Here is a 55,822-nt window from a genome sequence, read left to right on the forward strand (position 1 = left end):
GTTTTCCGGTTTTCCGGTTTTCCGGTTTTCCGGTTTTCCGGTTTTCCGGTTTTCCGGTTTTCCGGTTTTCCGGTTTTCCGGTTTTCCGGTTTTCCGGTTTTCCGGTTTTCCGGTTTTCCGGTGAAAACTGGCCCTACATCATTGTTTGTCAATATATTTTCGCAAGACACGCAGATCGCAATCTGGCGGCCGAGGTCTGCCCGGCGCTGCCTCAATCGCGGTAGCCGCGCCCCAGCCGGGCCGGGTCGGCACCGGCCAGAAAGCGGGCCTGGCGCCAGAGATTTGCGCCTCCCTGACGCAGCCATCCCCGGGCGAGGTAGCGCGCCGCGCCGGTCTCGGCCACCGCATCGAGCGGGCGCGCACGCGGCAGGCGGCGCATGAGCGCCATGTCTTCCATCAGCGGAATGTCGGGGTAACCGCCGCCGGCCTCGTAATCCGCGCGCGAGACGAGCAGCCCCTGATCGCCGAAGGGCATCGAGACGGCCCGCGCGCGCAGATTGGCCCAGCCCGCCACGAGGCGCGGCGCGAGGCCGGGGGCGGCGAAGCGCAGGCAAAAATAGCCCGGCGCCCCGCGCGCCATGCCCGCCTCCACCGCGCTGGTCCAGCCGGGGGCGAGCCGCGTATCGGCATGGAGCACAAGAAGCCAGCCGCCGCTGGTGGCCGCCACCCCCCGGCGCAATTGCCCACCGCGCCCGGCGGGGCCTTCGACCCAGATCGCACCCGCCGCCTGCGCGATGTCGCGGGTCGCGTCGACCGAGCCGCCATCGCTCACCACCAGTTCACGTACCAGCCCGGCCTCGACCCCGTCCATCAGCGCCGCGAGGCAGCCGGGCAGCACCGCCTCGGCGTTCAGCGTGGGGATCACGATCGACAACGGTGCGCGCATCCTGGCTTCTCTCCCGGCGATACAGGCCTATATAAGCGAGACAGGACCGAGGGGAAAACAAATGGGCGAAACGCATCCGAACCGCACGATCATCCGCGTCACCGGCGAGGAGCGCGAGAGCTTTCTGCAAGGTCTCGTCTCGAACAACGTGACCGGGATCGGCGCATTGTCCTACGCCGCGCTGCTGACGCCGCAGGGCAAGTATATCGCCGATTTCTTCCTGCTGCCGGAAGGCGACGGCATTTTGATCGACGTCCAGTCTGCGCTTGCCGGCGGGCTCGTCCAGAAGTTGAAAATGTATAAGTTGCGGGCGAAAGTTGAGCTTGAAATCACCAATAAATACGCGATTCGTGGTACTGGCGACAGACCCGAAGGCGCCCATGACGACCCCCGCCACCCTGCCCTTGGCTGGCGTCTTTACAGCGATACGCCCGGCGGTGACCCGGTGATCGACTGGGACGCGATCCGCGTTGCCCATTGCATACCCGAAACCGGGGTGGAGCTCGATGGCGATGCCTATATCCTCGAAGCCGGGTTCGATCGGCTGCATGGCGTCGATTTCCGCAAGGGCTGCTATGTCGGCCAGGAGGTCACCGCCCGGATGAAGCACAAGACAGCGCTGCGCAAGGGCTTCGTCACCGTCTCGGTCGAGGGCGATGCGGCGCCGGGCACGCCGGTGCTGACGGAGGACGGCAAAGAGGCCGGGCGGCTCACCACCGTGTCGGGCGGCAAGGCCATCGCCTATCTGCGCTTCGACCGGGCCACCGGCCCGATGCGGGCCGGTGGCGCCACGGTGACATGGACGCCCTGAGCGCTGCCTGCACCGCGCTGCTCGGCAGCGCCCCCCGCAGCATTGAGGCATTGCATGGCGGCGATCTCTCCGAGGTATCCCGCGTCGTCCTGCAGGATGGCCGCACGCTCGTCGCCAAGGCCGGGCCGCTGGTGGCGCGCGAGGGCCGGATGCTCGCGGCGATCCGCGCGGCAGGTGCGCCCGTGCCGGAACTCTTTGGAGAACAGGCGGGCATCCTTCTGATGGAAGCGCTCGACGCGGCGCCGGAAACACCGCGAAGCTGGCCACAATTCGGCGAGGATCTCGCCCGGCTGCACACCCATCGCGGCACGCAGAGCGGCTGGGCGGAAGACTACGCCTTCGGCACGGTGCCGATCGCCAATGCGCCGCTGGACGATTGGCCGCGGTTCTGGGCCGAGCGGCGGCTGCTGCCCTTCCTGCCGCATCTGCCGACCGCCCTCGCCCCCCGGCTGGAGCGTCTTTCCACCCGCCTCGCAGAGCGCCTGCCCGACACGGCCACCAGCCTGTTGCACGGCGATCTGTGGCGGGGCAACACGCTGGCGGGCCGCGGCGGGCGCATCCATCTGATCGACCCGGCGAGCTATTATGGCGATGGCGAGGTCGATCTGGCCATGCTGCACCTGTTCGGCGGCCCCGGCCCCGGCTTTACAGAAGGCTACGGCCCGCTCGCCCCCGGCTGGCAGGCGCGGCGGGCGGTCTATTCCCTGTTTCCCGCGCTCGTCCACCTGCGCCTGTTCGGCGAGGGCTACCGGGGCATGGTGGAGCGGTTTCTCACCAACGCCGGGGCTTGACCCGGGTTCGGTGCAAGAAACCAGCGCAACGAAAAAGGGCCCGGACCCCGGACCCTTTTCCAGATCTCAACATGACGTTGCGTCAGGCGCGCTCGCTGTATTCCATCGTTTCGGTATTGACCACGATCGCCTCGCCGGGGCCGACGAAGGGCGGCACCGTGACGCGCACGCCGTTATCGAGCACGGCCGGTTTGAAGCTGTTGGCGGCGGTCTGCCCCTTCACCACCGGCTCGGTCTCGGCGATGGTGCAGGTCACCTTCTGCGGCAGGGTCGCGCTCAGCGCCTCGTGCTCGTGGAACTCGACCACGATGGTCATGCCGTCCTGCAGGAAGGGGCGGCGGTCGCCGAGGATATCGGCGGGCAGCTCGACCTGATCGAAGGTCTCGGTGTCCATGAAGGTGAGCATGCCGTCGCTCTCGTAGAGAAACTGCATATCCTTCTGCTCAAGCCGCACACGCTCGACCTTGTCGGCGGAGCGGAAGCGTTCGTTGAGCTTGGAGCCGTTGCGCAGGTTTTTCATCTCGACCTGAGCGAAAGCACCGCCTTTGCCGGGCTTCACATGGTCGACTTTGACCGCGACCCAGAGGCCGTCATTATGCTCCAGCACGTTGCCGGGGCGGATTTCGTTACCGTTGATTTTGGGCATTGTGGCAAAACCGTGGCGAAAGGTTGATGTTGAATTGGCCGCACCTATATCTTGCCGGTTCGCCCCTGGCAAGCAGACCAGATATCGTGCCGCCACCGGCTCAGCCATGCACCTGGCGCATGGCAGTCATGCGTTCAGGGGGATACCGAATCGGCTGGGAAAGGCCATATTGGCCAGCACGCCCGAAAGCACAAGAGCAAGAAAAACGAAGGACGCAGAATGTTCGACACTGTAGACGGTACCGCGTTCAACCACGAACAGGGCAATCGCTCGCGCAAACTCTTCGCCGCCGTGGTTCTGGCCGCGCTGGACGATGCGATCGCGGATGACAAGAAATACGGCAACGGCCCCGACCAGATCGCCCGCTGGGCGCGCTCGCGCGATGGCCGTGAAGTTCTTTCCTGCGCCGGGATCGACCCGAACGAGCGCGTGGTGAAAGGGCTGATGGAATTCGTCTCGAAGGGGGTTCGCACCTCCGTCGCGCTGTCGCGCGAAGAGAGCGAGCGCCGTCATGCCGCCGAGGCTGCCGAAGCCGCCTGACCCTGTTCACAGGTTGTAAGAAAAGCGCGCCCCTCGCGGGCGCGTTTTTCTTTTGCGCCGCCGCCGGCGCGGCACGGTCACGCCCTGCCCTGACCGATGTCGTCCACCGCGCGCTTCAGCGCCAGGCGGTCGAGGCTCTCGACCGGCAGGCTGATGAAGGCGGTGATCCGGTTGCGCAGCATCCGGTATGCCTCGGAAAAGGCAAGCCGCCGCTCCGCCTCGTTGCCCGTTTCGATCACCGGATCGGGCAGGCCCCAATGCGCGGTGACCGGCTGACCGGGCCAGACCGGGCAAGGCTCCGCCGCCGCCTTGTCGCAGACGGTGAAAACGAAATCCATCTGCGGCGCTTCCGGCCCGGCGAACTCGTCCCAGCTTTTCGCCCGCAGGGCGCCAAGGTCATGGCCAAGCCCGCGCAGCAGATCGAGCGTATAGGGATGCGGCCCGCCGCGCGGGGTGGACCCCGCCGAATAGGCCCGGAACCGCCCTGCCCCCTCGGCGTTCAGGATCGCCTCGGCGATCAGCGAGCGCGCCGAATTGCCGGAGCACAGAAACAGCACGTTGCGGGCAGCGGGCATCAGGTAATCCTCCGTCGATGGCGCGCACAGCTCGGGCTGGCCGCCACAACAATCCTCGGTGAGATAGTCGATAAGCCCCCGCACCCCGCTCATATCGGCAACGTAGCGGTTGGCACGCCCCTCACGCTGCGCCACCACCAGCCCCGCCTGCGCCAGCACCGACAGCGCGACAGACATCGTGTTGTCGCGCACCCCGAGGCTCGCGGCGATCTCGCCCACATTCATCCCCTCCGGCCCCGCCTTCACCAGCAGGCGAAAGGCGTCGATCCGGGTTTGCTGACCGAGGGCGGCGAAGGCGGCGAGGGCATGATTCGTATCCATATCTCATCATTTATTGATATATTGATTTTCCGTCAATCGCCTTTCTCCCCCGCCGGCGCGGCGATAGGATCGCGCCGACGAGGGAGGCCCCATGGCACGATCCATCATGATCCAGGGCGCGGGCTCGAATGTGGGCAAATCGCTCATCGTCGCCGGGCTGGCGCGGGCCTATACGCTGCGGGGCCTCAGCGTGGCGCCGTTCAAGCCGCAGAACATGTCCAACAATGCCGCCGTCACCGCCGATGGCGGCGAAATCGGGCGGGCGCAGGCGCTGCAGGCGCGTGCCGCCCGGCGCGATCCGGTGGTGGACATGAACCCGGTACTGCTGAAACCCGAAACCGATACCGGCGCGCAGGTGATCGTGCAGGGCCAGCGCTTCGCCACGCTGAAGGCGCGCGACTACGGCAAGGCCAAGGCCGAACTACTGCCCCGGGTGATGGAGAGCTTCACCCGGCTGTCGCACAGCGCCGATCTGGTGCTGGTCGAGGGCGCGGGCAGCCCCGCCGAGATCAACCTGCGGGCGGGCGACATTGCCAATATGGGCTTTGCCGAGGCGGCGAATGTGCCCGTCGTGCTGGTGGGCGATATCGACCGGGGCGGCGTGATCGCCCAGCTCGTCGGCACCAATGCGATCCTGCCGGCGCAGGATCGTGACCGGATAAAAGCCTATATCGTCAACAAGTTCCGAGGCGATGTTACGCTCTTCAACGAGGGGCTGGGCGAGATTTCGCAGCGCACGGGCTGGCGGCCTCTGGGGGTTCTGCCATGGTTCTCCGAGGCGTGGAAGCTGCCCGCTGAAGATGTGATGGACCTTGCCCGCCCACGCCCCGGCGGGGCGTTCAGAGTGGCGGTGCCACGCCTCAGCCGGATCGCGAATTTTGACGATCTCGACCCGCTCGCCGCCGAACCGGGGGTGCAGGTGGAGATGATCGGGCCCGGACGCCCGCTGCCCGGCAACGCCGATCTGGTGCTGATCCCCGGCAGCAAGAACACCATGGCCGACCTTGCCGATTTCCGCCGTCAGGGCTGGGATATCGACCTCGCCGCCCATATGCGGCGCGGCGGGCATGTGCTGGGGATCTGCGGCGGCTACCAGATGCTCGGCGCCGAGATTGCCGACCCGGAAGGGATCGAGGGCGCGCCGGGCCATATGCCCGGGCTGGGGCTGCTCGACGTTGCCACGGTGCTGGAACCGGCCAAGACGCTGGCGCTCACCGCCGCCACCTACCTGCCGACCGGAGATGCGGTGGAAGGCTACGAAATCCACCTTGGCCGCACCGAGGGGCCGGACTGCGCCCGCGCCTGGCTGGGCCTGGGCGAGCGCCGAGACGGGGCCGCCAGCCCGGACGGGCGGATCATGGGCACCTATCTGCACGGACTGTTCGCCTCAGACGCCTTCCGCCGCGCCTTTCTTGCCCGGCTGGGCGCGCCGGTGTCGGATACCAGCTATGACGCGGGCGTGGAAGCCGCGCTGGATGCGCTCGCGGCGCATCTGGAGACACATCTGGACCTTGACGCGCTGCTGGCGCTGGCCTGACGGGATTACTCGAAATCCTGCAACGACAGCGCGCGGGCGATCTCGCGGCGGACCATACGGCGCACATTGAGCGTGATCCGCTCGCCGATGCTGCCCTGCAACTCCTCGCGCACCATCCGCGCCACCATCTCGCGCAAAGCCTCCTCGTCGATCACCGCTTCGACATCGGCATCGCTGAGCGCCGCCGGCGCGGGATCGTAGACATCTTCCCAGGCGTGATCCTCGCCCTCCGCGGCAATAGCCGCCGCGCCATCGTCGTCCTGCGCCGACCCGGGGGCGAGATCAAGGATTTCGGCGGTGGCCTCCGGTTCGGCTTCGGCCAGTTCCGGCTCCGGGGCCGCTTCGGCGGCAACCTCCTCCTCCGGGATGGCTTCAGCCGTAGCCTCCGGCTCCGGGATGGCTTCGGCAGCCGCCTCCGGCTCCGTCGGCACGGCGGCGGTGAAAGCGGCGATCTCGGCCCCCTCCTCCTCGTCCGCCGTCTGCGGGGCGATTTCCTCATCCGCTTCCAGCTCGATCATCGGCGCGTCGGGTACGGGGTCTTCGGCCTCGGTCGCCGGCTCTGGCGCCTCGGCCTCTGCGGCCTGCGCCACCGGCTCTGGCGCCTCGGCCTCTGCGGCCTGCACCACCGGCTCTGGCGCCTCGGCCTCTGCGGCCTGCGCCACCGGCTCCTCCTGCGCGGCCCCGGCTTCCGACTCAGCCTCGGCTTCCGCCGGTGCGCCGTGATGGTGGAAGACGAATTCGTCGGGGATCTCGTAGCCCAGCTCGCTGCCGTCCGGCTCGAACTCCGCCGCGCTCTGCGCCACGACCTCTTCAAGCTCCGCGATGCGCTGCTCCAGCGGGCTTTGGGCACGGCCCGCGCCGCCCTTGTCCGAGGCGCTGGCCTCGCCCTCGCTGGCGGCATCGACATTGGCCGCTTCGACCACATGCGCCACCGCTTCTTCCGGCGAAACCGCTGTATCCCCGGCATCCTCGGCCGGCGCTTCGGCCTCGTCCGTCTCGTCGACGCGGAAAGCCGGCGTCAGCACCAGCTTGCCCGTCTCCCCGGCGGGCGCCGCGTCGCGCCGCAACGCATTGGCGTTTTCCGAGACCAGCCGCCGGATCGACGAGAGCACATCTTCGATTTCCGCTTTCGATACCGGTTCGGACATATGCTCGACCTCTTTTCTTGGCTTGAAATGCAGAATAGCCAGCCCGCTGAGATCACACAACGGTCTGGCTAAGGAATCGTTACCGCAGCAGCGGGTTGGCGCGTTTATTTGCGGCCAAGAGCCTCCAGCATCGAATCGAGGCGTTCGCCCTGCGGGCTGATATCGAAAACCGGCGCACCCTTGACCGCGTTGTAATAGGCTTCCGGGTCATACGTGGCGATGCCGAGTTTGAGGTGCTCGACGGTCAGCAGGCCCATCGCCGACAGCAGGTTATATATCGCGAGATACTGGTTGGATTGCGCCGTGATCCGGTTGGCCTGCGCGTCGAGCAGATCCTGCTCGAAGGTCAGCACTTCCAGCGTGGTGCGCGCGCCCAGCGTCGCCTCTTCCCGCGCGCCGCGCAGGGCGACGGTGGAGGCGCGAATCTGCTGGTCGGTGGCCTGCAGGCTCGCGGTGGCCACCGCAAGCTGCGCCCAGGCATTGGCCACGCTCTGCTCGACCCCCTGCACCGAAACGTGCAGCGCCGCGCGCGAAGCCTCGACCTGCGCCCGCGCCTGGCGGTAGAGCGCCGACAGCCGGCCACCCTGATAGATCGGACCCGACACCGAGACGCCCACCGAGGCGGTGGTGTTATCGGGGCCGGAAACGAAGTTGCGCGCCACCGAGGTATTGGCCGTCACCGTGGGATACATGCCGCGCCGGGCGATCTCGGTGGAGATCTCCGCCACTTTCACAGAACGCTGCGCCGAGAGCACATCGGGGTGGCGGGTGCGGGCGAGCGATTTGGCCTCGTCGAGCGAACGGGCCGTCATCGGCGCCGCCGGCGGCACCTGCAGGCCGTTGGGGTAGTGCCCGACAGCGGCCTTGTATTCTTCACGCGCGATCATCAGCTGGCCCCGGGCCGCGGCCTCGGAGCTCCTGGCGGCGGCGAGCGCGGCCTCGGCGAGCGACACGTCGGTCTGGGTGATCTCGCCCACTTCGAAGCGATCGCGCGCGGCGCGCAGCTCTTCGGTGATCACGCGCACGTTGTTTGCCTGAAGCATCGCCGTTTCATGCGCCGAGCGCACGTCAAGGAAAGCGCTGACCGCGCGCAGCAATACCTGCTGTTCGACGCTGACAAGCGTGTCGCGCGCCATCATCACGTTTTCACGGGCGAGGTCGATATTGAGCTGCGAGCGGCCGAAATCGTAGATCGTCAGGCTGGACGAGAGCGTTGCCGCCGCGGTCGCGGCGGTGACGGTGGCGAGCGTGGTTTCGGTCATCCGCCAGTTGCCGCTGAGCGCGTAGTTGAAGGCCGGGCGAGTCGCCGCCACGGCGATGGCCACGCCTTCATCCTGGGCGCGCAGAAGCGCACGGCGCTGCTCAAGCAGGCCCGAGCTGCGATAGGCCGAAACGAGCGCGTCCGACAGCGTTTCCGCGGCGGCGGCGAGCGGCGCAAGGGCAAGGGCCGATGCAAGGGCCACCCCGACAATGGATCGTTTCAGTACACGCATTACGCTTCGTCCTTGTCCTGCCACGCGGCGTGGGCCGCTGTTATCGTTGTCGCCTAGAGCGCGAATTCCACGGTTTTCTCAAAGCCCGGCAGCACCGGCGCGGTGGCGTTGAAGCCGAACCGCCAGTCCAGGTGGCCATCGCGTTTGAAGCCTATACGCAGCGCGCCCGCCGATCCGTCGGTCAAAATCGCTGCAATCCGGCCGCCCTCCTTGAGCTGCGCCACCAGCGCGTCGGGCACAAGGTCGGCGGCGCCTTCGACCACGATCACGTCATAGGGCCCGTGCTTGTCGTCGCCCGCCGCGAGCGGCCCGGCGATCACCGCCACATTGTCGACCCCCGCCGCGCCCAGCCGGCGCTCGGCCTCGGCGACCAGCGCCTCGTCTTCCTCGCGGGCAACCACGAAATCGGCCATCCGCGCGATGATCGCGGCGGAATAGCCCAGGCCGCAGCCCAGATCGAGCACCAGCTCGTCGCTCTCGATCTCCAGCGCGTCCAGCATCTTGGCCAGCGTGCGCGGCTCAAGCATGACGCGCCCGCCATCCAGCGCCACCGGCGCATCGGCATAGGCGGCGGCGCGCAGCGCGTCGGGCACGAAATCCTCGCGCCGAACGGCGAGCATCGCCTCGATGATCGGATATTTCGTCACGTCCGACGGGCGCACCTGAGTGTCAACCATCATGGTCCGAAGGGCTTTGGAATCGCTCATTTTTGACCTTGCAATGTCGTATGTGCCTGCACGCAAAGCACACTTGCCACGTTTTCCACAGCCCCGCAACACCGCCCCGGCGGCATTTTCCAAGCTGCGACATCCCTGCGACAGCCCCTTGCACCGGCCCCGCCCATCCGCTACATCCCCCAAGGCTTCGGCGAGTTGGCGGAGTGGTTACGCAGCGGATTGCAAATCCGTGCACACCGGTTCGATTCCGGTACTCGCCTCCATCCTCCCCCCTCAACCATCCGCGTCCCCGCCGTTCACGGCGCCTCGGATGTTTCCGGGGGGCGGCGGAAGGCCAGGCGCATCTGCTTTTCGGTCTCGATCAGCGCGAAGAAGACGGCGCCCAGACCGATGATCATCAGCCCGTCGGTCAGCGGCACGTTTCGGGTGCCGAAAATGCCCTGGAGCACCGGCAGATAGGTGATGAGCATCTGCGCCGCGATCACGAAGCCCACCGCGCCCCAGATCACCGGGGTCGCGCGCACCGCCGCCCAGGTGAGCGAGGTGCCGTAGATGTTGCGGATGAAGAACAGGTGGAATATCTCCAGCACCACCAGCATATTCATCGCCATCGTTTGCGCCAGCGCCTGATCGTAGCCCTTGCCCGTGGCATAGGCATAGACGCCGAATACCATGCCAAGAAACAGCCCCGAGACCAGCACGATATGCCAGACCAGGCCGCCGGTCAGCAGCGGTTCGTTGCGCGGGCGCGGCGGGCGGCGCATCGTGCCCGCCTCGGTCGGCTCGAAGGCCAGCGCCACGCCAAGGGTGACGGCGGTGATGAGGTTGACCCAGAGGATCTGCACCGCCGTGATCGGCAGCGCCATGCCGGCAAACAGCGCGACGACGATGGTCATCGCCTCGCCTGCATTGGTCGGCAGGGTCCAGCTGATCACCTTCTTGATGTTGTCGTAGACTGTGCGCCCCTCGCGCACGGCGGCGACGATGGAGGCGAAATTGTCGTCGGCCAGCACCAGCTCGGCCGCTTCCTTCGCCGCCTCGCTGCCCTTCTGGCCCATGGCGATGCCGGCATCGGCGCGCTTGAGCGCCGGGCCGTCGTTCACGCCATCGCCCGTCATCGCCACGGTCAGCCCGCGCGCCTGCAGCGCCTCGACCAGCCGGAGCTTGTGGGCGGGCGAGGTGCGGGCGAAGATGTCGGTCGACAGCACCGCCTCGGCGAGATCGCCGGCATCCATCGCCTCGATCTCGGTGCCGGTCAATACGCGCTCGGTATTGTCGAGCCCGATCCGCGCGGCGATGGCGCGGGCGGTGGCGGCATGGTCGCCGGTGATCATCTTCACCCGGATCCCGGCCCGGTGGCATTCGGCCACCGCTTCGATCGCCTCGGCGCGCGGCGGGTCGATCAGCCCGATCAGGCCGATCAGCGTGAGCGTGCCGTCGAGATCGGTGGTGCTGAGCGCGGCATGGCCGCCCGGCACCGCGCGCGCCGCAACCGCGATCACCCGCTGGCCCTCGGCAGCGAGGGTGTCGACCATTTCGTGCCAGTGACCGGCATCCAGCGGCTCGGTGCCGCCATCGGCGCTGCGCTGGTCGCGGCAGAGCGCGAGCACCGCCTCGGGCGCCCCTTTCACGTGGATGCGCGCCGCGCCGTCTTCATCGTGGTGCAGCACAGCCATGTAGCGATGCGCCGCATCGAAGGGGATCGCATCGTCGCGGCACCAGCTCTGGAACGGCTCAGCCCCGTCGCCGGTGATCTTGCCCGCAAGCGCGATGAGCGCGCCCTCCATCGGGTCGCCCTCGACATGCCAGTCATCGCCCCGGATATGCAGGACGGAATCGTTGCACAACGCCGCGGCGCGGGAGAATTCGACCAGCACCCGGTGCTCCGCCGGGTCGGCATCGGCCTCGGCCAGCCGCACCGCGCCCTCGGGGGCATAGCCGTTGCCGCCGACCGAATAGACATGCCCGGCGGCGGCGAGCGAGGCCACCATCATCTCGTTGCGGGTGAGCGTGCCGGTCTTGTCGGAGCAGATCACCGAAACCGAGCCCAGCGTTTCGATCGCGGGCAGGCGGCGGACGATGGCGTTGCGCCGGGCCATGGCCTGCACCCCCACCGCGAGGGTGATGGTGAGCACCGCCGGCAGGCCCTCGGGGATCGCCGCGACCGACAGGCCGACCACCGCCATGAACAGAGCGCCGAACTCCATCCGGCCCACGAAATAGCCATAGGCAAGCAGGATCGCGGCGAGGATCAGGATGAAGGCGGTGAGCCAGCGGGCGAAGCTGTCCATCTGGCGCACCAGCGGCGTCGTCAGGGTCTCGACGCCGGCCATCAGGCCGCTGATCCGGCCGATCTCGGTTTCGGCGCCGGTCTGCACGACCACGCCCCGCCCGGTGCCCGCCGCGATCAGCGTGCCGGAAAACAGCATCGAGCCGCGCTCGCCCAGGCTCAGGTTTTCTTCCACGGCGGCCACGGATTTATCCACCGGCACCGATTCTCCGGTCAGGATCGCTTCGACGGCAGAGAGGCCACGGGCCTCGATCAGCCGCAGATCGGCGGGCACGCGGTCGCCCGCCTCCACCAGCACGATATCGCCGGGCACCAGATCGGCGGCGTCGACGCTGATCCGCCGGCCATCGCGCAGCACGGCGGAATGCGGTGCGAGCATCCCCCGGATCGCGGCCATCGCCTGCTCGGCGCGACCCTCCTGGATGAATCCGATCACCGCGTTGACCACCACCACGGCGAGGATCACGCCGGTGTCGATCCAGTGCCCGAGTGCGGCGGTCACGCCAGACGCGGCGATCAGCACGTAGATCAGCAGGTTGTGAAACTGGGCGAGAAAGCGCCAGACCGGGCTTTTCGGGGGCGCTTCGGGCAGGCTGTTGGGGCCATGCTGCGCCAACCGGGCGGCGGCTTCAGCCGAACTGAGCCCTGCCGCCCCGGTGTCCAGCGCCGACAGAACCTCAGCCGATGCAACCGCATGAAACGCGAGGGGCGCCCTTGTGTCTTTCATCTCGATCGGTCCTTTTCCCGGCCCCGGGCGCAACACACCCTGCCCGGGAACCGGCAGGGCGCGGCCCGGCTGTGTTCATACCCAATATGTGGGGGGAAGAGGGCCGGTTTTCCAGACGATCGCCGCCGGTTTCGGGCCGGTTTCGGTCAGGTATCGGCGATACAGATCTGGCGCTGTTCGCCCAGCCCCTCGACCCCGAGCGTCACCACATCGCCGGGGCGCAGATAGCGCGGCGGGGTCTTGCCCATGCCCACGCCCGGAGGCGTGCCGGTAGAGATCACGTCGCCCGGCTCCAGCGTGAAGAACTGGCTGAGATAGGAGATCAGGAAGGGCACCTTGTAGACCATCGTGGCGGTGGAGCCGCTTTGCATCCGTTCGCCGTTCACGTCGAGCCACATCGCCAGCGCGTTCGGGTCGGCAATCTCGTCGGGGGTGACGAGCCAGGGGCCGATCGGGCCGAAATTGTCGGACGACTTGCCCTTCGACCATTGCCCCGACCGCTCGATCTGGAACGCCCGTTCGCTCACGTCATTGGCGATGAAATAACCCGCGACATGGCGCAGCGCCTCGTCTTCCGCGATGTATTTGCCACGTGTGCCGATCACGAAGGCAAGCTCCACCTCCCAATCGGTCTTTTCCGAGCCGCGCGGGATCACGATCGGATCGTCCGGGCCGCAGACGGCGGAGCTGTACTTGGCGAAGGTCACCGGCTCGGGCGGCACCTGCATTCCGGATTCGGCGGCGTGATCGGCGTAATTGAGGCCGATGCAGATGAACTTGCCGACATTGCCGACGCAGGCGCCGATGCGCGGGCTGCCCTCGACGCGGGGCAGGCTTTCAGGGTCGAGGGCGGCCAGATCGCCCAGCCGGGTCAGCACCTCACCCGCGATATCGCCGACATGGCCCGACAGATCGCGGATCTGCCCGGCGGCATCGAGCATCCCCGGCTTTTCGGCGCCGCGCTCGCCATAGCGGATGAATTTCATGCTGTTCTCCCTCACAAACCGGGCAGACCCTCGCGCCCGCCCTGCCGGGTGTCAAGCCGGCCCGCCGCCTCAGCCGCGCGCGGCGCGCGCCGGGCCTGCGCAGCCGATCACGGCGGCGGTGTCGGTGACGGCAAAGATTTCGTCGAGCAGGTAATTGCCCTTCACCAGATCTTCCAGCGTGACCAGATCCATCTCGCGGTAGAAGGCGTCGAGCGCGCGGCGGATGGCGTTGCGCAACCGGCAGGCGCGCACCAGCGGGCAGGTGTTATTGTCGAGCGAAAAGCATTCCGTAAAGGGCACATCGGCCTCGAAGATACGAAACACCTCGCCGATATTGATCGCGCGGGCCGGCCGGGCCAGCTTCACCCCGCCCATCCGCCCGCGCGTGGCATGGACGAAACCGTGCGCGTTGAGGTGGTGGACGACTTGCGCAAGGTGGTTGGCCGAGGAATTGCAGGCATGGGCGATCTCGGCCGAGCGCGACAACTGCCCGTCATGGACGGCGCAATACATCAGCGCGCGGATGGCAAGATTGGTCCGGGTGGTCAGGCGCACGAAAGCTCTCGAAAGTCGGCTACGGTTTGCGACAAAGAATCACGGTTGCCTGACCGTGTATCTGATCTAGATCAGTCGGGGCACCGAATTTGGCCCGGTAAACACGCATCTTTGATGTGGAATAAGCGCGAACAGGAACGGATCGCTTTGGCGAAGCAGACAAAACCGGCCATGGCGCGGCTACTTGCCCCGGTCAGCCGCCCGCTCGCCCGCGCCTCGGCGCTGGCGGCGGGGCAGAACCTGTTGTGGCTGGTGCAGGCCTGGGCGGTGGCTGCCGGGATCGCCGGGCTGCTCACCCCGCCCGCCGCGCTTTCGCCCGCGCAGGCGGCGCTGATCTTTCTCGCCACCGGCATCCTGCGGGCCGCGCTGAGCTATATCGCCGACGGGATGCTGTTTCGTGCCGCGGACAGCGTCGTCGCACCTCACCCTGTTCGTGATGCTGGTCGTGACGCTGATCTTCATGCCGCTCATCCTTCTCTACACCGCCTGGGTCTACAAGGTGCTGTGGGGCAAGGTGACCGAGGATGACGTGATCGCCGAAAACGGCCAGATGTATTGAGATAAGGAGACATCCATGTGGTATTTTGCCTGGCTTCTCGGCCTGCCCCTCGCCGCCGGCCTCGCCGTCGTCAACGCGATGTGGCTTGAGCTTCAGGAAGACGAACGCCTGATCGGCGAGCGCAATTCCCGGCAGGACTGACCCCCTGCCGAGATACCGGCCCCGCGGCGCGTCACGTCCCTTCGCGCCGCGGGGTTTTCTTTGACCTTGGCCCGGCGTCACGCAATCGTTGCATGGCCGGGCTATGGGGAGCGGAATGGAAACCTTCGAGCGATATGCCGTCTATTACGCGCCCGAGCCGGGGCCGCTCGCCAGCTTTGCCGCGGGCTGGCTCGGCTGGGATCCGGCCAGTGGCACCTGCCCCGAGCCTGTTGCAGTCGAGGGGCTGCCCCGCCCGCGCGCGGCGCTGACCGAAGAGCCGCGCCGCTACGGCTTTCACGGCACCCTCAAGCCGCCCTTCCGCCTCGCCGCCGGATCGTCGCGCGCGGCGCTGGAGGATGACCTTGCCGGGCTCGCCACCGGGCTGGCTGCGGCCGGCGCCGACGGGCTGGCGCTGACGCGGATCGGCGGCTTTCTCGCCCTCACGCCCGACGGCGACAGCCGCGCCATTGCCCGCGTCGCGGCTGAGGTGGTGGCGGGGCTCGACCGCCACCGCGCGCCCGCGCCGCCCGAAGAGATCGCCCGCCGCCGCGCCACCGGGCTCAGCCCCCGGCAAGAGGCGCATCTGGCGCATTGGGGCTATCCTTACGTGATGGACGAGTTTCGCTTTCACCTCACCCTCACCGGCAAGCTCGCGCCGGACGAGGCCGGGGCGGTGGAAGCGGCACTCGCGCCGCATCTGGCGCCACTCCTGCCCCGCCCGTTCCGGCTGGCCGATCTGTGCCTGTTCGGAGAGGATGCCGAGCGGCGCTTTCACCTGATCGCGCGCTTCCCGCTCACCGGCTGACCCTTGCGACCGAATGGCCGATTGCCAGCGATGCGCCGCCACCCGTAAGCTCCATCCCAGCTGATGTGATTGCGGAGCCACGCGCCCCATGCACAAGACCAGGGCCAGGCGAAACGGGTTCGGAGTGCACGCTCTCGTCCGCACCGTGGCGCTGTTCGCGATGGCCGTGCAGGTGCTGTTCTACGCCGACCACATCGGCGCCGTCGCAGCCAGGTCGACCGGCAATGCCGGCCTCGACGCGCGGCTCGGGATCCTCGAAATCTGCACCGGCAACGGGATCGAGCTGATCGGTCCCGATGGCCAGCCGGTGCCGCAGGATCACGATTGCCCGATCTGCGAAAACGCCTCCGTCATGGCCTTTGGCGAGCCGGCGGCGATGCCCAGCCCCGATTTTCCCTTCGTCACTTTCGCGGTGGTCTGGGCCCTGCCGCTCGGCGCGCATATGGCCGAGATGCGCTTTCCCGGCGAACAGCCGATCCGCGCACCACCGCCCTTCTCCCTTGCCTGATCCATAGGATCACACCTTTTCGTCCCGGCTCCCCGCCCGGACCCGAACCGGGTTGGGGAGCCATTCGGGACGGCCTCAACAAACGGATCGAGCCGCCTGCCGCGCCACTGTTGCGCGCCGTGGCGCTGTATCCGGACAATACCACAAGGGACATATCCATGAATCGCCGCGATTTCATCCTCACCGCCTCGACCGGCGCGCTCGCCGCCGGGGCTGCCTCCGCCCAGGACCAGATGCAGATGCCCAGGGACTGGACCGCCGAAAACGGCCTTGCCCGCTTCCTCAAGGTCGATACCGCCCCGCTCGAAAACGAGTTCGAGAAATACCCCCGCTGCCCCTATTGCGGCATGATGCGCCAGCAATGGAGCCACACCCGCCACCTGATCGTCTATGACGACGACACGGTCGATGGCACCTGCTCGATCCGTTGCGCCGCGATCAGCCTGTCGCTCAACATGGATCGCGGGCCGCGCACGATCTACGCGGGCGATGCGGGCGCCGAAGCCGAGGTGAAGCCGCTCGCCGACACCGAGGCGATGAGCTATGTCATCAACCCCGCCAAGATGGGCACGATGAGCCCGGTCTCGAAATGGGCCTATGCCGATCCGGCCAGGGCGGAAGCCGCCGCCGCCGAAGCCGAGGGCACGCAGATCGTGGGCTTCGACGACGCCCTGCGCCTCGCCTTCGCCTCGATGGCCGAAGACACGATCGGCATCCGCAAACGCCGCGCCGAGCGCCGCGCCCGCGCGGCCTCCGGCAACTGAGCGACAGCCGCCCCGTGCCCCGCGCGCGGGGCGGCCCCTGCGAGGACGACACCATGTGCGATCACCACGCCCCCCGCCCCGCTTTCCGAGCGGATCGCCGCCGCCTGCTGGCAACCCTCCCCGCCGCCGCGCTGCTCGCCGGGCTGGGTTTGCCCCCCGCCCACGCCGATGCCGGCCCGGTCGAGCTGCCCCGCCCCGGCCCGCGCGACACCTGCCCGGTCTGCGGCATGTTCGTTGCCCAATATCCCGAATGGGTGGCCACCGTGCTGTGGAACGATGGCGAAGCGGCGCATTTCGACGGCGCGAAGGACTTCTTCAAATACCTCGCGGATCTGGAGAAATACGCCCCCGGCCGCACCACGGACCAGATCGCCGGGATGGGCGTGACGGAATATTACGGCCTCACGCTCGTCGATGCCCGCCACGCGCAATATGTGATCGGCTCGGACGTTTACGGGCCGATGGGCCACGAGCTGGTGCCGATGATGACCGATGTGGACGCGACGGATTTCATGCGCGACCACAGCGGCAAGCGGCGGCTGCGCTTTGGCGAGGTTGATTTGCCGTTGCTCACCGGCCTGGACGAAGGGCGGTTCGAATGAGCCGGGCGGGCGGGATACGGCGCAGCACGCTGGTATTCGCGCTGATCGGCGCGGGCGTGGCGGCGTTGGCGGGCGAGGCGCTGCATGCGCGGCTCTCGCGCGGGGCCGAGACGGCGCGGATGGCGGCTTCGGCCACGCTGGTGCGCCGGGCCGGGCTGACCGATCTCGCCCTGTTCACCGAGGCCCGCTACACCCGCCACCCCGCTCTGGCAGACCTGCACACCCCGTTTCAGGATAACCCGATGGCGTTCGAGCATTTCCCCTCCGGCACCTTCGCGCCCCGGCCCGAGAGCTTCGGCAGCGGGCGGCTCGGCTTCTCACCCGAGGAGGTGGCGCAATGACCCGCTGGTGGCGTCGGCAGCGGGCGCTGGCCGATTTCACGCTCGCGGCTCTCGCCCGCCGGCGGGTGAAGAATATCGGCCTCGTGGCGATCTATGCGCTGGTGGTGTTCGTCGTCGCCTCGGCGATGTTCTTTTCCACCGCTCTGAAGCGCGAGGCGGGGCTGGTGCTGGCCGATGCGCCCGAACTGATCGTGCAGGAGCTGCGCATGGGCCGCCACGAGATGATCGGCGCCGACGCCATCGGGGCGCTCGCGGGCATCCGCGGCGTGACCCGCGTGACGGGCCGGCTCTGGGGCTATTTCTACGACAGCGTGAACGGCGCGAATTACACGATGATGGTGCCGGACGATCCCGCCCTCGCGCCCGGCCCCGGCGAAGCGGTGATCGGCGAGGGCATCCCGCGTGCTCGCGGTCTCGCCTGGGACACGGCGCCGCTCTTTCTCAGCCGCCACAGCGGCGACTTGCAGAAATTCGAGGTGACGGGCCGCCTCCCCACCGGCTCGGCTCTGGTCTCGTCCGACCTGATCCTGCTCGACGAGGCCGATTTCCGCGCCTTCTTCGATCTGCCCGAAGGGATCTATACCGACATCGCGGTCAGCATCCGCAACAGCCGCGAGATCGACACCATCGTGACCAAGGCCGAACGGCTGATGCCCAGCGCCCGCTTCGTCACCCGCGACGACATTTCGCGCACCTATGAAAAGATCTTCTCCTGGCGTGAAGGGGTGATGGTGGCGCTGGCCGGGGCGGCTCTGCTCGCCTTCGCCATCTTCGCCGCCGAGAAGGCCTCGGGCCTGTCGGCGGAAGAGGCGCGCGAGATCGGGATTCTCAAGGCGATCGGCTGGAACAGTTCCGACGTGATCGCGATGAAGCTCTGGGAGGGCGGTCTGGTTTCCGCCGGGGCCTTCCTGCTCGGCACTGTCACGGCCTATCTGCATGTTTTCCTGTTCAGCGCCGCGCTGTTTGCGCCGATGCTCAAGGGCTGGGCGGTGATCTACCCCGATTTCGCCCTCGCCCCGCAGATCGACGCGCTGCAGCTCACCACGCTCTTTTTGCTCACCACCCTGCCCTATATCGCCGCCACGCTCGTGCCGATCTGGCGCGCGGCCTCGGCCGACCCCGACCAGATCATGCGCTGAGGCTGCCCGATGATTTCACTTTCCTCCGTCACCAAGCTTTACAATGAAGGCCGCCCCAACGGGGTGCGGGCGGTCGACAACGTAAGCCTCGATATCGGGGCCGACGCGGTAACCGTGCTCAAGGGCCCCTCCGGCTCGGGCAAGACGACGCTCCTGTCGCTGATCGGCTGCATGGCGCGGCCCAGCGCGGGGCGGGTGATGATCGACGGCCGGATGGTTTCGGGCCTGCCGGAAAGCTTTCTCACCGAAGAGCGGCGCAGCACCTTCGGCTTCGTCTTCCAGCGGTTCAACCTCATTCGCGGGCTGACGGTGCTGGAAAACGTGATGCTGCCCGCCGCGCCGCTTGGCCCCGACCCGCAGGCGCTGGCAGAGGCCGCGCGCGACCGGATCGCCGCTTTGGGGCTGGCGGACAAGGCCGATACCCCGGTCGAGCATCTGTCGGGCGGCGAAACCCAGCGCGCCGCCATCGCCCGGGCGCTGATCAACGATGCCCCGGTGCTGATCGCCGACGAACCCACCGCCAACCTCGACACCGACCTCACCCACCGCTTTCTCGATATCGTCGCCGATCTGCGCGCCGAGGGGCGCACGGTGATCATGACCAGCCACGACCCGCGCATCTGGCAATCCGATCTCGTCAATGCAGTGATCGAGATGCAGGACGGGCGGGTGACCGGGGCTTTCGCATGATCCTGCAAACCCCGATCCTCGCCCTCCTGCTCGTCGCGGCACTGGCCAGCGCGGTGGCGCTGTGGTCGGGCTGGTTCGCGCTCCGCGTGCTGCGCCAGTGGGACATTGCCAGCGGCACGCGGGCGCAGCTCCGCCTCGAACGCTCGACGCAGCTCGTCTCCACGCTCTTCGGCTTCGTGATGCTGGCCGAGATCGCCGCGCTCCTGCTCTTCGTCTTCAATGCCGACCGGATGGCGGCGCTGTTTGTCGGCGCAATGTGTGCGGTGGGCACGCTGAACGTAAACGCCTACGGCTTCCCGGCGCTCTATCTCAAGATCGCCGTATTCTTCGCCGCGGCCGCCTGGCTGATGCTCGACCGCGCCGACCGCGCCGGGCGTGACTACCCGCTGACCAAGGTGAAATACGCCGCCCTCCTCGCCATCGTGCCGCTCATCCTCGCCAGCGCAGGCACCGAGCTGGCCTATTTTCTCGGGCTGGAGACCGATGTGATCACCTCCTGCTGCTCAAAGCTGTTCACCCCGGTCAACGAAGGGATCGCGGCGGAGATGACCGGCCTCGCGCCGGGCGCGGCGCTCTGGCTGCTGGCGGGCGCGGGCTTTGCCGTGGCGGCGACCGGCGGGCTGAGCCTCGCCACCGGGCGGGGGCACGGCTGGTTCGCGCTCGGGGGCGCGGTGTTCTTCGCCGCCGCGCTCGCCGCCATCGTCTCGGTGATCTCGCTCTATATCTACGACCACCCGAACCACCATTGCCCCTTCTGCATCCTCAAACCGGAATTCAACTATTTCGGCTATGCGCTCTACATCCCGCTCTTCAGCGGCACCGCGCTGGCGCTGGGGGCCGGGCTGGTGAGCGCCTTCGGGCGGGCCGAAAGCCTCGCGCCCGTGCTGCCCGCGATGCTCCGGCGGCAGGTGACCGGCGCACTGATCGCCTTTGCGCTGTTCGGCCTCGCGGTGATCTGGGCCATCGCCCGCTCGCAGCTGATCCTGTTCGGCTGAGCCGGCTCATGACGCCATCGCACGGGCGCGGTGCGGTGGCGCATCCGCACCCACGGCAAGCGGCAAAATCCGCCCATGCGGCCCGGCCCCGGCGAATTGCTGTTTCCGCCCCGCGCGTTTCGCTCTACTCTGACTGACAGGACCAGACAGACGGGCACGGCGGCCTCGCGCCGCGCCGGGATGCTTTCGGTCGATGGGGGAAATTCCGGGCGTTCAGCGGCGCATTTCGCCGTGCCCCGGTTCACAGGCACATCGACCGGCAGCACCGGCGCGCCAGTACGCGGTTGGCGGCAGAAGACCTGCGGATTCTGGGCCGCCCGAAACGTTGCTGGTGCCAATCGGAGCAGGCCATGATGCGCGCGAACAGGTTGACGACGGCGATGGGCTTTCTCGCCGCCCTGGCGCTCAGCGCGGCAGCGGCACCGGCCTTCGACCGGCTCGATTTCGCGGTCGGGGGCGACGATGCGCGCGTTGCCGCCGCGCTCGAAAGCGCCTCGCTCCTCGCCACCCAGCAGGGCGACCCCGATACCGACCCGCGCGACGTGCTCGCCGCCGCCCGCGCCGATTATGGCCGCCTGCTCAATGCGCTCTATTCCGAGGGTCATTATGGCGGCGTGATCCACATCCTCGTCGACGGGCAGGAAGCCGCCGGGATTTCGCCCTTCGCCGCGCCTGCGCGTATCGGGCGGGTGCAGGTGAACGTGACGCCGGGGCCGAAATTCCGCTTCGACAAGGCCGAGATCCTGCCGCTGGCGCCGGGCACCAGCCCGGCCACCGACTTCCGCTCCGGCGCCATTGCCCGCTCAACGGCAATCCAGGGCGCCGTTTCCACCGCCGTCGAGGATTGGCGCGACGCGGGCCGGGCCAAGGCGGCGGTGACCAGCCAGAGCATCACCGCCGATCACCGCGACGCGACGCTTGACGCCCAGGTGGGCCTGACCCCCGGCCCGATCGTGCGGTTCGGCAATCTCGTCCAGCTTACGCCCTCGGCGGTGCGCGCCGAGCGGATCGCCCGCATCGCCGGGCTGAGAACCGGCCTGATCTTCTCGCCCGCAAGGCTCGCTCTCGTGGCCGAGCGGCTGCGGCGCACCGGCGCCTTCTCGTCGGTCTCGCTGACCGAGGCCGAGGTGCTCGGCCCCGGCAACAGGATGGATATTGCCCTTTCCGTAGCCGACGAAAAGCCGCGCCGCTTCGGCTTCGGGGTGGAGTTGCAATCGCTCGACGGCCTTGCCGTCTCGGGCTACTGGCTGCACCGCAACCTGCTTGGCGGGGCCGAGCGGCTGCGGATCGACGCCGAGATTTCCGGCATCGACGGCACCTTGCCGGGCATGGATGCCACCCTCGCCGCCCGGCTCGACATCCCCGCCGCCTTCGGCACCGATACCGACGCCTTCGTCACCCTCGACGCCGAATATACCGACGACCCGGCCTTCAGGCTCTATCAGGGCGGCGGCAGTTTCGGCGTGCATCGCCGGTTTTCCGCCCGGCTCGATGGCGAGCTGGGGCTGGCCTACCATTACGCGATCTACCGCGACGATCTTGGCACCCGGCGCTTTTCGCTGGTCTCCGCCCCCGGCACGCTCACCTGGGACGGGCGCAATTCGCAGCTCGATCCGAGCACGGGCCTTTACCTCAATGCCGATCTGGAGCCGTTTCACGATATATCCAGCGGCATCACCGGCGCGCGCGCCTGGCTCGACGGACGGGCCTATTACGGGCTGGCGGAAGACAGGTTCGTTTTCGCCGGCCGTGTGCTCGTCGGCAGCGTGATCGGCGCGGATGCCACGGCTGTGCCGCCGGATTATCTGTTCTTCTCGGGCGGCGGCGGCACGGTCAGGGGCTTTCCCTATCAGTCGCTCGGGATCGACATCGGCGGCGGCGACACGATTGGCGGGCGGGCCTTTCTGGGTGCATCGGGCGAGCTGCGCTACCGGGTAAGCGACACGATCGGCCTGGTGGGCTTTGCCGATATCGGCACGCTCGGCGCGGCCAGTTTCCTCGATGGCGGCGGCGGCACCCAGATCGGCGCGGGGGTGGGCCTGCGCTACTATACCGGCCTCGGCCCGATCCGGCTCGACGTGGCGCTGCCCGTCTCCGGCCCCGGCGCGGACGGGGCGCAGCTTTACCTCGGCATCGGGCAATCGTTTTGAGACCGCTGCGCGCCCTTCTCCTCGCGCTCGCCGCGCTGATCGCCCTGCCGCTTCTGGCGCAGGACAGTGAAACGGACGACAAGACCTTCCTCGAAAACTGGCTTGAAAAGAACCTCTCCGCCGCCGGGCGCGACGTGCAGGTGACGGGCTTTGCCGGTGCGCTCTCGTCGCATGCAACGATGGAGCGGCTGACCATTGCCGATGACGAGGGCGTCTGGCTGACGCTCACCGGGGCCGAACTGGACTGGACACGCTCGGCGCTGCTCACCGGGCGGCTGGCCATCGACGCGCTCAGCGCCGACACGATCGAGATCAGCCGCCGCCCGGTGGCCGTGTCGGACGGGCCGCAGGCGGAAGTGTCGGATTTCGCGCTGCCGGAATTGCCGGTCTCGATCAATATCGGCGCGATCAGCGCGGCCCGCGTGGTGCTGGGCGCACCGGTTCTGGGGGTGGCGGCGGAGCTGTCGCTCGACGGGGCGGGTTGGCTCGATGGCGGCGCGGGCGAGGCGCAGATGGCGCTCACCCGTATCGACGGGGCCGAGGGGCGCTTTACCATCGACGCTGCTTATTCAAACAACGACAAGGTGTTATCGCTCGATCTTGATCTGACCGAAGGGGCGAATGGGATCGTCGCCACGCTCACCGGCCTGCCCGGCGGGCCGCCGCTGGCGCTCACCCTCGCGGGCACCGGCCCGGTCGACGCATTCGACGCCGATCTGACGCTGGCGACCGACGGGGCCGACCGGCTTGCAGGCAACCTCACGCTGGCGCGCGGCACCCCGGCGGCGGGGGCCGAGGCGGCCAGCGCGCCGCTTGGCTTCCACGCCGATCTGGCGGGCGACCCGAGCCCGCTCTTCGCGCAGGAATACCGCGCCTTTTTCGGCACCGATGTGCAGCTCACGGTGGACGGGCAGCGCGAGGCCGATGGGCGGCTCATGCTGTCGGGCTTCGAGATCGCCACCGATGCGCTGGACCTTACCGGCAGCGCGGTGATCGGGGCGAATGGCTGGCCCGAGCGCGCCGCACTCACCGGCACAATCGCCGCCGAAGACGGCGCGCCGGTGCTCCTGCCGATGAGCGGGCCGCAGACCCGGCTCACGCGGGCCGAGATCAGCTTCGACTATGACAGCGCTACGGGCGACGAATGGCGCGCGCGGCTGGCGCTGCTCAACCTCGCCCGCCCCGGGATCGGGATTGCCTCCATCGCCCTCGGCGCGGGCGGCACGCTGGAGCCGGGCGGCACCGGGGCGCTCCCCAACCTCGCAGGCCGCGCGGCGATCCGGGCAAGCGGGATCGTGGCCGACGATCCGCAGGGCGCCGGGATGCTGGGCGAAAGCCTCGCGGGCAGCCTCAACTTTTCCCGCAGCACCAACGCACCGCTCGCCCTCACCGATATCGCCCTCAGCGGCCCCGATTACGGCCTCACCGGCGCGCTGACTCTGGATACCGACTGGGACAAGCTCGACCTCATCGCAAGTGGCGATGTCACGCTGACGGCAGGCGATCTGGCGCGCTTCGCCCCGGCCACCGGCCAGGCCCTGACCGGCGCGGCGAACCTGCGGCTGACCGGCGAGATGGCCCTGCCCGGCGGCCCGTTCGACGTGGAAATCGCGGGCACGGCGCAGGATCTGGGCATCGGCATCGCCGAGCTTGACCGGCTCTTTGCCGGGGCCTCCAGCCTCAGCCTCGCCGCCATGCGCGACGAGACCGGCACGAAGATCGAGCGGCTCGCCATCGAGGCGCCCGGCGCGCGCGCCGAGGCCAGCGGGCTGCTCACCTCCGAAGACAGCCGGATCGAGGCAATGCTCGATCTGCCGGACGCCACGCTGGTGGCGGACGAACTGGAGGGTGCGCTGCACCTGCAAGGCACGGCGCAGCAGACGGGCGAGGTCTGGGCGGTCGAACTTGCCGGCGAGGCGCCGGGCGATGCGGTACTGGACTTCACCGGCAACATCGAGCTTGGCCCGGATGGCCCCGGCACGATCGAGGGCGAGGCCAGCGGCGAGATTGCCCGGCTCGCAGTCTATTCCGGCCTTGTGGGGCGCGGCATGACGGGCGGGGCCAAGCTGTCGCTCTCGGGCAGCTACGACGTGCCGACGGGCGCCTTCGACCTCACCGGCGAGGCCAGGGGGCGCGATCTGGGCTTCGGCCTTGGCACGCTGGACAGCCTGATCGACGGCGCCAGCCGGGCCAGCTTCGCGCTCCGGCAGGATGCCGGGGGCACGCTGTTCATCGACACTTTCGAGCTGACCACGCCCGACCTTGCCGCCAGCGCCACCGGCACGGCGGCGGGTGGCCTGCCCCGGATCGAGGCCAGCGCCCGGCTCAACGATCTTGCCATGCTGGTGCCCGGCCTGCCCGGCGCCTTCACCGCAAACGGCACCGCCACGCTGGGCGACAATGGCTGGCAGATCGGCGCCGAGGGCACCGGCCCCGGCGGCACCACGCTGCGCGCCAGCGGCACCCTCGCCGCCGACGGCGCGCGGGGCGATCTGGCGCTGTCGGGCCGCGCGCCGCTGGCGCTGGCCAACGGCTTCATCGCGCCGCGTCAGCTTTCGGGCATGGCGGCCTACGATCTCAGGCTGACCGGCCCGCTGGCGCTCGCCTCGCTCAGCGGTACCGTCACCACCGAAGCTGCCCGCGCCTCGCTGCCCACGTTCCGCATCGCCTTCGATCCGGTCCGCGCCACTGTGCAAATCGCCGGCGGCCGCGCCACGCTGGACGTGACCGCGCGCTCCTCCACCACCGGGCGGGTGACGGTGACCGGCCCGGTGGCACTCAGCGCCCCCTACCCGGCCGACCTCGCCATCGCCTTCCGCAATCTCAGCCTGACCGACCCGAGCCTTTATGACATACGCAGCCGGGGCCAGATCACGCTCAGCGGCCCGCTCACCGGCGGGGCCATGATCGCGGGCAATGTGGAGTTGCTGAATGTCGAACTGCAGATCCCCGAGACCGGCTTTGGCGCCGATGGCAGCCTTGAGGGGCTGCAACATGTCGGCGAGCCCGCCGATGTGCGTGCCACCCGGGCGCGGGCGGGCCAGCTTGGCGGCGGTGGCGGCGGCAGTGGCGGCGCCGTCTATGGCCTCGATCTCACCGTCTCGGCGCCCAATGCGGTGTTCATCCGCGGGCGCGGGCTGGATGCAGAGCTTGGCGGCAGCCTGCGCCTTGGCGGCAGCACCGCCAATGTGATCGCCGAGGGCGGGTTCAGCCTGATCCGCGGGCGGCTCGATCTGCTCGGCAACCGTCTGGTGCTGAAAGAGGGCACCGCCAGCCTGCAGGGCAACCTCGACCCGAACCTGCATTTCCTCGCCGAAACTCAGGCCGAGGACGTGACGGTGCGGATCGCGCTCGACGGGCGCGCCTCCGACCCGAGCGTCACCTTCACCTCCTCGCCCGATCTGCCGGAAGACGAGATTCTCGCCCGGCTGGTCTTTGGCCGCGGCCTCGACGAAATCTCGGCGTTTCAGGCGCTCAAGCTTGCCTCGGCCATCGCCACGCTCTCGGGCAAGGGCGGCGCGGGCACGATCGGGCGGCTGCGCGAGGGGTTCGGACTGGACGATCTCGACGTCACCACCGACGAGAACGGAGAGCTGGCGGTGAGGGCGGGCACCTATATTTCGGACAATATCTACACCGATGTGACGGTGGGGGCCGAAGGACAGGCCGAGATCAACCTCAACCTCACGCTCACGCCCAACATCACCGCCAAGGGCAGCGTGTCGTCCGATGGCAATACCGGGATCGGGATCTTTTTCGAGAAGGATTACTGAGGCGCGCGGGGTGTCATCGGACCGGCCTTCCGTACCGCGACAGCGGCGGGGCGCAGCCCATCCGCTGGAGCGGCCGAATTGCCGATCCGGACACTATCGACACTCGTCAAACACCACGGCGCGATTCGCACGCCGCAGCGCATAATTGCGCTATCGGCTCAAAATACAATCTCAGGATGCGATAAATTTCACCCGCGAAACACCTTTGGAGCGCCCGGTTGACGGCGGTCAATGCACCAGGCGCGGATTCGTGCAACAATATTGCATCGTCAGGAGGAGCGGAGGCCGAAGACGGACCCCGCCCGATGGTCGCAAGGCCGGGCGACGGGCAATTATGGATCGGTCCGAGCGATGAATTCTGGCGAGCGGGATCGCCCCGACCGGGCGGAGCGCTCTTGGGGAGACCTACAGAGTGGACGCAGGCCGGGGCGACCGCCGTAAGCTGCGGGAGCGCTTCACACAGATACCAATCCGGACAATGAGGCCAGATCGCAGCCCCGAGCCGCGCCCGGAAGCGGTCCAGGCACGCCCCCTGCACCGCCTTTTCCGCGCGAGGGAATCGACCATGACAGCTTGATCTTTCCGGTTTCCGGGGCCAATTGTCTCTCGATTGTCACAAAACGGCGGGACCGGGTGCCCCTGAGGCGCCCAACAGACAGACATGTTCGACTTTGACAGAATGCGCGACGAGCTTGCGCTCCATTATGACCTTGCCCCCAATCCGGAGCTGGCGGCGGAGATGTCAGATATCTACGCGCGCATGGACCGGGTGATCAGCCCGGCCGACTGGGCCGTGTTCGCCCCCTATGTGGCGGCGATCAACACGCTCAAGAAGGAAAAGAACGCGGTCATCCTGGCGCATAACTACATGACGCCGGAGATCTACCACGGCGTCGCCGACGTGGTGGGCGACAGCCTTGCGCTTGCCATCGCCGCGACCGAGGTGGAGGCCGATATCATCGTCCAGTGCGGCGTGCATTTCATGGCCGAGACCTCGAAAATCCTGAACCCCGCCAAGACGGTGCTGATCCCCGACCTCGAAGCCGGCTGCTCGCTGGCCGAGAGCATCACCGCCGAGGGCGTGGCCGAGATGCGCGCGAAATATCCCGGCGCGCCGGTGGTTTCCTACGTCAACACCACCGCCGAGGTGAAGGCGGCGTCGGATATCTGCTGCACCTCCGCCAATGCGGCGCAGATCGTCGCCGCGCTGCCGGAAGAGACGATCATCATGACGCCGGATCAGTTCCTGGCGCAGAACGTCGCCAACATGGTGCCGGAAAAAAACGTCGTCTGGTGGGCCGGCTCCTGCATCGTGCACGAACAATACACGGCGCAGGACATCCGCGATTTCCGCGAATGGCACCCCTCGACCCGCGTGATCGCGCATCCGGAATGCCCGCCGGAAGTGGTGGCCGAAGCCGATTTTTCCGGCTCGACCAGCGGCATCCTCGATTACGTGACCCGCGAGCGCCCCGAACACGCGATGCTGGTGACCGAATGCTCGATGGCCTCCAACATCGCCGACCAGTTGCCGGATGTCGATTTCGTCGGCCCCTGCAACATGTGCCCCTATATGAAGAAGATCACGCTGGAGAAGATCCTGTGGTCGCTGCATGCGGGCGTGATGGAAGTGACGGTGGATCCGGACGTGGCCGACAAGGCCCGCCACGCGGTGCAGCGGATGATCGACCTCAGCCGGGAGCTCGGGCTTTGAGGATCGGCCAATGAGCCCGGTCGTCGAAACCAGCCGCATCGTCATCGTCGGCGCCGGTCTCGGCGCGCTCTATGCCGCGCTGGAACTGGCGCCGCGCCCGGTGCTGATGATCTCGCCGGAAAACCTTGGCGAAGGCGCCTCCTCGGCCTGGGCGCAGGGCGGGATCGCCGCCGCGATGGACCTCAGCGACAGCGCCGAAGCCCATGCCGCCGACACGGTCGGCGCCGGGGCGGGCACGGTGGATGCGCAGGTGGCGGCGATGGTCACCGCCCATGCCCGCGAGCATATCGTCGATCTCACCGAAAAGGGCACGCCCTTCGACCGCACCCCCGAGGGCGGCTATGTGATGAGCCTCGAAGCGGCCCACAGCGCGCCGCGCGTGGTGCGGGTTCAGGGCGATCAGGCCGGGCACCAGATCATGCAAACGCTGATCGCGGCAGTGCGCGCCACGCCCTCGGTGCAGGTCTGCGAAAAGAGCATGGCGACCGGGCTTGAGGTCGAAAACGGCGCCGTCACCGGGGTCTGGGTGCGCGCCTCCGACCGCGAGAGCGGCGCGGTGCTGATCCGCACCCCGGCGGTGCTGCTGGCGGGCGGCGGTTCGGGCGGGCTCTATGCTCATACCACCAACCCGCCCCGGGTGCGCGGCCAGGTGATCGGGCTGGCGGCGCGGGCCGGGGCGGTGATCGCCGATGCCGAATTCGTGCAATTCCACCCCACCGCCATCGACGTGGGCGAAGACCCTGCCCCGCTCGCCACCGAGGCGCTGCGCGGCGAGGGCGCGCATCTGGTCAATTCGGCGGGCGAGCGCTTCATGCTGGCGATTGATCCGCGCGGCGAGCTTGCCCCGCGCGATATCGTGGCGCGCGGCATCTTTGCCGAAACGCAGGCCGACCGCCGCCCGGCGCTGGATACGCGCGAGGCCATCGGCGCCGAGATCCTCACCCGCTTTCCCGCCGTGGCCAAAGCCTGCCTGCGCAACGGCATCGACCCGGCGCGCGAGCCGATCCCCGTCGCGGTCGCCGCGCATTACCACATGGGCGGGATCGAGACCGACATGCAGGGCCGCGCCAGCCTTGACCGGCTCTGGGTGTGCGGCGAGGCGGCCTCGACCGGGCTGCACGGGGCCAACCGTCTGGCCTCGAACGGGCTGCTGGAGGCGCTGGTCTATGCCCGGCTCGCGGCGCGCGATATCGCCGCCGTGGTGGCCGAAGGCACCGCGCCGCCGGTCGATCTCGCCTTCCCCGAGGATGGCTCGGACAGCTATGCGCCCGAGGCGCTGCAGGCGCTGCGCGAGGCGATGACCGCCAAGGTGGGCGTGCTGCGCAACGCCGGGGGCCTCGGATCGGCGCTGGCGCGGATCGACGCGCTGGAACGCGCCCAAGCATCCTCGGTCACCTTCGCCAATATGTGCGCCACCGCCACGCTGATCGCCGCCTCTGCGCTGGAGCGGCGCGAATCCCGGGGCGGCCATTACCGCACCGATTACCCTGAAAGCGACCCGGCACAGGCCCGGCGCAGCCGGATGACACTGAACGAGGCGCAGAAGATCCGCGCCGCCTGCGTCGAGGAGACAAGATGACCCACGCCACCCTGCCCGATATCGTGCTGGAACCCGTCGTGCGCGCCGCGCTGATGGAAGACCTCGGCCAATACGGCGACATCACCACCAGCGCCGTCATTCCCGCCGATGTGCGCTACACCGCCCGGCTCAACGCGCGCGCCGATGGCATGGTCTCGGGGATGCAGATCGCCCGTATCGCCTTTCACCTCGTCGATCCCTCCCTGACGGTGGAGACGCTGGTGGCCGATGGCCAGCCCTGCCGCAAGGGCGAGACGCTGATGGTCATCGAGGGCGCCGCCGCCTCGATCCTGTCGGCCGAGCGGGTGGCGCTGAACTTTGCCGGGCGGCTTTCAGGCACCGCCAGCATGACCGCCGCTTTCGTGGCCGAGACGCGCGGCACCGATGCCCGGATCACCTGTACGCGCAAGACCACGCCGGGCCTGCGCACCGTCGAAAAGCTCGCGGTGCTGCATGGCGGCGGCTTCAACCACCGCTTCAGCCTGTCCGACGCGATCCTGATAAAGGACAACCACATCGCGGCCGCCGGGGGCGTGCGCGCGGTGCTGGAGGCCACCAAGGCCGCCGCCAGCCACATGGTGAAGGTCGAGATCGAGGTCGACCGGCTCGACCAGCTCGCCGAGGTGCTTGAGGTCGGCGGGGCAGATGTGGCGCTGCTCGACAATATGGATACGCCGACAATCCGCGAGGCGGTGAAGATGGTTGCGGGCCGTATGGTGGTGGAGGCCTCGGGCAACATGGTGCTGGAGCGCATCGCCGAAGTGGCGGCGACCGGGGTCGACTACATCTCGTCCGGCGCGCTGACCCACTCCGCCCGCACGCTCGATATCGGGCTCGACTTCTGATCCGCCCCGGCGGGGCCGACATCTCTCAACCACAGGCTAATCGGGGCCCCTGCGGACCCCGATGTCGTTTCCGCGCCGGTCCGGATCAGACGAAGTCGAACACATCGGTGGGGATGATCACGTCGATGGCAAGCACATCGGCCGCCGCGGCGATGGCGTCCTGCGCCATGTCTCCGACCAGCGGCAGCTTGCCCGCAACATCCGACAGCGTGTCGACCCAGCCGTCGAAGGCGGCGGCGAAGGCCGCACCAACCTGATGCGGAAGCTGGGCGTGCATTCGGTGGCGCGGATGATCGCCTATGCCCAGCGCGAAGGGCCGATCGACGCTTCGTCCGAGCTTTGAGCCAGCCGATCTCCGCGCTTGCCCGGCGGCGGCGAAAGGATAAGATCGGACCGTTTTCACGGGAAGGACAGGACCGGATGGACCTCGACGCGCTGAACTTCACCTCCACGACCCGGCCGATTGCCGCGTTGGCCGAAGGGGCGCCGGGCACGCTGGCGATCATCGTCGGCGTCGATGGCCCCTCCTATCGCCCGCTCGGCGCGATGATGGCCGTTCTGGAGGGCCGCAGGCGGGTGGGCAGCCTGTCGTCGGGCTGCGTCGAGGCCGATATTGCGCTCCATGCCGAAGAGGCCCGCGACGCCAGCGCCACGCGGCGCGTCCTCTATGGGCGCGGCTCGCCGTTCAAGGATATTCAGCTTCCCTGCGGCGGCGGGCTCGACATTCTGCTGATCCCCAACCCCGATCCTGGCGTGCTGGCCGAGGCGCAGGCGCGCCATGCCGCGCGCGAGGCCTGCACGCTGGAGGCCAACCCCGAAACCGGCACGCTCAGCCTCGCAGATGACGGCGAGACCGGCTGGTCCGGCACGCGCTTCCGGGTGCGCATCGACCCCGAGATCGCCTTTCTGGTTTTCGGCAAGGGCCCCGAGGCCAGCACCTTCGCCGCCCTCGCCCAGTCGGCGGGCTTTCCCAATACCGTGCTGTCACCGGACGAGGAAACCCTCGACGTGGCCCGGGCGGCGGGCTGCGCGACGCGCCATCTGGTCTCGGCCCGCTTCCCCGGCGACCTCACACCGGACCGGCGCACGGCGGTGGTTCTGTTCTTCCACGATCATGAATGGGAGCCGCCGATCATCGCCGCCGCGCTGGATACGCCCGCCTTCTATATCGGCGCCCAGGGCAGCCAGCGCGCCCGCCAGACGCGCGAATTCGAGCTGGAGGCGCTCGGCCTGGCGCCGGAGCAATTTGCCCGGATGAAAGGCCCGATCGGGCTTGTCCCCTCCGCCCGCGACGCGCGCACCCTCGCCGTCAGCGTACTGGCGGAGGTGCTGGCGCATCAGGGGTAGCGGCGCGTCCTACCCCACCTCGACACGGGCGCTGCGGGTATAGACCTCGCCGGTGGTGTCGACCCACTCGAAATCCAGATCGGCGCTTTCGGACAGGCGCAGATTGAATGCGATATAGGGGTTGGCGGCGATTGCCGGCTCCAGTTCGGCACTGAACACGACCTCGCCACCGGCCCGGCAGGTAAACCGCTCGACGATCCGCACCGGGATCAGCAGGCCACGGAAATTGTGGCGCAACCCGTTCTCCATCGGGTGGCCGATGATGGTGCGCACGGTGAAGATTTCGCCCGGCGCCGCCTGTTCGGGCACGCTGGTGCGGATGCTCGGCTCCCAGCCGGGCGGAAACTGATCGTTGGCGATGGCCTGCTCGCAGGCCCCGTAGGTGACGTTCACCCGACGCACGGCCTGGAACCGCTCGCCATCCGCCATCTCGGCCACGGCGATCACATCCTGAAACGAGCCCAGCCGAACCCGCGTTTCGATCCGGGCTTCGCCGCAGGCGGGCGTGAAATAAAGCGCCACAACCCGTGGCCGGGGATTGCGCGCGGCGTAGACACGCACGACACGCGGATAATCCTCCGGCGTCATCGCCGAGGGCACGTAAAGCTCCATCGGCACCGAGCTGCCGGAATCGGAAAACTCCGGCATGATGATCTCGATCCGGCCCGGCTCGAAACCGGTTGTCCCGAAATCCTCGCTCATCGCCGCGCGCACGTCCTCGTCATCGGCGCGCGCCGGCAGGCCACATAAAGCAAGCCCGGCTCCGAGCACGGCGCGGCGCGACCAGGCGGCGGACGAGCGGTTGGCCATATGGCCCAGCGGGTCTTTCAACAATCTGCCTCCAGTCAGGCCAGCGCCGCGCGCCATCGCGCGGGCGGATATCGGCCAGGACAATCGTAAACGACCGCACGATGCCTTTTCAAATCTCTTAGATTGGCTTCTCCAATTGCCGTCCCGTCTATCGTGAACCGAAAGGACGGAGGATTTGATGATTGATCATCGCCGAAATCGCTTTGTCTGTATGGCATTAGGCGCTGGCTTGGCTCTCGCGACCGGGGGTTCGGGCGCCGTGGCCGAAGGCGTTCCCTCCACGATCACCGCCGAATCCTGCACCACCTGCCACGGCCCGGGCGGCATCGGGTCGGGCGCGATTCCCCGCCTTGCCGGTGAACCGGCTGCCGATCTGTCGGCGGCGTTGACCGGGTTTCGCGACGGCACCCGCGAAAGCACGATCATGAGCCGCCTTACCGGCCCGCTCACCGACGAGGATATCGCCGGGATCGCCGATTACTTCTCGTCACTCGGAGCACCGGCGCAATGACACGTGACCTGACCCGCCGCCAGGCAATCGGCATAACCGGGGCCGCGCTGGGCAGCCCGTTTCTGGCCGCGCCCCTCTACGCACAGAGCAGCGGGCATGTGGTGGTGATCGGCGGCGGCTTTGGCGGCGCCTCGGCGGCGCGCACGCTGCGCCGGGTGGCGCCCGGCATCAGCGTCACGCTGCTGGTGGACGCGGCGGAGTTCACCACCTGCCCGTTTTCCAACCTGGTGATCGGCGGCCTGCGCGACATTTCCGACATCCGCTTTTCCTACGACGCCTTGCGGAGCGAAGGGGTGGATGTGCGGGTCGATCCCGCCACGGCGCTGGACCCGGCGGCCCGCGAGGTGGTGCTGCAATCGGGCGATAGGCTGAGCTATGACCGGGCCATCGTCTCGCCGGGGATCGACTTCCGCTGGGACGCCCTGCCCGGCGTTTCCGCCGATGTGGCCGAGACCCTGCCCCATGCCTGGAAGGCCGGCGCGCAGACGCTGCTCTTGCGCGACCAGATTCAGGCCATGCCCGAGGGCGGCACGGTGATCATCGCCCCGCCCGACAACCCGTTCCGCTGCCCGCCCGGCCCCTATGAGCGCGCCAGCCTGATCGCGCATTACCTCAGCCAGCACAACCCGACGGCCAAGGTGCTGATCGTCGACGGCAAGGACAAGTTTTCCAAGCAGGGCCTGTTCATGGCCGGCTGGCAGGCGCTCTATCCCGGGATGATCAGCTTCATCCCCTTCGCCGAACATGGCGGGCTGAAGGAGATCGACGCCGGGGCGAAACGGATCGACACCTATTTCGAAAGCTTCAGCGCCGATGTGATCAACCTGATCCCGCCGCAAAGCGCGGCCTCGATCGCGCTGGAGGCGGGGCTGACCGGCACCGGGATGTGGTGCGAGATCGACGGGCTGACCTTCGAATCCCGCGAGGCGGAGAATGTGCATGTGATCGGCGACGCGGCGATTGTTGGCGACATGCCCAAGAGCGGCTTTTCCGCCGCGACGCAGGGCAAGGTCTGCGCCCATGCCATCGCCACGCTGCTGGCGGGCAACGCGCCGGAGCGGGGCTATCTGATGAACACCTGCTACAGCCTCGTCGCGCCCGATTACGGCATCTCGGTGGCCGGCGTCTATCAAAGCGACGATGACAACCGCCTTTCCAGCCTGCCCGGCACCGGCGGCACGAGCGAGGCGGGCGATCATCCGCAGCTGCGCCGGGACGAGGCCGATTACGCCCGCGGCTGGTATGCCAGCATCACGCAGGAGCTGTTCGGGGCGTGACGGAAGGATCGGTGCCGGTCGCCCGAAGGCACGGGCACATCCGATGGCCGGGTGCGGCCATTGGCCTGTTTCTGTCGGGAGCCGCTGCCGCCGGCGCGCAAAGCCTGCCGCCATTGACCGAGGTTGCGGGAGACCCGGCGCGCGGCGAGGCGCTGCTGCGCGATATGGGCCGGGCGAGCTGCCTGATCTGTCACGAGATTTCGCAGCTCGACGAAAAGGACATGGGCGAGATCGGCCCGCTGCTCGACGGCGTGGCCGAGCGCTACGATGCGGGCGAGCTGCGCGCCCGCGTCGCCGATGCCCGCACCCTGAACCCCGACACGATGATGCCGCCCTATTATTCGCTCGACGGGCTGGCGGGCGTGGCCCGGGCCTATCGCGGCCAGACGATCTACAGCGCGCAGGAGGTTGAAGACGTGGTCGCCTTCCTGCTCACCCTGACCGACGAGGCGGCGCAATGATGCCCGCGCCCCGGCCCCTTATGCGGCTGGCCGCATGGCTCTGCGCTTTGGCACTGCCCGGTCTGGCTACCGCGCAGGATGCGCCACGGTCCGGCTACAGCTATATGGAGCCGGAAACGCAGGCGCTTCAGGACGACGACTTTCTGAACCCCGGCTTTTTTCTTGTCGATCAGGGCCTTGCGCTTTGGCAGCAGCCGATGGGGCCGGAGGGGCAAAGCTGCGCCGGCTGCCACGGCGCGGTGGAAACGGCGATGCGGGGCGTTGCCGCGCGCTACCCGGCATTCGACCCCGCCGCCGACCGGCTGATGAACCTCGAATTGCGTATTCAGGCGGAGATGGCCGGGCGGATGCAGGCCACACCCTTCGACTACAGCGCGCCCGAGATGCTGGCGCTGACGGCGGTGATCTCACTGCAGTCGCGCGGGCTTGAGATGCGCCCGGAGATCAATGACGAGACGCTGCCCTATCTCGACATGGGCCGCGAAATTTACGAGACCCGCCGCGGCCAGCTCAACCTGGCCTGCCTGCATTGCCATGACGATCACGCCGGCGAGCGCCTGCGCGGCGACGTGATCAGCCAGGGGCAGATCAACGCCTTCCCGATCTACCGCCTGCTGTGGAGCGAGGCCGGCTCGCGCCACCGAATGTTCGAATGGTGCATGCAATCGGTACGGGCGGAGCCTTTTGCGCGCGGATCGGACGAATTCGTCGCACTCGAACTTTACCTTGCCCAGCGTGGCGCAGGGCTTGCGATGGAAGCCCCGGGCGTGCGGCGCTGAGGCGGGCAACCGGACAGACAAGATATTGCCGAGAGGAGCAGCAGAGATGAGAACCGTATACAGAATTCTGGCAGCCGTGGCGGTGATCGTCGTGCTGGCGATACTGGGCGCTTTCTTCTGGGCCACCAGCGCCCCGGCGCTGGACCCGATCGCCACCCCGGCGGCGGATGCGTTCAGCGATGACGAGATCGAGCGCGGCGAACTTCTGGCGCGCGTCGGCGATTGCGCGGCCTGCCACACCGCGCCGGGCGGCGCGGATTACGCCGGTGGCTTCGCCTTGCCGACGCCGTTCGGCACGATCTATTCCACCAATATCACGCCGGACCCGGAAACCGGCATCGGCACCTGGAGCTACGAGGCCTTCGCCCGCGCGATGACCGAGGGGCTCGACCGCGAGGGCAACCACCTCTACCCCGCCTTTCCCTACGATTTCTTTGCCAAGACCCGCGACGAAGACCTGCGCGCGATCTACGCCTATCTGATGACCCGCGACGCGGTGGCCTTGCCCGCAACCGACAATGAATTGCCCTTCCCCTTCTCCTACCGGCCGGTTCTGGCGGGGTGGAAGCTGCTGTTCCTCGACCGCACGCCGTTCAGCCCCGATCCGGAGCTCGACGAGGAAGAAAACCACGGCGCCTATCTCGCCGCCTCGCTCGGCCATTGCGGCGCCTGCCACTCGCCGCGCAACGCCTTTGGCGCGGTCATCGCCGAGCGCGCCTTCGAGGGCGGCGAAGCCGAGGGCTGGCTGGCCCCGCCGCTCGGCGCCCATTCGATTGCGCCGGTGGGATGGACGCTCGACGATTACGCCGATTACCTGTTCGACGGCTGGAGCGAGCCGCATGGCATCGCCGCCGGGCCGATGACTTCGGTGGCAGATCATCTCTACGATGCGGACGAGGACGACGTGTTCGCCATCGCCGCCTGGTTCGCCGCGATCACCCCCGAGCAGCCCGAGGCCGAGCGCGAGGCCGCCATCGCCGCCGCCGAAGCACTGGACTGGCCGGGCACGGAAGGGACGCTGTTTGACGAGGAAGTCAGCGATCCGGCGCTCCTTGCCGGGCGCGACGTGTTTGCCGCCAATTGCGCCAAATGCCACAAGGAGCGCATCGCCGAGACGCAGCCGATCTCGCTGGGGCTGACCTATGCGCTGCACGCGCCGACGCCGCAAAACCTGTTCCACGTCGTGCGCGAGGGCATCGCGCCGCCCTATGGCGTGTCGAACCGGAAGATGGAGGCGATCTCGCTGTCGGACGAAGACCTTGCCGCCGTCGCCGCCTATCTGCGCTGGCATTTCACCGACGAACCGGCCTGGACCGACATGCAGCCGGCGGAGGCCGGGCATTGACCCGGCGCCGCCCACCGCTGCCCCGGCCCGCACGCCGCAGGACCGGCGCCGGCGGATCACTCGCAGGGAAACGCCTTGATGAACATCTGTACCGCCGTCTCGATGGCCGGGCGGTCGTCGATATATCCTGTGGTGACAACGACTTCGGGGCTGGTGAATATCTCCAGCAACTGCTCGCGCGTGGTGCCGAAAGGCAGGCAGATCTTGCCTTCGACCACCGCGTAATCGGCATAGCCCTGCATCAGCCCGTGGCAGAAAGCCTGCCACTCGGGCGTGCGGCGCAGGCAGATGGCGACGGCGTCGGTCGTGTGCAGATAGGTCTGCGACCGCCAGTCGGGCCGCTGGGGGCCCTGCTGCGCGATGGCAGCACCGGGCAGGAAGCCCAGCAAGGCAAGCGCCGCGATCCTGACCATAGGCCCCCCTTCCCGTTTCCGGCGGGACAGTTCCGCGCCGTCCGTGCCAGTCTAACCCCGGCACGGCCCGACCGGACAAGCACATTTCAGCGAGGAGTATCGAGATGACCTATTTGCGTAAGACGAGTTGCGCCGCATTTCTGGGCCTGGCGGCGCTGGTGCTGCCCAATGCGGCTTCGGCGGAGATCATCACCGCCAATTGCACCGGCATGTTCGATCTCAACATCTACGAGATGGACACGACGCTTGCGAGCCAGGAGGTCGAAAAGATCGGCGTGGCGCAGTTTACGGTGGACGATGATTTCATCGTTCTGACCGGCGATTTCGGCGAGTACAGGTTCGACCTGAACGCCGGTACGCTCTACCACAACGGCAGCGATACCGGGCTGTACTGCACCTATTCCCGCAAACCTGCCTGAGCGCGCCCGGGCGCGGTGGCGACGGGCGGCGGACGTGCCGCTTCGGGGTTGCGCACAGCCGACCAGAGCCGCCCGGACCCATGATAGGTTTTTACAATAGGACGTATTGTGGGAATACAGGGCATTTCGCTTGAGAGCCCATCTGTGTTGGCCTCTACTGGTTTCGGGCCACTTTGGGAAAATTCAGTCACCTAAGCCATCCTTTCACGGGCCGGTTATCGGCCCGACTTTTCCGAAAGCAAGGCGCCCAGGGGAACCGAGGCACTCGCAACCCCCAAGAATACCAAACGGGAGGAATGTTTATGGCGATCACGCTCAACATTAATGGACAAGACTACTCGGTCGATGCCGACCCGCAGATGCCGCTGCTCTGGGCAATCCGCGAAAAGGTCGGCCTGACCGGAACGAAATTCGGATGCGGCATCGCGCAATGCGGCTCCTGCACCGTCATCGTCGACGGCAACGCCGTGCGCTCGTGCAACACGCCGGTCGCCTCGGCGGTGGGCAAGGCCATTCGCACCATCGAAGGGGTGTCGGAAAACAACGATCATCCGGTGCAGCTCGCCTGGCAGGAGATCACCGTGCCGCAATGCGGCTACTGCCAGTCCGGCCAGATCATGTCGGCGGTCGCGCTGCTCGAAAAGAACGCCGAGCCGTCCGACAGCGAGATCGACAAGGCGATGTCGGGCAATATCTGCCGCTGCGGCACTTATCCGCGCATTCGCGCAGCGATCCATCGCGCTGCTGAACTCAGCAAAGCTTGAGGAGACCCGCTATGAATGAGATGACTTTCACGCGCCGCAATTTCCTCAAAATCACCACCTCCGCCGCCGGCGGGCTGATGATCGGGATCAATATCCCGACCGGGGCCCGGGCCGCCGCGGACGGCTCTGCCGTCGAGGTCAACGCCTGGCTGACGATCGACCCCGATAACGTGGTCAGCATCGTCACGCCGCAAACCGAAATGGGCCAGGGCGCGTTTACCGCCGTGCCGTTGATGGTGGCCGAAGAACTCGATATTCCGTGGGAAAACGTCCGCCACGTCTTCGCCGACGCGAACCGCCACGTGAACAACAACAACCTCTACACCACCACCTCGACAGGCGGGTCGACAACCGTGTCGATGCGTCACCCCTACATCATGCAGGCCGGCGCCTCGGCGCGCGAACGCCTGCGGGTCGCGGCGGCGAACCGCTGGCATGTGCCGGTGGAGAAGGTCGTTGCCAAGCAGGGCTATCTGACGGCCGAGCACGAAGAACAGGGCACGGTGCAGGGCACCTATGGCGAGTTCGCCGCAGACGCCGCCGCCGTTACCCTCGAAGAAGAACCGGCGATCAAGGCCTATGGCGATTGGTGGCTGCTCGGTAAGGACATCCCGCGGCTGGACGTGGCGCTCAAGACCAACGGCACCGCGCCCTACCCGATCGACATCACGGTCGAGGGGATGGTTTACGCCGCCGTGCAGGCCTGCCCGGTGCCGGAAGGCAAACTGGTGAGCTACGATTTCGACGCGATCAAGGACATGCCGGGCGTGATCGCCGCGGTGGAACTCGTCCAGACCAAGGACGTGCCGTCGTTTACCGATCTGCGCAGCGCCGTCGCGGTCGTGGCCGAAAGCTGGTACCAGGCCAAGAACGCGCTGGCCGTCATGCCGGTTGTCTGGGACGAAGGCCGTGGCGCCTCGATCAGCTTCGACAGCATGACCGCCGAGGCGATGAGCCTGATCTCCAGCCCCGGCATGGTCTTGCTCGACGAGGACGGCAATATCGGCAAGGGGCTCGATACCGGCGTCAACCAGGATGCGGTTCCGGGGCTGATCGAAGCCGCGGCCAATCTGGTGGAAGGCGAGGTCTACAGCCGGCCCTTCGAAGCGCATGCGACGATGATGCCGCCCTGCGCCGTGGCCGATGTGAAGGCCGACCGCGTCGATGTCTGGACCTTTACCCAGGATATCGGGCGTTCGCTCAACGAGGTGGCCGACCAGCTTGGCCGCGAGACCACCAACGTCTTCCTGCATCAGACCTATCTCGGCGGCGGGTTCGGCGGCGGCTACAACATGGACGTTCACCGTCAGGCCGCCGCGATCTCGGCCGAGGTCGGCCGCCCGGTGAAGGTGATCCGCAGCCGCGAGGAAGACATCGCGCAAGACTCGCAGCGCCCCCCGGTCTGGGGCACCTACAAGGCGGCGCTTGGCGATGACGGCCTTCCGACCGCGTTGGTGACGCATTTCGTCGGCGAAGAGAAGATGCCCGTCTTCTCGCAGCGCGGTGTGGCCAACATGCCCTACCTCGTGCCCAACCGGCGGCATGAATACAGCGCCGTGGCGAACCACATCCCGATCGGTTATCACCGCGCGCCCGGGGCGAACTCCAACGGGTTCATCGTCGAACAGATGGTCGACGAACTGGCGCAGGCCGGTGGCTGGGATCCGCTGGAGTGGCGGCTGAAGATGACCGAGGGCAACGAGCCCTGGCAGCGTGTGTTGATGGCGATGAAGGAGAAATCCGGCTGGACCACCGACATGGGCGATGGCGAAGGCATGGGCTGCGCGGTGGTCGAGAGCCACGGCACCATTGCCGGTTGCGTGGCCACGGTGGGCGTCAGCCGGCGCGGCCAGATCTTCATCGACAAGCTGCAATACTTCGTCAACAGCGGCTATGTGATCAACCCGCTTGCGGCGCGTGAACAGGCCGAAAGCTCGGCGATCTGGGAGCTGAGCCACGCCATGTTCGGCGGGCTTGTCCTGCGCGACGGTCGGATCGTGAACACCAACTTCGACTCCTACCAGATGATGCGCATGCCCGACACGCCGCCCGAGATCGAGGTGCACCTCGAAATGTCGGAGGATCAGTGGTGGGGTGGTCTCGGCGAGCCCACCGGCCCGCCGACCCCGCCGGCGGTTGCCAACGCGATCTTCTACGCGACGGGAACCCGGGTGCGCACGACGCCGATGTCGCAGGCGGCGCTCTGATGACAGCGGCCCGTGGCTGCCTCCTGCACCCGCGGGCACGCAATTAAGCAAAAGGAAGGGGCCTGTCGGGCCCCTTCTTCACCCCTCCCCGGCGATGCCCGGGCCCGGCTTCGGGAGGGTGTGCCAACAACAGGTGTAACGGACAGCGTGAAGAGGTTTGCGGCAGCAGCGATCCTGATTTGCCTTCCGGCCTCTGCCTGGGGTTGGGATCCGGCGGACCTGAACGCATTTCGCGGCTCGATCACCTGCACCGGCTGCGACCTCACGGGTGCGAACCTGGTCAAAGCCGATCTCCGGGCGGCGGTGGCGCGCGGGTCGGATTTCAGCCAGGCGCGGCTGTCCTATAGCAGTTTCATCGGCGCGGACCTGAGCGGCGCCGATTTCAGCGGCGCCGATCTGCGCGGCGCCAACCTGTTCTACGCCGATCTGTCGCAGGCCCGCCTGACCGGGGCCGACCTGACCGGCGCAAACCTCGTCGGCGCGCGGCTCACCGGCGCCGATCTGACCGAAACCGATCTGAGCGGCACCGATCTCTATGCCGCCGACCTGAGCCGGGCCCGGCTCGACCGCACCGACCTCGGCAGCGCCGATCTGCGCACCGCGTTTCTGAAAGACGCAACCATGGTTGAGGCGCGGCTCGACGAGGCCGTGTTCTGCCAGACCCAAATGCCGGACGGATCCTTTGACGATACGGATTGCTGATATCACCACCGCCCCGTTCCGGCGCCTCTGGCTCGCCGCAGCCTTGCTGGCGGCGCTCTTGTGTTCCGCCATCCTTGCCCCCGCCCGGGCGCAATCGGACGGGGCCGCCACCGCCTCGCTGCTCGACCGCCTCACGCCGCCGGTGCTCGCCGCCATCTATCCCGGCGTCACCCGGCTCGCGATGGTCGCGGATGACGGGCCGGTCTCCGCCGAGGCCTATATCGGCGACGATATGGTGGGCTACGTGTTCTCGACCCTCGATGTGGTGCGGGCGCCCGGCTACTCGAGCACGCCCTTCGACGTGGTCGCCGGGGTAACGATGGATGGCACGATCACCGGCGCGGTGGTGCTGTTTCACCGCGAACCCTACCTGCTGAACGACCGGCGGCGGACGGAACAGCTGATGATGTTTCTCGATGCACTCGAAGGCGGCGAGGCGCGGCTGGGCGCGGCGACGCGGATCGAGCCGGGCTTCGTGGCCGGGGCGACGATCTCGGCACGGGCGATGCGCAACGCGGTGCAGGAGAGCGCCCGCATGGTGCTGCGCTACCGCACCGAAGATTTCGTGGTCACCGAGCCGACCATCGACATGATCAATTTCAAGCCGATGAGCCCCGAGGCGTTGGTCGGAGATGGCGGGCTGGCCATTGCGCGGGTGACGAATGCCGATGTGATCGCCGCGCTCGAGCGGGCCGGGCTGGGCGATCTGCTGCCAGAAGTGCCGATGACCGGCGGGCCGGACAACACCTATATCGACTTCGTCGCGGGCTACGCCAACCCGCCCAGGATCGGGCGCAACGGCGTCGGGCTGGAGCCCTATGACACGCTGATCAACGGCACGCCGGAAGGCACGATGGGGATATTCGTAGCCTCCCTGCATGGCGTCTACGATCATCGCGGCACCCGGCTCAACAACCTCTCAAACCAGTTCCGGCTCGACCGGGTGAGCGTCACGCAAGGCAGGCAGAGCTATGAGTTCACCAAGTCCGACGTGATCTTCGCGCGCCAACAGATCGCCGATATCCTGCTGCTGCCCAAAGATGCCGCCTTCGACCCGATGAAGCCCTGGCGCGCCGATCTCTATGCCACCGCCCTGCGGCCGGACGGGCAGCGCGAGCCTTTCGTGCTGGCCAGCCTCGACTACACGCTGCCGCAGGGCTACATCCTGATGCCCGAGCCCACGCCGCCGCCGGTCTGGGTCGAGCCATGGGTGAACGCGCGGGTCGAGATCGCCATACTCGCCGCCGCGCTCACGGTTCTGACCGGCATCCTGACCTTTCAGGCGAAACTCAGCCAATACCGCCGGGTGCACCGCTATCTGCGCACCGGGTTCTTGCTGTTCACGCTGGTCTGGATCGGCTGGATCGCCAGCGCGCAGCTTTCCATCGTGCACCTGATCAACTATCTCAAGGCGCCCTTCGCCGATCTCGGCCTGGCCTTCTACCTCGCCGAGCCGCTGATCGTGATCCTCTCGATCTATACTGCGATTTCGCTCGTGCTGCTCGGGCGTGGCGTGTTCTGCGGCTGGCTCTGCCCGTTCGGGGCATTGCAGGAATTGCTGGCCAACCTCGCGCGCGCCCTGAAGCTGCGCCAGTGGAACCCGCCCGAAAGGCTGCAACGGCATCTGTGGATGGGCAAGTACCTCTCGCTCGGGCTGATCCTTACTCTCGTCGTCTTCGCGCCCGAAGCGGCCCCGGTGGCGGAAGAGATCGAACCGTTCAAGACCGCGATCACCGCCATGTTCGTGCGTGGCCTGCCTTATGTGATCTACGCGCTGGCGCTGCTCACCATCGGGCTGTTCACCGAACGCGCCTTCTGCCGCTTCCTCTGCCCGCTCGGTGGCGCGCTGGCCGTTCTCGACCGGCTGCACATGGTCGATCTGCTCAAGCGCCGCCCCGAATGCGGCAATCCCTGCCATCTGTGCGAACGCTCCTGCCCGGTGCGCGCGATCGAGCGGTCGGGCAAGATCGTCATGGCCGAATGCTTCCAGTGCCTCGATTGTCAGGTTGAATACTATGACGACCGGCGCTGTCCGCCGCTGGCAAAAGCCCGCAAGCAACGCGAGCGCGCGGCCCGCCAGCCCGCCGCCGCACCGGCCATGCCCGGGCTGGTGCTGCCGAAGGAGGCGACGACATGACCGGCCCCCTCACCCGCCGCGACACGCTGCGCATCTGTGCGGCGGGCCTTGCCCTGCCGCTGGGCGCGCTCGGGCTTGGCGCAATCCGGGGCGCGCCGGTGCCGGTGCAATGGACCGGCACCGCGCTCGGCGGCCTCGCCAGCATGACCCTGTGGCATTCCAGCGAGAGGGTGGCACGCCGGGCCATCGACCGTTTGCAGGTGGAGATCGACCGGCTCGAGAACATTTTCAGCCTCCACCGCCCCGAGAGCGAGATTTCGCGCCTGAACCGCGAGGGCGGGCTGCTCGCCCCCTCGCCCGCTCTGTTGGAGGTGCTCGACCAGAGCCGCCGGGTCGCCGATCAGAGCGGCGGCGCCTTCGACCCGACGATCCAGCCGCTGTGGCAGCTTTTCGCCGCCAAGCTATCCGGTGAACCGCCGCTGAACCGGATGCAACTCACCGCCACGCTCGCCCGCGTCGATTACACCGCGCTGAGCGCGACGGCGCGCGCCATTCGCCTTGGCAGGACCGGCATGGCGGTCAGCCTCAACGGCATCGCACAGGGCTACATGACCGACCGGGTCACCGAACTTCTCGGCAATGAGGGGTTCGAACATGCGGTGATCGAACTTGGCGAAACCCGCGCGCTCGGATCGGCGCCGGACGGCACCCCCTTCGCCATCGGACTGGTCGATCCCGCCGCCCCCGCCACGCTGGATCGCGACGTGGCGCTCGCCAATGCCTCGCTCTCGGTCTCCGGCGGCTACGGCACACCGCTCGGCGCAGCGGGTCGCCACCACATCTTCGATCCGCGAACGGGCGAAAGCGCGATGCGGCTGAGCCGCGTGGCCGTGATCTCGCCAAAGGCGGTCTGGGCCGATGCGCTCTCCACCGCGATCTACGTGGCCGGAGAGGACGCGGCCCCGGCGCTGCTGGCCGCCTACCCCGCCTCACGCGCGATCCTCACCCGCCGCGACGGATCGGGCGTCGAGCTTTAGGCTAGGGCTGCCGCTCGGCGATACCCGCCAGCGCGATGGCGCGGAACATCGGATCTTCGATCGCCAGCGCGGTTTCCACCGCCTGCGTGGTCTCGCCCAGATCCGCCTCGGTCAGAACGACCTGCACGATAAGATCCTCCATATCGCGCCGGCTGGCGCCGGAGCGGATCATCTCAAGCGCCGCCTCCGCCTCGCCGGCTCGGGTGAGCATGGCGGCGATATCGGCCATCGTGTTGAACCGGTCTTTCGCATCCGTCAGTTGCGACAGCACCGTCATCGCTTCGTCCAATCGACCGTTTTGCGCAATTTCGCGGGATATCGCCGCCTGCGCACGCACCCGATCCTGCACCACGTCGATTTTGCGAACGGTATCGAGGCTGGCCTCGAAATCGCCCGCCCGCGCCTGTTGCGCGGCCACGGCCACCAGCGCGGCGCCGTCGCCATAGGCGCGCTGGATGTCCTGCGCCAGAGCCAGCGCGCCCGCGGCATCGCCCGTCATCGCGAGGCCGGCGGCGATGGCGGTCACCGCCTCCTGATCGCCATAGGCCGCCTCGATCCGCCCGGCAGTAGCGCGCGCGCCGTCAATGTCGCCGGTTTCGGCCTGAACCACCGCAACCTGCGCCATCGCCCGCGACCGGCCACCCTGATCGGGGATGGACTTGGCCGTTTTCAGCGCCCCGACGATATCGCCACCGCGGGCCTGAACCACGGCGATGTTCACCAGCGCCTCGTAAAACCAGAAATGGTCGAACTCCCCGGAGCGCGAGACCAGCCCGCTGGCGATCTTGAAACGGGGCTGATCGGAGCTAAACCAGTAATCGGTGGCAATCCGGCTCGCGGCGCGGATCGCGCCCGCGATATCGCCGGAACGGGCCACCGATGTGGCGATCGCCGCCTGCGCCTCGGAGCGGCGGTAGGGATTGTCGATGGCAACCACCGTCTCGAAGGCCGCATCGACCTCGCCCACGGCGGCCTGTTCGACGGCCAGATTCTCCAGCGCCTGCACCCGGGCCGAGCGGTTGCGCGCATCGAGCATGGCGAAGGCGATCTCGTAGGCGGCGTCAAAATCGCCCGCACGCGCCGCCGCGCCGGAAATCTCACCCATCGCCTCGGCCAGCGTGGCCGCGTTGGCGATCCTGCCGGCCTCGTCCAGCGCCGGGCCAAGTTGCCCGAGCCTGGCCAGCGCCACGGCGATGGCAAAATGCGCCTCGTCGCGCAGGATCGGGCGGTCAATCTCATCGCTCGAATCGCGCGCCGCATCCAGCAGACAATCGCTGAGCGCGCCGGCGCAATCGAGCGGGCCCGACAAGGCCGGCGTGCCCGCGACGGAGCTGGCCAGAAGAGAGGCAAAAAAGGCAGATCGCAGGAGGGTCATCGCCAGCACGAACCAGATCGGGAATGTCGCCCGAGCCTATCGCGAAACCTGCCGCCGACCAAGAGGCGCGCACCTCTGCCGGGCGCGGGCGTGGCAGATATCGGCTGTTGCCAAACATGGCCCGCACCGGCCACACTCAGGCTTGTCCGAGAATGCGACACCGAGAGGAGGCACCCCCGTGAAACGAGCGATGGCGATCCTGACCCTGGCCCTGGTTCCGACCGGCTCTCATGCCTGGGACGAGGCGGCGCTCGACCGGCTGCGCGAGACCAAGACCTGCGAATCCTGCGACCTGAGCGGCGCCGATCTGCGCTGGGCCAACGTCTATGAAGCCGAGCTGGCCGGGGCCGACAATCTGGTGAACGCCGTGCTGAACGGGGCAGATCTGTCCGGCGCCAATCTTTACGGCGCGAACCTGCAGGGCACCGCGCTGCGCGGGGCCAACCTGCAGGGGGCGGAGATGTCTTGGGCCAATCTGCGCAGCGCCGATCTGAACGGCGCCGATGTCACCGATGCCAAATTCACCGGCGCGATCTTTTGCAAAACCACCATGCCGGATGGCAGCGTAAACGACGACAATTGCTGACCCGGCCATCAGGCAGGTGCCGAATTTCTCCAGCACCATATCGAGCGGCGCAACGGTCTGGAAACTGTTCGGCTGACGGCGAAACAGGTTGCCAGGGTCACCTCGGCGCAATCGTCGAGCGGCAGCATCGCCTTCAGCCGCGCCAGCGCCGGGACGCCGGGCGGCGGCCGGAAATCGGGATGGAAACCGCACTTCGAGACGAGCATGATCGGAGCCTCGCCAAGCGCCATGCGCAGAGCAATATCCCCACTCAACTCAAACAGATGGAGCACGTGGCTATCGCGGATCGTGCTATCGAGCAAAAATCCGGGGCCTTCGAATTCGAGCACCCCGAGACTATCGATATTGATCTCGACAAGCACCTCCGCCTCGGACGGAATCGCCATCAACATCCGGGCGAGAAGGGAGATCTCCGGCAGGTCTGGGAATTCTGCACCGGCACGAGGGTTCGTCGGGCAATTCGATCAGCAGCAGGCCGAAGGCGGTCACCCGGAACGGGTGGACGCCGACATCGCCCACCCCGGCATGTTCCCTGGCCGCGTCGTCGTGGAACAGATAGTCACCGCCGGCACCAGATATCCGGTCAGCTCGACAAGCGCCAGCGGCCCTTGCCGCCGTCTTTCACCCGCAGCGAGGCGATCTCGTTGCTGTCGCCGAACGTGTCACACACCACCACCTTTTCAATGCGCGTCAGGCTGCCCGCCGGGGCCTGAACCGGCAACGTCGTGGACAAACGAAAGCGTTTTCGCGTGCGGCGGGCAGATCGCACCGGAGCCAGGTTGGGCGGCGATCAACGTTAAAGAATTGTATCCGCAAGCATATCTTGCGTATACAATAATACCCATGAGCAAATTTCTGATTCCCGATGGGCGCTACCTGCTGACCGCCGCGATGGACGACCGGGTGCGCCACATGGCCCGTGCCCCGGACCGGGCGGGGGAGCGGGCGCATCCGATCTTCGCCTTCGTCGCCGCGCTCGGCGGGCTGGGGCTGAAGATCGCCGATCTGTCGGCGGCGCTCGGCCTTGCCTTCGAGCGGGGGCCGGTGCTGGCCCGCTGCCGCCTGAGCTATGACGCGCCGCTCCTCGTCGACCGCAGCTATGACGTGCGGGCCGAGATCGACGATTTGCAGCGCAAGCCCAGCCGGGTCTTCGGCGCGGCGGATCACCTGCACCTGTCGATCCGCCTCCGGGACGAACGCCCCTACAGCCGCGCCCGGCTGCATATCGTCTACCCGGCGGGCGAGGCATGACGCGGCTTTTCGAGGATATTTCCGGGCCGGACATGGCCGAATGGTGCGCGTTGCTCAACGACGACAACGCCATCCACCTGAGCCGCGACGCCGCCGAGGCCGCCGGCTTCGGCCCGCGCCGGGTCAATCCGGGGCCGGCCAACCTCGCCTATCTCATGACGCTGGTCGGCGAAGATCTGGCCGAGGTCGATGCCCGTTTCACCGGCAATGTGTTCGAGGCGGACAACCTGACCGCCGAGGCGGAGCCGGACGGCGACACGACCCGGGCCCGCCTGCTGCGCGGCGAGGATGTGCTCGTGGCCGCGATCTTCAAGGAGAAGCCATGACCCCCTTCGGCGCCGCGCAAACCACCGTCTACCCGCTCATCGCCATGCGCGCGCGGGTCACGCCCGATGCCCCTGCCATCGCCGATGCCCGGATGCAGCTCAGCTACGGCGCCCTGCTCGAACGGGTCGATGCCGTGGCGGCGGGCCTTGCCGCACGCGGGCTGGAACGCGGCGCGCGGATCGCGGTGATCTCGGAGAACCGGGGGGAATATACGATCCTGCAACTCGCTGCCGCCAAGCTGGGGCTGATCACCGCCTGCCAGAACTGGCGGCTCGCCCCGGCCGAACTGGCCTATTGCGTCGGGCTGGTCGAGCCTGCGCTGATCGCCGCGTCGGAGCGGTTCATCGACCTCGCCGCCGAACTGGCCGACGGCGTGCCGGTAGCGCCGCTCGACGGGCTGGCGGGCGCGGGTGAGACGCATTGCGCCGCCGAGCCGGAAGACGGGCTGTTCATCATCTACACCTCGGGCACCACCGGGCGGCCCAAGGCGGCGGTGATTTCGCACCGGGCGCAGATCGCGCGGATGAGCGCGCTGCGCCTCGATCTCAACATCCGGCCCGGCGACGGCTACGTCTCCTGGGCGCCGATGTTTCATATCGGCGGGACGGAACACCTGGTGTCGACCCTGATGTCCGGTGGGCCGGGGGTGATCGTCGACGGGTTCGACGCCGACGCGATCATCGACGCGCTGGAGGCGCACCCGATCGGCTGGCTGATGCTGGTGCCCGCCACGATCGAGCCGCTGATTGACCGGCTGAAGGAGCGGCGGCCAGCGATCAAGGGCGTGCGCGCCGTGGGCTGTATGGCCGATCTGGTGCCGCTTGCGGTGGTGGACGAGATCACCACCCTGCTCGATGCGCCCTATCTCAACTCCTTCGGCGCGACCGAAACCGGGATGCCGCCGCTCTCGGGCGATCTGATCGCACCGGGCCATGCGCGCGACAGCCTTGCCAAGCGGCTGTCGATCCTCACCGAATTGCGGCTCGTCGGTGCGGACGGGCAGGACGTGGCCAATGGCGCGGCGGGCGAGGCCTGGATGCGCGGGCCGACGCTGTTTTCGGGCTACTGGGCCAACCCGGAGGTGAACGCGAAAGACTTTGCCGGCGGCTGGTTTCACATGGGCGACATGTTTCGCCTCACCGCGCGGGGTTACGAATTTGCCGGGCGGTCAAAATACCTCATCAAGTCGGGCGGCGAAAACATCTACCCCGCCGAGATCGAGCGGGTGCTGCTCGCCGATCCGCGCGTGGCCGATGCCATCGTGGTGAAAAAGCCCGATCCGCACTGGGGCGAGGTGCCGATTGCCGTCATCGTCCGTCAGGACGCGGCGCTGAGCGAGGACGAGGTGATGAATCTGTGCCGGGCCGGGCTTGCGGGCTACAAGCGGCCCAAAGGCGTGCTCTTCGTCGGCATGGAGGATCTGCCCCGCTCGGTGAGCGGCAAGATCATCCGCGAGGATGTCGAGGCGATGGTCTGAGCCACCGCCCCGACGCGGCTTTTACTGTTTGAGCGTCGCGCGCATGGCGGCGCGGGTCTCGTCGCGGGCGGCCATGCGCAGCACTGCCGCACGCTCAAGATCGCGCATCTCGCCTTCGAGGATCGGGCGCGACGGATCGCCCGCCGCCCCGCCGGTGACGACCTGGGCCAGATCCTCGGCAATCGTCAGAACGCGCCCGTCAACCCGCCCCGCGGCGTGATGCGCGCGGGTGGCACTCAACGCCCCGGCCATGCCCGCGGGGCCAGCCACCGCCAGAAGCTCCTCGACCGGCGGCGTGTAATCCGTGGCCATCGCACGGGCGAGGCCGGTCGCCACGCCTTCCACGTCGTCGCCATGCATCACGATCTCGTCTTCGGCGCGCAGCAGGTGAGCCGCGCGCGCCTCCGCCGCCGAGCCGGTCATCGGGCCGGGCAGCAGCAGATCAACGGTGCGCGCCGCCACCGCGGCAGGGCCAACGGCGCCGGTGGCCGGGTCAGACAGGCGGTGATACATCCGCGTCGTCCCGCCCCAGCCCGGCAGGATGCCCAGCCGGGTTTCGGGCAGGCCAAAGCGCGCCTCGGCATGGGCGACGACACGGTCGGCATGCAGCGTCACCTCGCAGCCGCCCCCGAGCGCGAGGCCACGCACCGCCGCCACCACCGGCATCGGCGCGGTGCGCAGCGCGGCAAAGGCGGCCTGCCCGCGCGACAGGAAATGGTCGAGCGCCGCCGGGTCTTCGGCGAGTTCAAGAAAACTGGCAAGGTCGGCCCCGGCGGAAAAGGCCCTTGGGTTGCCGGGCGCAAGAACGAGCGCCGACAATTTGCCGCCCGCGAGTCCGATGGCATGTTCCAGCACGTCGAACACTTCGGGCGAGAACACGCCCATCTTGGTTTTGATGCGGAATACGCCGAGCCCGTCGCCCGCATCTTCCAGCACCGCCGCCGCGTTCTCGGCCAGCACCGGCGCGGCGGAGGCGCTACCGCCCTGTCCTTTGGGATAGAAGCCGCCGTCGCGCGCGGCCTTCGCCAGCAGCTCCGGCACCGGCTCGCCCGCCTCCGCCAGCCGTGTGGCGATGAACTCGGCCCCGACCCGGTCGGCCTGGCGGAACGGCCCCTCGCGCCAGCCGTAGCCAAGCGCCACGGCGGTGTCGATCGAGGGCAGATCATGGGCGATTTCATCCGCGACGCTCGCGGTATAGGTGACGAGGCGCGCGAGCACCGTCCAGGCGTAGTCGCCAAGCCTGCCGCCTGCCTCGATCAGTGCGCGCAGATCGCCCGGCTTGCCCTGCCGGTCGAGCGGACGATAGGTTTGGCTCGCCAGATCGAGCGCCTCACGGCTGCCATCCCCGGCCTTGCGGTAGAAGCCCGCGCCGGACTTGCGCCCCAGCCGCCCCGCCGCGTTCATCTGCTGCGACAGCGCGCTGGCGGCGAGATCGTAGGCTTGCAGCCCGTCCGCATCCGGCAGAGTTTCGGCAAGCCGGCCCCAGACCAGCGGGATCAGGTCGATCCCGATCAGATCGAGCAGGCCGAAAACGCCGGTGGCCGGCACGCCGAAGGCGGAGATCACCGCATCGGCCTCTTCCACCGTGAGGCCCTGCCGCTCGGCCTCCAGCACCGCCATCGCGATCCAGTAGCAGCCGATCCGGTTGGCGATGAAGCCCGGCGTATCGCGGCAATCGACCACGGTCTTGCCCAGCACCTGCCGCCCGGCGCTGTGGGCGCGTGCCACGCTCTCCGGGTCCGATGCCGGGCCGGAGACGATTTCCAGAAGCTGCATGTGGCGCGGGGGGTTGAAGAAATGCGAGATCACGAAATCCCGGTCGAACCGCGCGCCCAGCCCCTCGACCAGCGCGGCGCGCAGGATCGTCGAGGTATTGGACGAGACGGTCGAGCCGTCCTTTCGCAGCGCTTCAAGCCGGGCGTAGAGATCGCGCTTGGCGCCGATATCCTCGATGATCGCCTCGACGATCCAATCGGCCTCGGCGACCCGGCCCAGGTGATCCTCGGTATTGCCCGCCCGCACCAGCGCCGCTGCCTCAGGCGACATGAAGCCGCCGGTCTTGAGCTGGCGCGCGATCCCGGCCTCAGCGGGGCCGTTGCGGCTGGCCTCGCCGGGAATGTCGATCAGATCGACCGGGATGCCGGCATTGGCGAATTGCGCGGCAATGCCGCCGCCCATCGAGCCCGCGCCGATCACGGCGGCGCGCTGTACCCCGGCGTCGAGCGCCCCGAATGCCGCCTTGCCCATCATGCTGCCTCCAGAATCATGGCGATGCCCATGCCACCGCCGATGCACTGGGTGGCGAGGCCGTATTTACCACCCTCGCGCTGCAGCAGCGAGGCGGTTTTGCCGACGAGCCGCCCGCCGGTCCCGCCAAGCGGGTGGCCGAGCGCGATCGCGCCGCCATCGACATTGAGCGTCGCCGGGTCGATGTCCAGCTCGCGGCGGCAGGCTTCGGCCTGGCTGGCGAAGGCTTCGTTCATCTCGACGATGTCGATGTCGCTCATCTTCAGACCCGCCCGGGCCAGCGCCTTGCGGCTGCTTTCCACCGGCCCCATGCCCATGATCCCCGGCGCGCAGCCCGACACGCCGAAGCCCGCGATCCGCGCAAGCGGGGTGAGGTTGTAGCGTTTCAGCGCCGCTTCGGAACAGATCAGCAGCGCCGTTGCGCCATCGGTCATCGGCGAGGAGGTGCCGGCGGTCACCGAGCCGCCTTCGAGGAAGGCCGGCTGGAGCGTGGCCAGCTTTTCGAGCGATGTATCGCGCGGGCAGCCGTCCTGATCGACCGTCCCGGCGGCGGTGTCCACCGGCGTGATCTCGGCGGCGAGGCGGCCATCGGCCTGAGCGGCAAGGGCCTTTTTCTGGCTGGCGAGCGCGAATTCCTCCTGCGTCTCGCGGTCGACGCCGTAATCGCGCGCCACACGTTCGGCGGTGAGGCCGACATTGATGAAATCGCTCACCAGCTCCGACGACCATTCCGGCGGCGGCGCGATGTTGAAGCCCATCATCGGCACCCGCGTCATGCTCTCGGCGCCACCGGCGATGAAGGTGTCGCCCGCGCCCATCGCCAGCATCCCGGCGGCCATCTGGATCGCCTGGATCGACGAGCCGCACCAGCGGTTGACCGTCGCGCCCGGCACCGTGTCGGGCAGCCCGGCGAGCAGCCCGGTGACGCGGCCGATATTGAGGCCCTGCTCACCCTCGGGAAAGGCACAGCCCCAGACCACGTCTTCGATCTCGTGGCCCGGCACGCCGGTGCGGTCCAGAAGCCCGCGGATCGCCGTGGCGCCGAGGTGATCGGGCCGCACGCCCGCGAGCGCGCCCTTGCGGGCAAAGGTGAAGGGCGTGCGGGTATAGGCCGCGATATAGACGTCTGTGCTCATATCTTGTATTCCGTGCATTGGTTATATGTATGCAATTTATCCGGGCGCAGGCCGCCCTTGATGTGGTCGGTGCGCCGGTCAGGCGCCGGCAGGTTCGGGAAGCAGGGCGCGGGTGGCGGCAACCAGCCGCTTCGCGCGGTCAAGCGGCGAGATGCCCGCATCGGCAAAGCGCTTCAGCGGCACTTCGATATCGACGGGGCACCCGGCGGGAAGGGCCGCGAGAAACTCGGGCAGCGGGAACTCGCCCTCGCCGGGGATGCCCCGGTTTTCGACCGCCTCGCCGAAGGGATTGGCGGGTGCGCGCAAAGGCCCGTCGCAGATCTGCGCCGCACCGATTGCGCGCCGGTCCGTCGCGGCGAGATCGGCCACGCTGCCGCCGGTGCGCAACAGGTGCAGCGGGTCGACCAGCAAGGTCAGGTTCGGGTGCCCGGCCTCCGCGATGAAGCGTTCGCCCGCACCGATGCTGCGCAGCTCGGAGAACTTCATGAACTCGACCGACACGGCAATGCCCCGCGCAGCCGCCGCCTCGGCAAGCGCGCTCATCCTGTCGCGGGCGCGGGCCATATCGGGATCCTGCACCAGCGCGGTGAGGCGGCGCGCGCCGATCTCGGCGCCCATGTCGAGCGCCGCGTTGAAATCGGCAATATCCGTATCGGGTTCGACCGAGAAGACCTCGATATTATGCACCCCGACCGCATGCGTGCGGCAAGCGGCGGTAAAGTCGCGCAGCCCCTGCCCCGGCTCGATCCGGGGAAAGATGTCGAGCTTCGGCGAGGGCGGCATGACGAAGACCGAGACCGAGGCCAACCCGACCGCCGCGGCGATGCCCGGCAGCTCGGCCGGTGCCACGTCGCGCAGGCAGAGCTGATGCAGGGTGAGCGCGCGCTCCATCGCTCAGGCTCCCAGATAGCTCTCGATGATGGTCTGATCGCCGGCCAGCTCGGCCGAGGGGCCCTCGTGGGTGATCAGGCCCCGGTCGAGCACATAGGCGCGGCTCGTCGCCTCCAGCGCGCGCAGCGCGTTCTGCTCGACGAGAAGCACCGTCAGCCCTTCCTCGTTGAGCCTGGTCAGCGCGTCGAACACCTGATCGGTGATCAGCGGCGACAGGCCGAGCGACGGCTCGTCGAGCAGCAGAAGCTCCGGCCCGCCCATCAGGGCACGGCCGATGGCCAGCATCTGTTGCTGGCCGCCCGACAAGGTGCCGGCGATCTGGTCGCGCCGCTCTTCCAGTACCGGAAACAACTCATAGACATGGTCGAGCGTGTAGCGGGTGGTGCGGCGGCCAAGGGCGATCTGGCCGACGAGCAGGTTTTCGTAAACGCTCATATCGGCGAGGATCTGACGGCCTTCGGGCACATGCAGGAGCCCCTGACGGGCCACCGCATGCGGGTTGAGTCCACGGGTTTCGCGCCCGCCGAACACGATCTCGCCCGCCTTGCGCCGCACCGCGTTCGACAGCGCGTTAAGCAGGGTGGATTTGCCCGCGCCGTTTGAGCCGATAAGCGCGACCATCTCGCCCTCCTCGACATGCAGCGACACGCCGCGCAGCGCCTTGATCCCCTTATAGGAGACGTGAAGATCCTTGACGTTCAGCATGTTGGTCAATGTTTCGATGTCCCGATATAGGCGGCGACCACTTTCGGGTCGCGGGTGACCTCGTGCGGGTCGCCCGAGGCGATCATGCGGCCGGAATCGAGCACGTAGACCTGTTTGCACAGGCGCGTGACGAAGCCCACATTGTGCTCGATCAGCAGAAGGCCCATGCCGCTGTTGGCAAGTTCGCGGAAGATGGTGGCAAGCTCGTCGCTTTCCACATCATTCATCCCCGCCACCGGCTCGTCGAGCAGAACGATATCGGGCTCGCTGGCGATGGCGCGGGCCATCTCGACCCGGCGTTGGTGGCCATAGGCAAGGTTGCCCGCCTCGGTATCGGCGTATTCGTCCAGCCCGAACCGGTCCAGAAGCGAATGGGCGCGCTCGCGGAAGGCGCGGTCTTCGCGCAGCGCCGCGGGCAAGCCGAGCAGGTTGGCGACCACGCCCGCATGTTCGCGCCGGTGAAAGCCGATCAGCACATTTTCCAGCACCGTCGCCTCCGGCAGCAGCCGGATATTCTGGAAGGTGCGGCTCACGCCCCGGCGCGCGACGATGTCGGAGCGGTCGGTGGCGATCGAGGTGCCGTCGAGGCGGATATCGCCATGGGTGAGCGACAGCACGCCCGAGATCATGTTGACCACGGTGGATTTGCCCGCCCCGTTCGGGCCGATGAGGCCGGTGATCTCGCCCGGCGGCACGACCATCGTGATGTCATCGACGGCCTTGAGGCCGCCGAAATGCTTGGAGACCCCCTCAAGATGAAGTGACGGCATCTTTCGCCTCCTTGGCTTGGGCACGGTTGGCGGCGGCAGCAGCGTGCCGGCGGCGGCGGAACCAGAACACGATCTCGTCGCCCACCCCGTTCGGCAGGAAGGTGATGACGAGGATCAGGATCACCCCGTTCACCGCCGGACGGTATTCGGCCAGCGGACGGGCCAGTTCGGGCAGGATCGCCATGATCGCCGCGCCCATGATCGGGCCAAGCAGCGTGGTGCGCCCGCCGAGGATGACCACGGTCAGCACGTTCACCATGAAGGCGAAGCCGAAATTGTGCGGCTCGATCTGGAACACATAGAGCGATTGCAGCCCGCCA

At 67.9% G+C, this 55,822-nt stretch carries 57 protein-coding genes, 1 tRNA gene and 1 pseudogene (1 of these 59 cut by a window edge); 37 read left to right on the forward strand and 22 right to left on the reverse strand.

Features of this window, described 5'->3' with window-relative positions:
- Positions 1–224, forward strand: a 224-nt coding sequence (locus QMG28_RS17180; protein ID WP_281843551.1) for a hypothetical protein, incomplete at its 5' end; no start/stop codon positions are given.
- Here QMG28_RS17180 and QMG28_RS17185 read toward each other — a convergent pair.
- Complete coding sequence (locus QMG28_RS17185; protein ID WP_281843552.1) at positions 212–886, reverse strand: glycosyltransferase; 675 nt, start codon at positions 884–886, stop codon at positions 212–214. The genes QMG28_RS17180 and QMG28_RS17185 overlap by 13 nt on opposite strands.
- Positions 887–947: 61 nt before the next feature.
- Between QMG28_RS17185 and ygfZ the strand changes: the two genes are divergently transcribed.
- The gene (gene ygfZ, locus QMG28_RS17190) at positions 948–1,697 is read left to right on the forward strand and encodes a CAF17-like 4Fe-4S cluster assembly/insertion protein YgfZ (RefSeq protein WP_281843553.1); all 750 of its coding nucleotides are present in this window, start codon (positions 948–950) and stop codon (positions 1,695–1,697) included.
- The gene (locus QMG28_RS17195; RefSeq protein ID WP_281843554.1) at positions 1,685–2,488 is read left to right on the forward strand and encodes a fructosamine kinase family protein; all 804 of its coding nucleotides are present in this window, start codon (positions 1,685–1,687) and stop codon (positions 2,486–2,488) included. The genes ygfZ and QMG28_RS17195 overlap by 13 nt, the downstream gene beginning before the upstream one ends.
- A gap of 82 nt (positions 2,489–2,570) precedes the next feature.
- On the opposite strand, the gene efp is transcribed toward QMG28_RS17195, so the two are convergent.
- Positions 2,571–3,134, reverse strand: coding sequence for an elongation factor P (gene efp / locus QMG28_RS17200; RefSeq protein ID WP_281843555.1), 564 nt, complete (start codon positions 3,132–3,134; stop codon positions 2,571–2,573).
- Between the two features lie 219 nt (positions 3,135–3,353).
- Between efp and QMG28_RS17205 the strand changes: the two genes are divergently transcribed.
- Positions 3,354–3,674, forward strand: a complete 321-nt coding sequence (locus QMG28_RS17205) for a DUF6280 family protein (RefSeq protein WP_281843556.1) — start codon at positions 3,354–3,356, stop codon at positions 3,672–3,674.
- 77 nt (positions 3,675–3,751) lie between these two features.
- Here QMG28_RS17205 and QMG28_RS17210 read toward each other — a convergent pair whose 3' ends face one another.
- Positions 3,752–4,570, reverse strand: coding sequence for an arsenate reductase/protein-tyrosine-phosphatase family protein (locus tag QMG28_RS17210; RefSeq protein WP_281843557.1), 819 nt, complete (start codon positions 4,568–4,570; stop codon positions 3,752–3,754).
- Between the two features lie 91 nt (positions 4,571–4,661).
- On the opposite strand from QMG28_RS17210, the gene QMG28_RS17215 reads away from it, so the two are divergent.
- A complete protein-coding gene (locus QMG28_RS17215) occupies positions 4,662–6,107 on the forward strand; it encodes a cobyric acid synthase (RefSeq protein ID WP_281843558.1) in 1,446 nt (481 codons plus the stop codon).
- A gap of 5 nt (positions 6,108–6,112) precedes the next feature.
- On the opposite strand, the gene QMG28_RS17220 is transcribed toward QMG28_RS17215, so the two are convergent.
- The 3 genes from QMG28_RS17220 to QMG28_RS17230 form a co-directional block, all read right to left on the reverse strand.
- The gene (locus QMG28_RS17220; RefSeq protein WP_281843559.1) at positions 6,113–7,255 is read right to left on the reverse strand and encodes a hypothetical protein; all 1,143 of its coding nucleotides are present in this window, start codon (positions 7,253–7,255) and stop codon (positions 6,113–6,115) included.
- Between the two features lie 104 nt (positions 7,256–7,359).
- Positions 7,360–8,748, reverse strand: coding sequence for a TolC family outer membrane protein (locus QMG28_RS17225; RefSeq protein WP_281843560.1), 1,389 nt, complete (start codon positions 8,746–8,748; stop codon positions 7,360–7,362).
- A gap of 53 nt (positions 8,749–8,801) precedes the next feature.
- A complete protein-coding gene (locus tag QMG28_RS17230; RefSeq protein WP_281843561.1) occupies positions 8,802–9,455 on the reverse strand; it encodes a protein-L-isoaspartate O-methyltransferase family protein in 654 nt (217 codons plus the stop codon).
- A gap of 159 nt (positions 9,456–9,614) precedes the next feature.
- Between QMG28_RS17230 and QMG28_RS17235 the strand changes: the two genes are divergently transcribed.
- A tRNA-Cys gene (locus QMG28_RS17235) sits at positions 9,615–9,688 on the forward strand.
- A gap of 33 nt (positions 9,689–9,721) precedes the next feature.
- Here the strand turns inward: QMG28_RS17235 and QMG28_RS17240 are convergent.
- The 4 genes from QMG28_RS17240 to QMG28_RS17255 all read right to left on the reverse strand — a co-directional run bounded on the left by QMG28_RS17240 (position 9,722) and on the right by QMG28_RS17255 (position 14,336).
- Entirely contained in the window at positions 9,722–12,442 is a 2,721-nt protein-coding gene (locus QMG28_RS17240; protein WP_281843562.1) for an HAD-IC family P-type ATPase, read from the reverse strand.
- A gap of 146 nt (positions 12,443–12,588) precedes the next feature.
- The gene (locus QMG28_RS17245; protein ID WP_281843563.1) at positions 12,589–13,428 is read right to left on the reverse strand and encodes a fumarylacetoacetate hydrolase family protein; all 840 of its coding nucleotides are present in this window, start codon (positions 13,426–13,428) and stop codon (positions 12,589–12,591) included.
- 69 nt (positions 13,429–13,497) lie between these two features.
- Entirely contained in the window at positions 13,498–13,983 is a 486-nt protein-coding gene (locus QMG28_RS17250; RefSeq protein WP_281843564.1) for an RrF2 family transcriptional regulator, read from the reverse strand.
- A 71-nt stretch (positions 13,984–14,054) separates the two neighbouring features.
- Complete coding sequence (locus tag QMG28_RS17255) at positions 14,055–14,336, reverse strand: hypothetical protein (RefSeq protein WP_281843565.1); 282 nt, start codon at positions 14,334–14,336, stop codon at positions 14,055–14,057.
- 53 nt (positions 14,337–14,389) lie between these two features.
- Here QMG28_RS17255 and QMG28_RS17260 point away from each other — a divergent pair.
- From QMG28_RS17260 to nadC, 15 genes and pseudogenes are all read left to right on the forward strand, one after another.
- A pseudogene (locus tag QMG28_RS17260) lies at positions 14,390–14,542 on the forward strand (cytochrome d ubiquinol oxidase subunit II); the annotation flags it as partial.
- Between the two features lie 15 nt (positions 14,543–14,557).
- Positions 14,558–14,683 (forward strand): cytochrome bd-I oxidase subunit CydX, encoded by a 126-nt coding sequence (cydX, locus tag QMG28_RS17265; protein WP_281843566.1) that lies wholly within the window; start codon positions 14,558–14,560, stop codon positions 14,681–14,683.
- Positions 14,684–14,798: 115 nt separating this feature from the next.
- Positions 14,799–15,488 carry a DUF1045 domain-containing protein gene (locus tag QMG28_RS17270; protein WP_281843567.1) on the forward strand — a complete coding sequence of 230 codons (690 nt, stop codon included), beginning with the start codon at positions 14,799–14,801 and terminating at the stop codon, positions 15,486–15,488.
- A gap of 124 nt (positions 15,489–15,612) precedes the next feature.
- A complete protein-coding gene (locus tag QMG28_RS17275) occupies positions 15,613–15,996 on the forward strand; it encodes a DUF2946 family protein (RefSeq protein WP_281843568.1) in 384 nt (127 codons plus the stop codon).
- Between the two features lie 158 nt (positions 15,997–16,154).
- Positions 16,155–16,760, forward strand: a complete 606-nt coding sequence (locus QMG28_RS17280; protein ID WP_281843569.1) for a nitrous oxide reductase accessory protein NosL — start codon at positions 16,155–16,157, stop codon at positions 16,758–16,760.
- A gap of 53 nt (positions 16,761–16,813) precedes the next feature.
- Positions 16,814–17,362: a nitrous oxide reductase accessory protein NosL gene (locus QMG28_RS17285; RefSeq protein ID WP_281843570.1), complete on the forward strand. Its 549-nt coding sequence runs from the start codon at positions 16,814–16,816 to the stop codon at positions 17,360–17,362.
- Positions 17,359–17,703, forward strand: coding sequence for a hypothetical protein (locus tag QMG28_RS17290; protein WP_281843571.1), 345 nt, complete (start codon positions 17,359–17,361; stop codon positions 17,701–17,703). The genes QMG28_RS17285 and QMG28_RS17290 overlap by 4 nt, the downstream gene beginning before the upstream one ends.
- Positions 17,700–18,842, forward strand: coding sequence for an ABC transporter permease (locus tag QMG28_RS17295; protein WP_281843572.1), 1,143 nt, complete (start codon positions 17,700–17,702; stop codon positions 18,840–18,842). Before QMG28_RS17290 ends, QMG28_RS17295 begins: the two co-directional genes overlap by 4 nt.
- A 9-nt stretch (positions 18,843–18,851) precedes the next feature.
- A complete protein-coding gene (locus tag QMG28_RS17300; RefSeq protein WP_281843573.1) occupies positions 18,852–19,532 on the forward strand; it encodes an ABC transporter ATP-binding protein in 681 nt (226 codons plus the stop codon).
- Positions 19,529–20,527 carry a hypothetical protein gene (locus QMG28_RS17305; protein ID WP_281843574.1) on the forward strand — a complete coding sequence of 333 codons (999 nt, stop codon included), beginning with the start codon at positions 19,529–19,531 and terminating at the stop codon, positions 20,525–20,527. Before QMG28_RS17300 ends, QMG28_RS17305 begins: the two co-directional genes overlap by 4 nt.
- Positions 20,528–20,877: 350 nt before the next feature.
- Positions 20,878–22,677 carry an autotransporter assembly complex protein TamA gene (locus QMG28_RS17310; protein WP_281843575.1) on the forward strand — a complete coding sequence of 600 codons (1,800 nt, stop codon included), beginning with the start codon at positions 20,878–20,880 and terminating at the stop codon, positions 22,675–22,677.
- Entirely contained in the window at positions 22,674–26,450 is a 3,777-nt protein-coding gene (locus QMG28_RS17315) for a translocation/assembly module TamB domain-containing protein (protein ID WP_281843576.1), read from the forward strand. The genes QMG28_RS17310 and QMG28_RS17315 overlap by 4 nt, the downstream gene beginning before the upstream one ends.
- A 661-nt stretch (positions 26,451–27,111) precedes the next feature.
- The gene (gene nadA / locus QMG28_RS17320) at positions 27,112–28,164 is read left to right on the forward strand and encodes a quinolinate synthase NadA (RefSeq protein ID WP_281843577.1); all 1,053 of its coding nucleotides are present in this window, start codon (positions 27,112–27,114) and stop codon (positions 28,162–28,164) included.
- A 10-nt stretch (positions 28,165–28,174) separates the two neighbouring features.
- Positions 28,175–29,743: an L-aspartate oxidase gene (locus QMG28_RS17325; protein ID WP_281843578.1), complete on the forward strand. Its 1,569-nt coding sequence runs from the start codon at positions 28,175–28,177 to the stop codon at positions 29,741–29,743.
- Positions 29,740–30,588, forward strand: a complete 849-nt coding sequence (gene nadC / locus QMG28_RS17330) for a carboxylating nicotinate-nucleotide diphosphorylase (RefSeq protein ID WP_281843579.1) — start codon at positions 29,740–29,742, stop codon at positions 30,586–30,588. The genes QMG28_RS17325 and nadC overlap by 4 nt, the downstream gene beginning before the upstream one ends.
- Positions 30,589–30,673: 85 nt before the next feature.
- On the opposite strand, the gene QMG28_RS17335 is transcribed toward nadC, so the two are convergent.
- On the reverse strand, positions 30,674–30,865 hold the full coding sequence (locus QMG28_RS17335; protein ID WP_281843580.1) for a hypothetical protein: 192 nt from the start codon (positions 30,863–30,865) through the stop codon (positions 30,674–30,676).
- A 143-nt stretch (positions 30,866–31,008) separates the two neighbouring features.
- Between QMG28_RS17335 and QMG28_RS17340 the strand changes: the two genes are divergently transcribed.
- Entirely contained in the window at positions 31,009–31,935 is a 927-nt protein-coding gene (locus tag QMG28_RS17340) for an XdhC family protein (protein WP_281843581.1), read from the forward strand.
- Between the two features lie 9 nt (positions 31,936–31,944).
- On the opposite strand, the gene QMG28_RS17345 is transcribed toward QMG28_RS17340, so the two are convergent.
- The gene (locus QMG28_RS17345) at positions 31,945–32,766 is read right to left on the reverse strand and encodes a thiosulfate oxidation carrier protein SoxY (RefSeq protein ID WP_281843582.1); all 822 of its coding nucleotides are present in this window, start codon (positions 32,764–32,766) and stop codon (positions 31,945–31,947) included.
- A 208-nt stretch (positions 32,767–32,974) separates the two neighbouring features.
- Here QMG28_RS17345 and QMG28_RS17350 point away from each other — a divergent pair, with 208 nt between their 5' ends.
- The 5 genes from QMG28_RS17350 to QMG28_RS17370 are packed head-to-tail and all read left to right on the forward strand — an operon-like array spanning position 32,975 to position 37,118.
- A complete protein-coding gene (locus QMG28_RS17350; RefSeq protein WP_281843583.1) occupies positions 32,975–33,256 on the forward strand; it encodes a c-type cytochrome in 282 nt (93 codons plus the stop codon).
- Complete coding sequence (locus tag QMG28_RS17355) at positions 33,253–34,533, forward strand: NAD(P)/FAD-dependent oxidoreductase (protein WP_281843584.1); 1,281 nt, start codon at positions 33,253–33,255, stop codon at positions 34,531–34,533. Before QMG28_RS17350 ends, QMG28_RS17355 begins: the two co-directional genes overlap by 4 nt.
- Positions 34,530–34,994 carry a sulfur oxidation c-type cytochrome SoxX gene (gene soxX / locus QMG28_RS17360; RefSeq protein WP_281843585.1) on the forward strand — a complete coding sequence of 155 codons (465 nt, stop codon included), beginning with the start codon at positions 34,530–34,532 and terminating at the stop codon, positions 34,992–34,994. Before QMG28_RS17355 ends, soxX begins: the two co-directional genes overlap by 4 nt.
- Positions 34,994–35,773 (forward strand): sulfur oxidation c-type cytochrome SoxA, encoded by a 780-nt coding sequence (soxA, locus tag QMG28_RS17365; RefSeq protein ID WP_281843586.1) that lies wholly within the window; start codon positions 34,994–34,996, stop codon positions 35,771–35,773. Before soxX ends, soxA begins: the two co-directional genes overlap by 1 nt.
- Before the next feature lie 46 nt (positions 35,774–35,819).
- On the forward strand, positions 35,820–37,118 hold the full coding sequence (locus QMG28_RS17370) for a cytochrome c (protein WP_281843587.1): 1,299 nt from the start codon (positions 35,820–35,822) through the stop codon (positions 37,116–37,118).
- Between the two features lie 56 nt (positions 37,119–37,174).
- On the opposite strand, the gene QMG28_RS17375 is transcribed toward QMG28_RS17370, so the two are convergent.
- Positions 37,175–37,531, reverse strand: a complete 357-nt coding sequence (locus QMG28_RS17375; RefSeq protein WP_281843588.1) for a Rap1a family protein — start codon at positions 37,529–37,531, stop codon at positions 37,175–37,177.
- A 104-nt stretch (positions 37,532–37,635) separates the two neighbouring features.
- On the opposite strand from QMG28_RS17375, the gene QMG28_RS17380 reads away from it, so the two are divergent.
- The 6 genes from QMG28_RS17380 to QMG28_RS17405 all read left to right on the forward strand — a co-directional run bounded on the left by QMG28_RS17380 (position 37,636) and on the right by QMG28_RS17405 (position 44,737).
- A complete protein-coding gene (locus tag QMG28_RS17380) occupies positions 37,636–37,950 on the forward strand; it encodes a hypothetical protein (protein ID WP_281843589.1) in 315 nt (104 codons plus the stop codon).
- Positions 37,951–38,252: 302 nt separating this feature from the next.
- Positions 38,253–38,714, forward strand: coding sequence for a (2Fe-2S)-binding protein (locus QMG28_RS17385; RefSeq protein WP_281843590.1), 462 nt, complete (start codon positions 38,253–38,255; stop codon positions 38,712–38,714).
- An 11-nt stretch (positions 38,715–38,725) separates the two neighbouring features.
- A complete protein-coding gene (locus QMG28_RS17390) occupies positions 38,726–40,921 on the forward strand; it encodes a xanthine dehydrogenase family protein molybdopterin-binding subunit (RefSeq protein ID WP_281843591.1) in 2,196 nt (731 codons plus the stop codon).
- 147 nt (positions 40,922–41,068) lie between these two features.
- The gene (locus QMG28_RS17395; RefSeq protein ID WP_281843592.1) at positions 41,069–41,623 is read left to right on the forward strand and encodes a pentapeptide repeat-containing protein; all 555 of its coding nucleotides are present in this window, start codon (positions 41,069–41,071) and stop codon (positions 41,621–41,623) included.
- Entirely contained in the window at positions 41,604–43,760 is a 2,157-nt protein-coding gene (locus QMG28_RS17400) for a NosR/NirI family protein (RefSeq protein WP_281843593.1), read from the forward strand. Before QMG28_RS17395 ends, QMG28_RS17400 begins: the two co-directional genes overlap by 20 nt.
- Positions 43,757–44,737: an FAD:protein FMN transferase gene (locus tag QMG28_RS17405; protein ID WP_281843594.1), complete on the forward strand. Its 981-nt coding sequence runs from the start codon at positions 43,757–43,759 to the stop codon at positions 44,735–44,737. Before QMG28_RS17400 ends, QMG28_RS17405 begins: the two co-directional genes overlap by 4 nt.
- A 1-nt stretch (position 44,738) precedes the next feature.
- Here the strand turns inward: QMG28_RS17405 and QMG28_RS17410 are convergent, their stop codons facing one another.
- The gene (locus QMG28_RS17410; RefSeq protein ID WP_281843595.1) at positions 44,739–46,121 is read right to left on the reverse strand and encodes a hypothetical protein; all 1,383 of its coding nucleotides are present in this window, start codon (positions 46,119–46,121) and stop codon (positions 44,739–44,741) included.
- Between the two features lie 169 nt (positions 46,122–46,290).
- Between QMG28_RS17410 and QMG28_RS17415 the strand changes: the two genes are divergently transcribed.
- Complete coding sequence (locus tag QMG28_RS17415; RefSeq protein WP_281843596.1) at positions 46,291–46,698, forward strand: pentapeptide repeat-containing protein; 408 nt, start codon at positions 46,291–46,293, stop codon at positions 46,696–46,698.
- 8 nt (positions 46,699–46,706) lie between these two features.
- Here QMG28_RS17415 and QMG28_RS17420 read toward each other — a convergent pair whose 3' ends face one another.
- Both QMG28_RS17420 and QMG28_RS17425 read right to left on the reverse strand, forming a co-directional pair.
- A complete protein-coding gene (locus QMG28_RS17420; protein ID WP_307726360.1) occupies positions 46,707–47,117 on the reverse strand; it encodes a DUF6603 domain-containing protein in 411 nt (136 codons plus the stop codon).
- Between the two features lie 164 nt (positions 47,118–47,281).
- Entirely contained in the window at positions 47,282–47,431 is a 150-nt protein-coding gene (locus QMG28_RS17425; RefSeq protein ID WP_281843598.1) for a hypothetical protein, read from the reverse strand.
- Between the two features lie 110 nt (positions 47,432–47,541).
- On the opposite strand from QMG28_RS17425, the gene QMG28_RS17430 reads away from it, so the two are divergent.
- Genes QMG28_RS17430 through QMG28_RS17440 form a run of 3 tightly spaced genes read left to right on the forward strand, consistent with a single transcriptional unit; the run spans position 47,542 to position 49,753 of the window.
- Entirely contained in the window at positions 47,542–47,949 is a 408-nt protein-coding gene (locus tag QMG28_RS17430) for a hypothetical protein (protein ID WP_281843599.1), read from the forward strand.
- Positions 47,946–48,275 (forward strand): hotdog family protein, encoded by a 330-nt coding sequence (locus QMG28_RS17435; RefSeq protein WP_281843600.1) that lies wholly within the window; start codon positions 47,946–47,948, stop codon positions 48,273–48,275. Before QMG28_RS17430 ends, QMG28_RS17435 begins: the two co-directional genes overlap by 4 nt.
- Complete coding sequence (locus tag QMG28_RS17440; protein ID WP_281843601.1) at positions 48,272–49,753, forward strand: class I adenylate-forming enzyme family protein; 1,482 nt, start codon at positions 48,272–48,274, stop codon at positions 49,751–49,753. Before QMG28_RS17435 ends, QMG28_RS17440 begins: the two co-directional genes overlap by 4 nt.
- A 21-nt stretch (positions 49,754–49,774) precedes the next feature.
- On the opposite strand, the gene QMG28_RS17445 is transcribed toward QMG28_RS17440, so the two are convergent.
- From QMG28_RS17445 to QMG28_RS17470, 6 genes are all read right to left on the reverse strand, one after another.
- A complete protein-coding gene (locus QMG28_RS17445; RefSeq protein ID WP_281843602.1) occupies positions 49,775–52,000 on the reverse strand; it encodes a 3-hydroxyacyl-CoA dehydrogenase/enoyl-CoA hydratase family protein in 2,226 nt (741 codons plus the stop codon).
- Positions 52,000–53,136: a thiolase family protein gene (locus QMG28_RS17450; protein WP_281843603.1), complete on the reverse strand. Its 1,137-nt coding sequence runs from the start codon at positions 53,134–53,136 to the stop codon at positions 52,000–52,002. The genes QMG28_RS17445 and QMG28_RS17450 overlap by 1 nt, the downstream gene beginning before the upstream one ends.
- Positions 53,137–53,214: 78 nt before the next feature.
- Positions 53,215–54,027, reverse strand: coding sequence for a sugar phosphate isomerase/epimerase family protein (locus QMG28_RS17455; protein WP_281843604.1), 813 nt, complete (start codon positions 54,025–54,027; stop codon positions 53,215–53,217).
- A 3-nt stretch (positions 54,028–54,030) separates the two neighbouring features.
- The gene (locus QMG28_RS17460; protein WP_281843605.1) at positions 54,031–54,732 is read right to left on the reverse strand and encodes an ABC transporter ATP-binding protein; all 702 of its coding nucleotides are present in this window, start codon (positions 54,730–54,732) and stop codon (positions 54,031–54,033) included.
- 5 nt (positions 54,733–54,737) lie between these two features.
- Positions 54,738–55,502 (reverse strand): ABC transporter ATP-binding protein, encoded by a 765-nt coding sequence (locus QMG28_RS17465; protein WP_281843606.1) that lies wholly within the window; start codon positions 55,500–55,502, stop codon positions 54,738–54,740.
- Positions 55,483–55,822 carry the 3' portion of a branched-chain amino acid ABC transporter permease gene (locus tag QMG28_RS17470; RefSeq protein ID WP_281843607.1) on the reverse strand. It continues 563 nt past the right edge of the window, so 340 of the gene's 903 nt are visible here — the last part of the coding sequence; the start codon falls outside the window, past its right edge — the gene reads right to left on this strand; it ends in the stop codon at positions 55,483–55,485. Before QMG28_RS17470 ends, QMG28_RS17465 begins: the two co-directional genes overlap by 20 nt.

The sequence above is a fragment of the Sinisalibacter aestuarii genome (assembly GCF_027923545.1).
GTDB classification, from domain to species: domain Bacteria; phylum Pseudomonadota; class Alphaproteobacteria; order Rhodobacterales; family Rhodobacteraceae; genus Sinisalibacter; species Sinisalibacter aestuarii.

Bases quoted from the DNA above. Each gene is read 5' to 3' on its own strand.
- QMG28_RS17230 (WP_281843561.1), bottom strand. From the start codon at position 9,455: ATGAGCGATTCCAAAGCCCTTCGGACCATGATGGTTGACACTCAGGTG.
- nadC (WP_281843579.1), top strand. From the start codon at position 29,740: ATGACCCACGCCACCCTGCCCGATATCGTGCTGGAACCCGTCGTGCGC.
- cydX (WP_281843566.1), top strand. From the start codon at position 14,558: ATGTGGTATTTTGCCTGGCTTCTCGGCCTGCCCCTCGCCGCCGGCCTC.
- QMG28_RS17210 (WP_281843557.1), bottom strand. From the start codon at position 4,570: ATGGATACGAATCATGCCCTCGCCGCCTTCGCCGCCCTCGGTCAGCAA.
- QMG28_RS17300 (WP_281843573.1), top strand. From the start codon at position 18,852: ATGATTTCACTTTCCTCCGTCACCAAGCTTTACAATGAAGGCCGCCCC.
- QMG28_RS17255 (WP_281843565.1), bottom strand. From the start codon at position 14,336: ATGCCGGTGGCGAGAAAGATCAGCGCCGCCTGCGCGGGCGAAAGCGCG.
- QMG28_RS17405 (WP_281843594.1), top strand. From the start codon at position 43,757: ATGACCGGCCCCCTCACCCGCCGCGACACGCTGCGCATCTGTGCGGCG.
- QMG28_RS17285 (WP_281843570.1), top strand. From the start codon at position 16,814: ATGTGCGATCACCACGCCCCCCGCCCCGCTTTCCGAGCGGATCGCCGC.
- QMG28_RS17390 (WP_281843591.1), top strand. From the start codon at position 38,726: ATGAATGAGATGACTTTCACGCGCCGCAATTTCCTCAAAATCACCACC.
- QMG28_RS17325 (WP_281843578.1), top strand. From the start codon at position 28,175: ATGAGCCCGGTCGTCGAAACCAGCCGCATCGTCATCGTCGGCGCCGGT.
- QMG28_RS17440 (WP_281843601.1), top strand. From the start codon at position 48,272: ATGACCCCCTTCGGCGCCGCGCAAACCACCGTCTACCCGCTCATCGCC.
- QMG28_RS17430 (WP_281843599.1), top strand. From the start codon at position 47,542: ATGAGCAAATTTCTGATTCCCGATGGGCGCTACCTGCTGACCGCCGCG.
- QMG28_RS17280 (WP_281843569.1), top strand. From the start codon at position 16,155: ATGAATCGCCGCGATTTCATCCTCACCGCCTCGACCGGCGCGCTCGCC.
- QMG28_RS17445 (WP_281843602.1), bottom strand. From the start codon at position 52,000: ATGGGCAAGGCGGCATTCGGGGCGCTCGACGCCGGGGTACAGCGCGCC.
- QMG28_RS17355 (WP_281843584.1), top strand. From the start codon at position 33,253: ATGACACGTGACCTGACCCGCCGCCAGGCAATCGGCATAACCGGGGCC.
- QMG28_RS17385 (WP_281843590.1), top strand. From the start codon at position 38,253: ATGGCGATCACGCTCAACATTAATGGACAAGACTACTCGGTCGATGCC.
- QMG28_RS17215 (WP_281843558.1), top strand. From the start codon at position 4,662: ATGGCACGATCCATCATGATCCAGGGCGCGGGCTCGAATGTGGGCAAA.
- QMG28_RS17375 (WP_281843588.1), bottom strand. From the start codon at position 37,531: ATGGTCAGGATCGCGGCGCTTGCCTTGCTGGGCTTCCTGCCCGGTGCT.
- QMG28_RS17295 (WP_281843572.1), top strand. From the start codon at position 17,700: ATGACCCGCTGGTGGCGTCGGCAGCGGGCGCTGGCCGATTTCACGCTC.
- QMG28_RS17185 (WP_281843552.1), bottom strand. From the start codon at position 886: ATGCGCGCACCGTTGTCGATCGTGATCCCCACGCTGAACGCCGAGGCG.
- QMG28_RS17465 (WP_281843606.1), bottom strand. From the start codon at position 55,502: ATGCCGTCACTTCATCTTGAGGGGGTCTCCAAGCATTTCGGCGGCCTC.
- QMG28_RS17455 (WP_281843604.1), bottom strand. From the start codon at position 54,027: ATGGAGCGCGCGCTCACCCTGCATCAGCTCTGCCTGCGCGACGTGGCA.
- QMG28_RS17460 (WP_281843605.1), bottom strand. From the start codon at position 54,732: ATGCTGAACGTCAAGGATCTTCACGTCTCCTATAAGGGGATCAAGGCG.
- nadA (WP_281843577.1), top strand. From the start codon at position 27,112: ATGTTCGACTTTGACAGAATGCGCGACGAGCTTGCGCTCCATTATGAC.
- QMG28_RS17270 (WP_281843567.1), top strand. From the start codon at position 14,799: ATGGAAACCTTCGAGCGATATGCCGTCTATTACGCGCCCGAGCCGGGG.
- QMG28_RS17290 (WP_281843571.1), top strand. From the start codon at position 17,359: ATGAGCCGGGCGGGCGGGATACGGCGCAGCACGCTGGTATTCGCGCTG.
- QMG28_RS17340 (WP_281843581.1), top strand. From the start codon at position 31,009: ATGGACCTCGACGCGCTGAACTTCACCTCCACGACCCGGCCGATTGCC.
- QMG28_RS17240 (WP_281843562.1), bottom strand. From the start codon at position 12,442: ATGAAAGACACAAGGGCGCCCCTCGCGTTTCATGCGGTTGCATCGGCT.
- QMG28_RS17205 (WP_281843556.1), top strand. From the start codon at position 3,354: ATGTTCGACACTGTAGACGGTACCGCGTTCAACCACGAACAGGGCAAT.
- QMG28_RS17225 (WP_281843560.1), bottom strand. From the start codon at position 8,748: ATGCGTGTACTGAAACGATCCATTGTCGGGGTGGCCCTTGCATCGGCC.
- QMG28_RS17435 (WP_281843600.1), top strand. From the start codon at position 47,946: ATGACGCGGCTTTTCGAGGATATTTCCGGGCCGGACATGGCCGAATGG.
- QMG28_RS17335 (WP_281843580.1), bottom strand. From the start codon at position 30,865: ATGCACGCCCAGCTTCCGCATCAGGTTGGTGCGGCCTTCGCCGCCGCC.
- QMG28_RS17370 (WP_281843587.1), top strand. From the start codon at position 35,820: ATGAGAACCGTATACAGAATTCTGGCAGCCGTGGCGGTGATCGTCGTG.
- QMG28_RS17195 (WP_281843554.1), top strand. From the start codon at position 1,685: ATGGACGCCCTGAGCGCTGCCTGCACCGCGCTGCTCGGCAGCGCCCCC.
- QMG28_RS17245 (WP_281843563.1), bottom strand. From the start codon at position 13,428: ATGAAATTCATCCGCTATGGCGAGCGCGGCGCCGAAAAGCCGGGGATG.
- soxA (WP_281843586.1), top strand. From the start codon at position 34,994: ATGCCCGCGCCCCGGCCCCTTATGCGGCTGGCCGCATGGCTCTGCGCT.
- QMG28_RS17305 (WP_281843574.1), top strand. From the start codon at position 19,529: ATGATCCTGCAAACCCCGATCCTCGCCCTCCTGCTCGTCGCGGCACTG.
- QMG28_RS17450 (WP_281843603.1), bottom strand. From the start codon at position 53,136: ATGAGCACAGACGTCTATATCGCGGCCTATACCCGCACGCCCTTCACC.
- QMG28_RS17380 (WP_281843589.1), top strand. From the start codon at position 37,636: ATGACCTATTTGCGTAAGACGAGTTGCGCCGCATTTCTGGGCCTGGCG.
- efp (WP_281843555.1), bottom strand. From the start codon at position 3,134: ATGCCCAAAATCAACGGTAACGAAATCCGCCCCGGCAACGTGCTGGAG.
- QMG28_RS17220 (WP_281843559.1), bottom strand. From the start codon at position 7,255: ATGTCCGAACCGGTATCGAAAGCGGAAATCGAAGATGTGCTCTCGTCG.
- QMG28_RS17310 (WP_281843575.1), top strand. From the start codon at position 20,878: ATGATGCGCGCGAACAGGTTGACGACGGCGATGGGCTTTCTCGCCGCC.
- ygfZ (WP_281843553.1), top strand. From the start codon at position 948: ATGGGCGAAACGCATCCGAACCGCACGATCATCCGCGTCACCGGCGAG.